General features: G+C 72.5%; 49 protein-coding genes, 2 pseudogenes and 1 riboswitch. Of the genes and pseudogenes, 18 read left to right on the forward strand and 33 right to left on the reverse strand.

Annotated features, from left to right (window positions below; translation table 11 throughout):
- Positions 1-77: 77 nt before the first annotated feature.
- Together ABZY12_RS20245 and ABZY12_RS20250 are read right to left on the reverse strand one after the other, a co-directional pair.
- On the reverse strand, positions 78-1,262 hold the full coding sequence (locus ABZY12_RS20245; RefSeq protein ID WP_356892150.1) for a zinc-dependent alcohol dehydrogenase: 1,185 nt from the start codon (positions 1,260-1,262) through the stop codon (positions 78-80).
- A 108-nt stretch (positions 1,263-1,370) separates the two neighbouring features.
- On the reverse strand, positions 1,371-2,408 hold the full coding sequence (locus ABZY12_RS20250) for an NAD-dependent epimerase/dehydratase family protein (RefSeq protein WP_356892152.1): 1,038 nt from the start codon (positions 2,406-2,408) through the stop codon (positions 1,371-1,373).
- A 105-nt stretch (positions 2,409-2,513) separates the two neighbouring features.
- Between ABZY12_RS20250 and ABZY12_RS20255 the strand changes: the two genes are divergently transcribed.
- On the forward strand, positions 2,514-2,756 hold the full coding sequence (locus ABZY12_RS20255) for a DUF5133 domain-containing protein (protein WP_356892154.1): 243 nt from the start codon (positions 2,514-2,516) through the stop codon (positions 2,754-2,756).
- 509 nt (positions 2,757-3,265) lie between these two features.
- On the opposite strand, the pseudogene ABZY12_RS20260 reads toward ABZY12_RS20255, so the two are convergent.
- The 3 genes and pseudogenes from ABZY12_RS20260 to ABZY12_RS20270 form a co-directional block, all read right to left on the reverse strand.
- Positions 3,266-4,015, reverse strand: a pseudogene (locus ABZY12_RS20260) (metallophosphoesterase); the annotation flags it as partial.
- The gene (locus ABZY12_RS20265; RefSeq protein WP_356892156.1) at positions 4,012-4,266 is read right to left on the reverse strand and encodes a BON domain-containing protein; all 255 of its coding nucleotides are present in this window, start codon (positions 4,264-4,266) and stop codon (positions 4,012-4,014) included. The pseudogene ABZY12_RS20260 and the gene ABZY12_RS20265, both read right to left, overlap by 4 nt.
- A complete protein-coding gene (locus ABZY12_RS20270; RefSeq protein ID WP_356892158.1) occupies positions 4,253-4,981 on the reverse strand; it encodes a nucleotidyltransferase family protein in 729 nt (242 codons plus the stop codon). Before ABZY12_RS20270 ends, ABZY12_RS20265 begins: the two co-directional genes overlap by 14 nt.
- A 186-nt stretch (positions 4,982-5,167) precedes the next feature.
- Here ABZY12_RS20270 and ABZY12_RS20275 point away from each other — a divergent pair, with 186 nt between their 5' ends.
- Both ABZY12_RS20275 and ABZY12_RS20280 read left to right on the forward strand, forming a co-directional pair.
- Positions 5,168-5,587, forward strand: coding sequence for an STAS domain-containing protein (locus ABZY12_RS20275; protein ID WP_356892160.1), 420 nt, complete (start codon positions 5,168-5,170; stop codon positions 5,585-5,587).
- Between the two features lie 22 nt (positions 5,588-5,609).
- Positions 5,610-6,074 carry an ATP-binding protein gene (locus ABZY12_RS20280; RefSeq protein ID WP_356892162.1) on the forward strand — a complete coding sequence of 155 codons (465 nt, stop codon included), beginning with the start codon at positions 5,610-5,612 and terminating at the stop codon, positions 6,072-6,074.
- A gap of 97 nt (positions 6,075-6,171) precedes the next feature.
- On the opposite strand, the gene ABZY12_RS20285 is transcribed toward ABZY12_RS20280, so the two are convergent.
- A complete protein-coding gene (locus ABZY12_RS20285; protein ID WP_356892163.1) occupies positions 6,172-7,098 on the reverse strand; it encodes a SigB/SigF/SigG family RNA polymerase sigma factor in 927 nt (308 codons plus the stop codon).
- A 132-nt stretch (positions 7,099-7,230) separates the two neighbouring features.
- Between ABZY12_RS20285 and ABZY12_RS20290 the strand changes: the two genes are divergently transcribed.
- Both ABZY12_RS20290 and ABZY12_RS20295 read left to right on the forward strand, forming a co-directional pair.
- Positions 7,231-7,917 (forward strand): ATP-binding protein, encoded by a 687-nt coding sequence (locus tag ABZY12_RS20290; protein ID WP_356892165.1) that lies wholly within the window; start codon positions 7,231-7,233, stop codon positions 7,915-7,917.
- An 84-nt stretch (positions 7,918-8,001) separates the two neighbouring features.
- Complete coding sequence (locus ABZY12_RS20295) at positions 8,002-10,974, forward strand: HAMP domain-containing protein (protein ID WP_356892167.1); 2,973 nt, start codon at positions 8,002-8,004, stop codon at positions 10,972-10,974.
- A gap of 58 nt (positions 10,975-11,032) precedes the next feature.
- Here ABZY12_RS20295 and ABZY12_RS20300 read toward each other — a convergent pair whose 3' ends face one another.
- Positions 11,033-13,357, reverse strand: coding sequence for a SpoIIE family protein phosphatase (locus tag ABZY12_RS20300; RefSeq protein WP_356892169.1), 2,325 nt, complete (start codon positions 13,355-13,357; stop codon positions 11,033-11,035).
- Positions 13,358-13,620: 263 nt separating this feature from the next.
- Between ABZY12_RS20300 and ABZY12_RS20305 the strand changes: the two genes are divergently transcribed.
- The 3 genes from ABZY12_RS20305 (at position 13,621) to ABZY12_RS20315 (ending at position 15,439) form a co-directional block, all read left to right on the forward strand.
- Positions 13,621-13,962 (forward strand): DUF3040 domain-containing protein, encoded by a 342-nt coding sequence (locus tag ABZY12_RS20305; protein WP_356892171.1) that lies wholly within the window; start codon positions 13,621-13,623, stop codon positions 13,960-13,962.
- On the forward strand, positions 13,959-14,990 hold the full coding sequence (locus ABZY12_RS20310) for an iron-containing redox enzyme family protein (RefSeq protein ID WP_356892173.1): 1,032 nt from the start codon (positions 13,959-13,961) through the stop codon (positions 14,988-14,990). The genes ABZY12_RS20305 and ABZY12_RS20310 overlap by 4 nt, the downstream gene beginning before the upstream one ends.
- Before the next feature lie 125 nt (positions 14,991-15,115).
- Complete coding sequence (locus tag ABZY12_RS20315) at positions 15,116-15,439, forward strand: plasmid stabilization protein (protein WP_356892175.1); 324 nt, start codon at positions 15,116-15,118, stop codon at positions 15,437-15,439.
- A gap of 83 nt (positions 15,440-15,522) precedes the next feature.
- Here the strand turns inward: ABZY12_RS20315 and ABZY12_RS20320 are convergent, their stop codons facing one another.
- On the reverse strand, positions 15,523-16,839 hold the full coding sequence (locus ABZY12_RS20320) for a serine hydrolase (protein WP_356892177.1): 1,317 nt from the start codon (positions 16,837-16,839) through the stop codon (positions 15,523-15,525).
- A 410-nt stretch (positions 16,840-17,249) separates the two neighbouring features.
- Here ABZY12_RS20320 and ABZY12_RS20325 point away from each other — a divergent pair, with 410 nt between their 5' ends.
- Positions 17,250-19,127 (forward strand): NAD-binding protein, encoded by a 1,878-nt coding sequence (locus tag ABZY12_RS20325; protein ID WP_356892327.1) that lies wholly within the window; start codon positions 17,250-17,252, stop codon positions 19,125-19,127.
- A 40-nt stretch (positions 19,128-19,167) separates the two neighbouring features.
- Positions 19,168-19,770 carry an HD domain-containing protein gene (locus ABZY12_RS20330; RefSeq protein ID WP_356892179.1) on the forward strand — a complete coding sequence of 201 codons (603 nt, stop codon included), beginning with the start codon at positions 19,168-19,170 and terminating at the stop codon, positions 19,768-19,770.
- Positions 19,771-19,879: 109 nt separating this feature from the next.
- On the opposite strand, the gene ABZY12_RS20335 is transcribed toward ABZY12_RS20330, so the two are convergent.
- From ABZY12_RS20335 to ABZY12_RS20360, 6 genes are all read right to left on the reverse strand, one after another.
- Positions 19,880-20,125 carry a hypothetical protein gene (locus ABZY12_RS20335; RefSeq protein ID WP_356892181.1) on the reverse strand — a complete coding sequence of 82 codons (246 nt, stop codon included), beginning with the start codon at positions 20,123-20,125 and terminating at the stop codon, positions 19,880-19,882.
- Between the two features lie 62 nt (positions 20,126-20,187).
- A complete protein-coding gene (locus tag ABZY12_RS20340; RefSeq protein ID WP_356892183.1) occupies positions 20,188-20,670 on the reverse strand; it encodes an NUDIX domain-containing protein in 483 nt (160 codons plus the stop codon).
- A 23-nt stretch (positions 20,671-20,693) separates the two neighbouring features.
- On the reverse strand, positions 20,694-21,428 hold the full coding sequence (locus ABZY12_RS20345; RefSeq protein WP_356892185.1) for a D-Ala-D-Ala carboxypeptidase family metallohydrolase: 735 nt from the start codon (positions 21,426-21,428) through the stop codon (positions 20,694-20,696).
- 103 nt (positions 21,429-21,531) lie between these two features.
- On the reverse strand, positions 21,532-22,785 hold the full coding sequence (locus ABZY12_RS20350; RefSeq protein WP_356892187.1) for an FAD-dependent oxidoreductase: 1,254 nt from the start codon (positions 22,783-22,785) through the stop codon (positions 21,532-21,534).
- The gene (locus ABZY12_RS20355; protein ID WP_356892189.1) at positions 22,782-24,218 is read right to left on the reverse strand and encodes an FAD-dependent oxidoreductase; all 1,437 of its coding nucleotides are present in this window, start codon (positions 24,216-24,218) and stop codon (positions 22,782-22,784) included. Before ABZY12_RS20355 ends, ABZY12_RS20350 begins: the two co-directional genes overlap by 4 nt.
- On the reverse strand, positions 24,215-25,666 hold the full coding sequence (locus tag ABZY12_RS20360) for an FGGY family carbohydrate kinase (RefSeq protein WP_356892190.1): 1,452 nt from the start codon (positions 25,664-25,666) through the stop codon (positions 24,215-24,217). Before ABZY12_RS20360 ends, ABZY12_RS20355 begins: the two co-directional genes overlap by 4 nt.
- A 361-nt stretch (positions 25,667-26,027) precedes the next feature.
- Here ABZY12_RS20360 and ABZY12_RS20365 point away from each other — a divergent pair, with 361 nt between their 5' ends.
- Complete coding sequence (locus ABZY12_RS20365) at positions 26,028-27,005, forward strand: hypothetical protein (RefSeq protein WP_356892191.1); 978 nt, start codon at positions 26,028-26,030, stop codon at positions 27,003-27,005.
- A gap of 84 nt (positions 27,006-27,089) precedes the next feature.
- Positions 27,090-28,622, forward strand: a complete 1,533-nt coding sequence (locus ABZY12_RS20370) for an amino acid permease (protein ID WP_356892193.1) — start codon at positions 27,090-27,092, stop codon at positions 28,620-28,622.
- A gap of 83 nt (positions 28,623-28,705) precedes the next feature.
- Here the strand turns inward: ABZY12_RS20370 and ABZY12_RS20375 are convergent, their stop codons facing one another.
- Entirely contained in the window at positions 28,706-29,461 is a 756-nt protein-coding gene (locus tag ABZY12_RS20375) for a GntR family transcriptional regulator (protein WP_356892195.1), read from the reverse strand.
- 239 nt (positions 29,462-29,700) lie between these two features.
- Between ABZY12_RS20375 and ABZY12_RS20380 the strand changes: the two genes are divergently transcribed.
- A complete protein-coding gene (locus ABZY12_RS20380; RefSeq protein WP_356892197.1) occupies positions 29,701-29,865 on the forward strand; it encodes a hypothetical protein in 165 nt (54 codons plus the stop codon).
- Between the two features lie 52 nt (positions 29,866-29,917).
- Here the strand turns inward: ABZY12_RS20380 and ABZY12_RS20385 are convergent, their stop codons facing one another.
- Together ABZY12_RS20385 and ABZY12_RS20390 are read right to left on the reverse strand one after the other, a co-directional pair.
- Positions 29,918-31,306 (reverse strand): FAD-dependent monooxygenase, encoded by a 1,389-nt coding sequence (locus ABZY12_RS20385; protein WP_356892199.1) that lies wholly within the window; start codon positions 31,304-31,306, stop codon positions 29,918-29,920.
- Between the two features lie 24 nt (positions 31,307-31,330).
- On the reverse strand, positions 31,331-31,708 hold the full coding sequence (locus ABZY12_RS20390; RefSeq protein ID WP_356892201.1) for a metalloregulator ArsR/SmtB family transcription factor: 378 nt from the start codon (positions 31,706-31,708) through the stop codon (positions 31,331-31,333).
- Between the two features lie 115 nt (positions 31,709-31,823).
- Between ABZY12_RS20390 and ABZY12_RS20395 the strand changes: the two genes are divergently transcribed.
- Positions 31,824-33,737, forward strand: a complete 1,914-nt coding sequence (locus ABZY12_RS20395) for a heavy metal translocating P-type ATPase (RefSeq protein ID WP_356892203.1) — start codon at positions 31,824-31,826, stop codon at positions 33,735-33,737.
- 1 nt (position 33,738) lies between these two features.
- Here ABZY12_RS20395 and ABZY12_RS20400 read toward each other — a convergent pair whose 3' ends face one another.
- The 11 genes and pseudogenes from ABZY12_RS20400 to dhaK all read right to left on the reverse strand — a co-directional run bounded on the left by ABZY12_RS20400 (position 33,739) and on the right by dhaK (position 43,135).
- Entirely contained in the window at positions 33,739-34,983 is a 1,245-nt protein-coding gene (locus ABZY12_RS20400; protein ID WP_356892205.1) for a GTP-binding protein, read from the reverse strand.
- A gap of 5 nt (positions 34,984-34,988) precedes the next feature.
- On the reverse strand, positions 34,989-35,159 hold the full coding sequence (gene rpmF / locus ABZY12_RS20405) for a 50S ribosomal protein L32 (protein WP_356892207.1): 171 nt from the start codon (positions 35,157-35,159) through the stop codon (positions 34,989-34,991).
- A 90-nt stretch (positions 35,160-35,249) separates the two neighbouring features.
- Positions 35,250-35,783, reverse strand: a complete 534-nt coding sequence (locus tag ABZY12_RS20410) for a PadR family transcriptional regulator (protein WP_356892209.1) — start codon at positions 35,781-35,783, stop codon at positions 35,250-35,252.
- 30 nt (positions 35,784-35,813) lie between these two features.
- On the reverse strand, positions 35,814-37,838 hold the full coding sequence (locus ABZY12_RS20415; RefSeq protein WP_356892211.1) for an NADPH-dependent 2,4-dienoyl-CoA reductase: 2,025 nt from the start codon (positions 37,836-37,838) through the stop codon (positions 35,814-35,816).
- A 246-nt stretch (positions 37,839-38,084) separates the two neighbouring features.
- Positions 38,085-38,933: an ATP-binding cassette domain-containing protein gene (locus ABZY12_RS20420; RefSeq protein ID WP_356892213.1), complete on the reverse strand. Its 849-nt coding sequence runs from the start codon at positions 38,931-38,933 to the stop codon at positions 38,085-38,087.
- Positions 38,930-39,679: a cobalt ECF transporter T component CbiQ gene (gene cbiQ, locus ABZY12_RS20425; RefSeq protein WP_356892215.1), complete on the reverse strand. Its 750-nt coding sequence runs from the start codon at positions 39,677-39,679 to the stop codon at positions 38,930-38,932. Before cbiQ ends, ABZY12_RS20420 begins: the two co-directional genes overlap by 4 nt.
- Positions 39,680-39,685: 6 nt before the next feature.
- A complete protein-coding gene (locus ABZY12_RS20430; protein WP_356892217.1) occupies positions 39,686-40,096 on the reverse strand; it encodes an energy-coupling factor ABC transporter substrate-binding protein in 411 nt (136 codons plus the stop codon).
- Positions 40,093-40,794 (reverse strand): energy-coupling factor ABC transporter permease, encoded by a 702-nt coding sequence (locus ABZY12_RS20435; protein ID WP_356892219.1) that lies wholly within the window; start codon positions 40,792-40,794, stop codon positions 40,093-40,095. The genes ABZY12_RS20430 and ABZY12_RS20435 overlap by 4 nt, the downstream gene beginning before the upstream one ends.
- A 28-nt stretch (positions 40,795-40,822) precedes the next feature.
- Positions 40,823-41,059: riboswitch (cobalamin riboswitch) on the reverse strand.
- Positions 41,060-41,104: 45 nt separating this feature from the next.
- Positions 41,105-41,508, reverse strand: a pseudogene (locus ABZY12_RS20440) (PTS fructose transporter subunit IIA).
- Positions 41,505-42,134 carry a dihydroxyacetone kinase subunit DhaL gene (dhaL, locus tag ABZY12_RS20445; protein ID WP_356892221.1) on the reverse strand — a complete coding sequence of 210 codons (630 nt, stop codon included), beginning with the start codon at positions 42,132-42,134 and terminating at the stop codon, positions 41,505-41,507. Before dhaL ends, ABZY12_RS20440 begins: the two are co-directional and overlap by 4 nt.
- Before the next feature lie 8 nt (positions 42,135-42,142).
- Positions 42,143-43,135 carry a dihydroxyacetone kinase subunit DhaK gene (gene dhaK, locus ABZY12_RS20450; protein ID WP_356892223.1) on the reverse strand — a complete coding sequence of 331 codons (993 nt, stop codon included), beginning with the start codon at positions 43,133-43,135 and terminating at the stop codon, positions 42,143-42,145.
- Positions 43,136-43,475: 340 nt separating this feature from the next.
- On the opposite strand from dhaK, the gene ABZY12_RS20455 reads away from it, so the two are divergent.
- Entirely contained in the window at positions 43,476-44,054 is a 579-nt protein-coding gene (locus tag ABZY12_RS20455) for a snapalysin family zinc-dependent metalloprotease (protein WP_356892225.1), read from the forward strand.
- A 71-nt stretch (positions 44,055-44,125) separates the two neighbouring features.
- Here the strand turns inward: ABZY12_RS20455 and ABZY12_RS20460 are convergent, their stop codons facing one another.
- Positions 44,126-44,347, reverse strand: a complete 222-nt coding sequence (locus ABZY12_RS20460) for a hypothetical protein (protein ID WP_356892227.1) — start codon at positions 44,345-44,347, stop codon at positions 44,126-44,128.
- Positions 44,348-44,571: 224 nt separating this feature from the next.
- On the opposite strand from ABZY12_RS20460, the gene ABZY12_RS20465 reads away from it, so the two are divergent.
- From ABZY12_RS20465 to ABZY12_RS20475, 3 genes are all read left to right on the forward strand, one after another.
- The gene (locus tag ABZY12_RS20465) at positions 44,572-45,441 is read left to right on the forward strand and encodes an alpha/beta hydrolase (RefSeq protein ID WP_356892229.1); all 870 of its coding nucleotides are present in this window, start codon (positions 44,572-44,574) and stop codon (positions 45,439-45,441) included.
- Positions 45,442-45,673: 232 nt separating this feature from the next.
- Positions 45,674-46,468: an HAD-IA family hydrolase gene (locus ABZY12_RS20470; protein ID WP_356892231.1), complete on the forward strand. Its 795-nt coding sequence runs from the start codon at positions 45,674-45,676 to the stop codon at positions 46,466-46,468.
- A 2-nt stretch (positions 46,469-46,470) separates the two neighbouring features.
- On the forward strand, positions 46,471-48,885 hold the full coding sequence (locus tag ABZY12_RS20475) for a glycosyl hydrolase family 65 protein (RefSeq protein ID WP_356892232.1): 2,415 nt from the start codon (positions 46,471-46,473) through the stop codon (positions 48,883-48,885).
- Positions 48,886-48,908: 23 nt separating this feature from the next.
- On the opposite strand, the gene ABZY12_RS20480 is transcribed toward ABZY12_RS20475, so the two are convergent.
- From ABZY12_RS20480 to ABZY12_RS20495, 4 genes are all read right to left on the reverse strand, one after another.
- Positions 48,909-51,839 carry an NHLP bacteriocin export ABC transporter permease/ATPase subunit gene (locus ABZY12_RS20480; RefSeq protein WP_356892329.1) on the reverse strand — a complete coding sequence of 977 codons (2,931 nt, stop codon included), beginning with the start codon at positions 51,837-51,839 and terminating at the stop codon, positions 48,909-48,911.
- 70 nt (positions 51,840-51,909) lie between these two features.
- Positions 51,910-54,186 carry an NHLP family bacteriocin export ABC transporter peptidase/permease/ATPase subunit gene (locus tag ABZY12_RS20485; protein WP_356892234.1) on the reverse strand — a complete coding sequence of 759 codons (2,277 nt, stop codon included), beginning with the start codon at positions 54,184-54,186 and terminating at the stop codon, positions 51,910-51,912.
- Entirely contained in the window at positions 54,183-54,992 is an 810-nt protein-coding gene (locus tag ABZY12_RS20490) for an HlyD family efflux transporter periplasmic adaptor subunit (RefSeq protein WP_356892236.1), read from the reverse strand. The genes ABZY12_RS20485 and ABZY12_RS20490 overlap by 4 nt, the downstream gene beginning before the upstream one ends.
- 118 nt (positions 54,993-55,110) lie before the next feature.
- A complete protein-coding gene (locus ABZY12_RS20495) occupies positions 55,111-55,332 on the reverse strand; it encodes a type A2 lantipeptide (protein WP_356892238.1) in 222 nt (73 codons plus the stop codon).
- Positions 55,333-55,521 lie beyond the last annotated feature (189 nt).

Below are 55,521 nucleotides of genomic sequence, written 5' to 3' on the forward strand. Positions count from 1 at the left end.
GGGGGTTGTACCGGCCCCACCGTTCCCTCCGCCTCCCTCGGCCCGCCTCCCTCAGCCGTCCGCCGCGGCGACGGTGGTCACGGCCGCAGCAGGGTCTTGACCATCCCGTCCTCCTTCGCCTGGAACGTGGCGTACGCCGACGGGCCCTCTTCCAGCGGCAGCACATGGGTCGCGAAGCCCTCCACGCCCAGCGGATCCCCGCCGTCCAGGAGCGGCAGGATCTCGTCGACCCACCGCCGCACGTTCGCCTGCCCCATCCGCAGCTGGATCTGCTTGTCGAAGAGGGTCAGCATCGGCAGCGGGTCCGCCATGCCGCCGTACACCCCGACGACCGAGATCGTCCCGCCGCGCCGCACGATGTCGATCGCCGTGTGCAGCGCCTGCAGTCGGTCGACCCCGGCGAACTCCATCAGGCGCTGGGCGACCGGATCCGGCAGCATCCCGGTGACCCGCTGTGCCGCCTTCGCCACCGGCGAGCCATGGGCCTCCATGCCGACGGCGTCGATCACCGCGTCCGTGCCCCGGCCGCCGGTCATCTCCCGGATGACATCCGCGAGCTGCGCTCCGTGCTCGCGCAGGTCGACCGCGGTCACCCCGCGAGCGGCGGCCCGGGCGAGCCGTTCGGTCACCAGGTCCACGCCGATGACGACCCGGGCGCCCTGGTGCAGCGCGATCCGGGCGGCCATGTCGCCGATGGGTCCGAGTCCGAGGACGGTGACCGAGCCGTCGGGGGGCACGTCCGCGTACCGCACCGCCTGCCACGCCGTCGGCAGTACGTCCGAGAGGTAGACGAACCGTTCGTCGGGCGGACCCTCGGGCACCTTCACCGGCAACCGGTCCGCGAACGGCACCCGCAGGTACTGGGCCTGCCCGCCCGGCACCTGCCCGTACAGCTTGGTGTACCCGAAGAGCGCGGCGCCCTTGCCGTGCTCGCGCACCTGCGTCGTCTCGCACTGGGAGTGCAGGCCGCGCGCGCACATGAAGCAATCGCCGCACGAGACGTTGAAGGGGACGACGACCCGGTCGCCGGGGGCGAGCGACGTGACTTCGGGACCCGCCTCGACGACCCGTCCCATGGGCTCGTGCCCCAGGATGTCCCCCGGATCGAGATACGGTCCCAACGTCTCGTAGAGATGCAGATCGGAACCGCAGATACCGGTCGCCGTGATGCCCACGATGACGTCCGTGGGCTCCTGGATCGTCGGATCGGGCACAGTGTCCACCCGGACGTCACGCCTGCCGTGCCATGTCAGCGCCCGCATGGGACACCTCCTTCTCGACGCCTTCTCGCCGCGGCGCCGTGCGGTGACGCCCCGAGCCGTGCGGGCGAGTGCCCGGCGGCGAGGGGCCGAAACGGGGCCGCCGGCCGCTCAGCCGACACGACGGCCGGTGAGCGGAGCCGTGGCGTCGCCGCTCCCCGCCCGTACCCCACGCAGGAAGGCCCGCAGGGCCTCCACCGAGCTCACCGTCGGCTCCCAGTCGAGTTCACGGCGCGCCCTCTCCGTGGCCAGCACGGGCAGCCGCAGCACCGCGTCGAAGAGGTCCGGCGAGGCGGGCGCGACCCGCAGCTTCCAGGCCGCCGCGAGCGCGCCGCGCACGGCGCTCCTCGGCACCTTCACGGCCCGGGCGTCCAGCAGCCCGGCCAGCGTCTCGGCGTCGACCACCGGGTCCGCGGCGAGGTTGAAGGCGCCTCGGACATCGCGCAGCAGCGCCCGGAGGTAGGCCTCGGCCGCGTCGTCGGTGTGCAGCGCCTGGAAGCGCAGGCCCTCGAACCGCGGAACCAGGGGCAGGAGTTCGGGGCGCAGCAGACCGCCGGGGAAGAAGCGGCCGGCGAAGATCCGGCGCTGCTCGCTCGCCGACTCCTCCTTGAAGAGGAAGGCCGGTCGCATCCGCACCACCCGGGTCAGCGGATGATCGCGCTCGAAGGTGTCGAGGACCCGTTCGAGATACGCCTTCTCGCGGGTGTACGCGGCGCCGGGCCAGCCGTGCGTCGGCCAGGACTCCGAGACCCCGGGGCCCGTCTTGGGGCCGGGGGAGTACGCCCCGACCGACGAGGCGTGCACCAGGACCGGCACCCGCCCCGCCGCGACCGCGTCGAAGACGCGCAGCGAGCCGAGGACGTTGGACCGCCAGGTTTCGACCGGGTCATGGGTCGGCTGGAAACGCCAGGCGAGATGGACGACGGCGTCGGCGTCCTCGACGTACTGCGCGAGCCGTGGCTCGTCGCGTTCCAGCGACAGGTCCACCTCCGCCCACTCCGTCTTCGGGAGGGTCAACCCGGGCCTGCGGCGGGCCAGTCCGAGGACGGAGGCGACCCGCGGCTCCCGGGCGAGGGCCCGGACCACGCTCGTACCGACATTGCCGGTGGCGCCGGTGACGACCACCTTCAGGGCGTCGCTCGCGTTCATGGGACAGACCTTCCGTTACGGAGTGTGTCCGAACGGGTCGCGCAGGTGAGCGTCCGACCGGACTATAGAGCAATGGAGGGAAGGGGGGCGTGCCAGGAGGACAAGATGTTGCTGCCCGACAAGAAGACGATCGACCGGCTGCTCCGGCACTACCGGGCCCAGGAGCGAGTGGTTCTCCAACGGCCGGGCGACCTGTCGACGCGCAGGCGCTTCGAGGACACGGCGTACACGCTGTGCGTCCTGATGGGAGAGCGGACCGCCCGCGAGGCGGTGCACGCGGCCGAGCGGTACGTCGGCACGGGAAGCCGCGTGCCCCGCAAGACGCTGGAAAGCCTTCCCGGCGCCTGACCGCCCCCTCAGGAGGGCCCGACACCCATCCGGGACCGATCGGGCCCTCCGGAGGACCCCGCGCCCGGCCCGCGCGGACCGCGGCTTGACGAGGACGCCACGGCCGTCCCACGCGGACCGCGGCCTGATGAGAACTCCGTGCCCGATCCGCGCGGACCCTGCTGTCCCCAGGACCCCGCGCCGACCCCCCGGCGGCCACGCCTTCACGACGGCCCCGCGTCCGTTCCGGGCGCCGAACGCCCGGCCGGCCGCGCGGAGGTGGCCGGTGCCGGGGCCCCGTCGGGTGTCGTCACCGCTCCCGCCTCGCCGTCTCGGCCGGAGGGCCGACCGTCACCGCCCGTCCGTCCGACGGGTTCGCGGACGCCGTCGGATCGGGGGTGGGCCGTCGGTTCGGGGACTCCGGTGGGGGGCTGCCGGTGCCCCCGGGCGCGGCCGCCGTCGGCGTCCGCGGCGACTTCCGGCGCCCGTACGCCGATCGCGGCCGCACCGTCCGCCGACGCCTTGCCGTCGAGCGGGAGGTGATAGACGGCGTACGCCCGGCCGATCACCGGCTGGGCCACGTTCCGCACCCGGATCCCGCCCGCCGTCATCCCGTGCTCCGTGCCCAGGTGGGCGTGCCCGTGGACGGCCAGATCGGCTCCGCCCTCGTCCATGGCCTCCGCCAGGAGGTAGCTGCCGAGGAACGGATAGATCTCCGGCGGCTCCCCGGCCAAGGTGTCCGGCACCGGCGCGAAGTGCGTCAGGGCGATCCTCACCCGGCAGCCGTCCGCGCCCAGTTCCTCCAGCGCGTGGCGCAGCGCGACCGCGCTGCGCCGGGTGTAGCGCACGAACGCCTTCATCTCGGGCTCCCCGAACTCCCCCGCGCTGCGCCCCGCGAAGCCGCCGCAGAACCCCTTCGTACCGGCGACGCCGATCTTGTGACCCGCCACGTCCAGCACCGCGGCCGAACCCTCGAGGACGCTGACGCCGGCGGACCGCAGGGTGTCGGTCACACCCGTCTCCTGGTCCGAGTGGTAGTCGTGATTGCCCAGCACGGCCACCACGGGCACGCCCAGACCGGTCACCTCCCCGGCCACGACCTCGGCCTCCTCGACGGTCCCGTGGCAGGTCAGATCACCCGCCAGGAGCAACAGGTCCGCTCGATCGGAAAGAGTCTCGAACGCGGGCCGCAACAGGCCATGACCGTCCGGCCCCAAGTGGATGTCCCCGACCGCTGCCACGCGCACGACATCGTTCCGCTCGTCCGCCCTCGTGTTCATCGCAGCTCCTCGGAACGGTCCGGGGCGTCGGCGCAGACCACGACGAGATCGGAACGGACCGGCAGCCCGCCCATCATCTCGTCCGCGATGCGCAGGATCTGGTCCCGCCGCGCCGCGGTGGGCACGGCTCCGGAGAGAAGTACCGCGCCTCCGCGCATCTCGATCCGTACACCCAGCTCGGCGACCTCGTCGCCCGCGAGCCGGTCCAGCAGATGGGCGATCAGGTACTCGCCTTCGTCACCTTCCCTCATCGTCGGCCTCCCTCCCGGGAATCACGTCCAGCCGCTCCAGCAGGTACAGAAAGGCGTCCGGCATCGGGGCGTCCCCGTGCTCCCTGCGCACCCGGTCCCAGTCCACGCGCTCGCGCAGGCCCCGGGCGACCGGCAGCAGCGCCCCGAAGTCGCAGTGGTGCTCCGAGAGCGCGGCCAGCCGGCTGCTGACCAGGTCCGTGGGGGCGAGCACCGGCATGTGCACGGAGTCGACCGGCAACTGCTGGGCCCGCTCGAGCAGCTCCGTCGTCACCGGGCGGTCCGCGAGCGCGAAGATCAGGTCGATCTGCTCGCCCCTGGTGCGCGCCTTCACCAGCCAGTCCTCGGGCGGCTCGACGATCTCGATGCCGTTCTCCTCGAGGATGTGGACGACCGCCTCCGCGTCGTCACGGCGCAGTGCGAAGTCCGTGTCGTGCTGCAGTCTGACCGGGATGCCGTGCGCGTACACCGCCACGCTTCCGACCAGGGCGAAGGGGCAGCCCGACTTCTTCAGCAGCGCGGCCACCTGCTTGGTGGTCTCCAGGATGGCCTGGGTGTGGTCCGGCGGCAGGCTCTCCGGCGCCCCTCCCGCGCTGTCCCGTCCGCGGCCCCCGGCCGGGGCGGGGGACGAGGCGGGGAGGCGGTTCGGGTCCGACGCCGTGCTGTTCGAGCCGGTCCGGATGGCGTTGTGCCGGGCCGGGCCTTCCATCAGGTTCATGGCCGGTGCTCCGTCCTGCTGAGGTCCATGCCGAGGGTTCAGGGGCGGGAGCCATGCGGGTACCCAGTCACCGGGAAATGATCCGTCGCCGCTTCGTGGTCGATTCGAGGCAATGGTCGAGTTTCGGGCCGTGGGGTGGGTAGACGCCCGTGAGGCGCGGGAAGGCGAAGGGAAGGCGGTGACCCCATGGAGGCCGAGAGGTTCGCCGTCGAAGCCGTCTCCGGGGAGGAACCCGGTTCCGTGGTGCTGACCCTCCGAGGGGAGCTCGACCACGACACCGCGGACACCCTGCGGGCGGCGCTGGAGGAAGGAAACGGTACGGCGGAGGCGACCGGACCACCCGTCACGGGGGCGGATCCACCGGACCGGCCCGTCCGGGCGGGCCGGATCGTCGTCGACTGCTCGGCTCTGACGTTCTGCGACTCCTCGGGCCTCAACGTGCTGCTGAGGGCCCGCCTCCGCGCGCTGGAGTCGGGCGGGAGCGTGGAACTGGCCGGCCTGCGGCCGCCGGTCGCTCGCATGTTCGAGATCACCGGGGCGATGAGCGTCTTCCGGGTGTACGAGGACGTCGCGGAGGCACGGGCGGACCGGCGGGTGGGCGGGTAGACGCGCGAGGGCGGAGGCACTCATGGACCAGGAAGCCACGGCCGGCGAAGCCGTCGGGGAACACGAGGGCCAGATTCGACGGCTCCTGTTGTTCGGCACCCGAGGCGTCGTGACGCGCTGCCGCGACTTCACCGCCGAGGCGCTGGCCGACTGGGGCTGGACACCGGCAGAGACCGAGGAGGCGCGGGAGCGGGTGGACGACGTCCTGCTCCTGGTCTCCGAGGTGGTCACCAACGCCTGTCTCCACGCCGGCGGCCCGGAGGAACTCGTCCTGCGCCACACGGGGGAACGCCTCCGGATCGAGGTCGCCGACGCCAACCCCGACCATCCGACGCGCCGCCTGCCGCGGGCCGCTTCGCTCCCCGGGGGGCACGGGCTGATGGTGCTCGACCGGCTGGCGGGTGATTGGGGATCGGAACCGCGCGAGGGCGGCAAGGTGGTGTGGCTCGAGGTCGATCGCCCTTCCCGCACGTGGCACCACCCCTGAACACGTGGCACCACCCCTGAAGGCGACGGTCCGCGGCACGACCGGCATGCTTCAGGTGTCGGGGGTGTCCTCCAGAGGCCGGTCCTGAGCCCATGCTTCAGGTGTCGGGGGCGTCCTCCAGGAGTCCGGTCCTGAGCTCGTCGAGGATCCTGGCGAGCAGCCGGGAGATGTGCATCTGGGACAGGCCGAGCCGCTCGCCGATCTCCGACTGCGTGAGTTCGTCACCGAAGCGCAGCGACAGGATCCGCCGGTCCCGCTCGTCGAGCCGGGCGATCAGCGGTTTGAGCGACTCCAGGGAGTCGATCAGCTCGAAGGAACGCTCCTCCTCGCCCAGGCGACGGGCCCCCGCCGTGAGCGACGTCTCCTCGTCGCCGGCCGGGGTGTCGAGCGAGCGCGCCACATAGCCGTTCGCGGCCTGCTCGCCCTCGGCCACGCTCGCCTCGTCGACCCGAAGGTGCGCGGCCAGCTCGGCCCGGCTGGGACGGCGGCCCAGATCCTGCTCCAGCGTGTCGATCGCCTTGGCCAGCTCGATGCGCAGCTCCTGGAGTCGGCGCGGAACCTGGACGGCCCAGCTCGTGTCCCGGAAGAAGCGCTTCATCTCGCCCACGATCGTGGGCAGCGCGAACGCCGAGAACTCCACGTCACGGCTGGTCTCGAACCGGTCGATCGCCTTGATCAGTCCGATGGTGCCGACCTGGATGATGTCCTCCGTGGGCTCCGCCCGGTTCTTGAAGCGACGCGCCGCGAATTTCACCAGGCTGAGGTTCAGCTCCACCAGGGTGTTCCGGACGTACGCGTGTTCCGCCGTGCCCTCCTCCAGCGCCTCCAACCGGGTGAAGAGCGCCATGGAGAGGGTCTGGGCGTCGGCCGTGCTCACTTCCGTGGGCCGGTCGATCTCGGGCAGGCCGTCCAGCGCCCGCCGCCGCACCTCGGCCGGCTCGACCGGCGCACGTGGCGCGGCCCCCGGGAGAGTGGCAGGAGCCGGGGCGGCGGAGTGATGTCGGGCGATGTGCGAAGTGGACATGATGCTCCCTCGACGGGTGGCGCAGCCCTTCGCCGTCCGGGAGAGGCGGCGAAAGGCCATCGTTCGAGAGTCCCTAGGGAGAGATTCCCTTTTGAGATGAATTGACACCGAATGTGAGGGAAACGGCGACGTATGACGACGTCGCAGCAGCACGGCACGGCGCGAGCCCGGCGGTTCCCCCTGACCGGCGGGCCCGGCGTGGTGGCCGAGTGCCGTGATCTCGCCCGCCAGGCGTTGCGGGAGTGGTTCGGGCAGGCCGGAGCCCCGGGACAGACCGCCGCCGAGGACGTCCTGCTCCTGGTCTCGGAAGTCGTCACCAACGCGTACACCCATGGGGGCACCCCCTACGAGCTGTGCCTGCACCGCACGGACGGGCGGCTGTGGGTCCAGGTCAGCGACACCAGCCCCGTGCACCCGCGCCCCCGCGGGCCGCACCGGCCGACCCGGTCCTCCGGGCACGGTCTGTACCTCCTGGAGCGGCTCTCCGTGGCGTGGGGCTCGCTGCCGCGCTCCAAGGGGAAGGCGGTCTGGTTCGAGGTCGAGGTGCTGGGGCGGGCGGCCGAGCCCGGAGCCGATGGGGGCGACAGGGCGGACGGGGCCGAACGGGCGGACACGGCGGACAGGCCGGACAGGTCCGAACGGGCGGACAGGACGGGCAGAGCCGAACGGGCCGCCGACGGCGCCCACGGAAACCGTGCGGCCACCAGGGCCGACGGCGGCGACAGAAGCCGGCAGGCCACCGGGGCCGACGGGGCCCTCCTCAGCCGGACGGCGCGGACGGCGCCGCCCCATGACGCAGGGCCCGCTCGTCCGGCCTGATCCACTCGGCAGCCCTAAAGTGGTAATGCGAACCGGGCCACCGCGGTGCACCCCGTACCGCTCCCGCGTCGTCGCGAGGCCGTGATGGACGTATCTCCCCGCACCACTCCCGCCGCCGGGGCCGCCGAGCCGGCCGGCCCGGGCGAGTACGGGCTCCGAGAGCTGCTGGCCGGACTCACCGCCGTACGGGACGGCGACCTCACGTTGCGTCTCCCGGAAGCCGCCGAAGGCATCCACGGGCAGATCGCGATCGTCTACAACGACATGGTCGACCAGCTCTCCCTGGTCACCTCCGAGGTCACCCGGGTCGCCCGCGAGGTCGGCGGGCAGGGCCTGCTCGGCGGCCGGGCCCGCGAGCCGCGAGTGCACGGCGTCTGGCAGGAGCTGACCTCGGGCGTCAACACGATGGCCGACAACCTGACCTCCCAGGTCCGGTCCATCGCGCAGGTCGCCACCGCGGTCGCGGGCGGCGATCTGACCCGGAAGATCCGCGTCGACGCGCGGGGCGAGATCCTGGAGCTGAAGGAGACCATCAACACGATGGTCGACCGGCTCTCCTCCTTCGCCGAGGAGGTCACCCGCGTCGCCCGCGAGGTCGGTACGGAGGGCAAACTCGGGGGCCAGGCCACCGTCCGCGGGGTGTCCGGCACCTGGAAGGACCTCACCGACAACGTCAACTCCATGGCCGACAACCTCACCAACCAGGTGCGGAACATCGCCCAGGTCACCACGGCCGTCGCCCAGGGAGATCTGACCAGCCGGATCGACGTCTCCGCGCGGGGCGAGATCCTGGAGCTCAAGACCACGATCAACACCATGGTCGACCAGCTGTCCTCGTTCGCCGCCGAGGTCACGCGCGTGGCGCGGGAAGTCGGTACGGAGGGAAAGCTCGGCGGTCAGGCGGAGGTCGAAGGGGTCTCGGGCACCTGGAAGCGGCTCACCGAGAACGTCAACGAACTCGCCGGGAACCTCACCCGCCAGGTCCGCGCCATCGCCGAGGTGACGAGCGCCGTCGCCGAGGGCGACCTCACCCGCTCCATCACCGTCGAGGCCCCCGGCGAGGTCGGAGACCTCCGCGACAACATCAACGCGATGGTCGAGTCGCTGCGGGCCACCACCCGCGCCAACGAGGAACAGGACTGGCTCAAGACCAACATCGCCCGGATAGCGAGCCTCATGCAGGGCACCCGGGGCCTCCCCCACATCGCCGAGCTGATCATGACCGAGGTGCCGCCCCTGGTCGCCGCGCAGTACGGAGCCTTCTTCCTGGCCCAGCACGACGAACGGGGCACCGAACTCGTCATGACCGCGGCGTACGGCGCCCCGGAGGACCCGGGCGACGCGCCTCGCCGCTTCCGCCTCGGCCAGTCGCTCGTCGGGCAGGCCGCCCGCGACCGGCGCACCCTCGTCGTGGACGAGGTGCCGCCCGGCTACGCCACCATCGCCTCCGGGGCGGGCCAGGGCGAACCGGGCATGCTGATCATCCTGCCGATCGTCGTCGAGGACCAGGTCCTCGGAGCCGTGGAACTCGCCTCGCTCCACCCCTTCACCCCCATCCACCGCGACTTCCTCGAACAGTTCGTCGACACGGCGGGAGCCGTCGTCAGCTCGCTCGTCGCCAACCTCCGCACGGACGAGCTGCTCGGGCAGTCGCAGCGGCTCACCGACGAACTTCGCTCCCGCTCCGAGGAGTTGCAGGCACGCCAGCAGGAACTCCAGCGCTCCAACGCCGAACTGGAGGAGAAGGCGGCGCTGCTCGCCGAGCGCAACCAGGACATCGAGTCCAAGAACCTCGTCATCGAGCAGGCGCGCCAGGAGCTGGAGGCGCGGGCCCAGCAGCTCTCCCGTACCTCCATGTACAAGTCCGAGTTCCTCGCCAACATGAGCCACGAGCTGCGCACGCCGCTCAACAGCCTGCTGATCCTGGCCCGGTTGCTCGCCCAGAACCCGGAGGGGAACCTGACGGAGAAGCAGGTCGACTATGCCGAGGTGATCCACTCCGCCGGCTCCGACCTGCTGCAGTTGATCAACGACATCCTCGACCTGTCGAAGGTCGAGGCGGGCAAGATGGAGATCCGGCCCGAGCCGTTCGCGCTGCACCAGCTCCTCGAGTACCTGGAGGCGACCTTCGTCCCGGTGGCCGACGAGCGCGAGCTGGAGTTCTCGGTCACCGTGGGGCCGGACGTGCCGGACGAGCTGACCACGGACGAGTCGCGGCTCCGACAGATCCTGCGCAATCTGCTCTCCAACGCCATGAAGTTCACCGACAAGGGCCGGGTCGAGCTGACCATCGACCGCGCGGACAGCGCCGAACTGCCACCCCGGCTGCGCGAGAACGGGTCGGCCCTCGCCTTCCGGGTCAGCGACACGGGCACCGGTATCCCGTCCGAGCGTCTGGAGAGCATCTTCGGCGCCTTCCAGCAGGGCGACGGCACCACCGCGCGCAGCTACGGAGGAACCGGCCTCGGGCTGTCCATCAGCCGCGAGGTGGCCGGGCTGCTCGGCGGCGCCCTCGACGTCCAGAGCACCCCCGGGCGCGGCAGCGTTTTCACCTTCTACCTTCCCGAGCCACGGCTCGGAGACCTGCCGGGCCTCGACGGCGGGCAGGGCGCCGTCGAAGGCGGCCGGGCCGAGGGCTCCGGTCGGCCCGAGCCCCTCCCCGAGGGCGTGCCGGACCCCCGCACGGCGGGCCGGACCGTACTCGTCGTCGACGACGACGTACGCAACGTCTACGCCCTCACCGAAGTGCTGGAGGGCCACGGCGTCCGGGTCCTGCGGGCCGACGGCGGCCGCTCGGGTCTCGACCTGCTGAGCAGCCATCCCGAGGTCGAACTCGTCCTGATGGACGTGATGATGGCCGGTATGGACGGCTACGCCGCCACCGAGGCCATCCGAGGGCTCCCGGGACGCGCGGAGCTGCCGGTCATCGCGGTGACGGCGAAGGCGATGCCGGGCGACCGCGCCAGGGCCCTCGCGGCGGGCGCCAGCGACTACATCGCCAAGCCCGTCGACGCGGAGGAGCTGATGACCAAGGTCCGCCAGTGGCTTCCCTCCTGATGCCAGGCTTCGGCGGCGGCGCGTTCGGTATCGCCTTTCGGCTACGGTCCCGGCTCCGTCAGCGCACGCGTACGGCGACGATGCTGGTGTCGTCGTCCGTGTCGCCGGCGGCCGCGCTCAGCAGCCGCTCCACGAGTTCGTCCAAGGGGTAGCGGCTCTGCCGTTCGGCCTCCGCGACGAGCAGCGCGAGGCCCTCGTCGAGGCCGTCGTGACGCCGCTCGATCAGCCCGTCCGTGTACAGCAGCAGCGTGTCGCCCGCTTTCAGGCGGGCGTGCCGCTCCTCGTACTCGTACGCCGGCACCGCGCCCAGCAGGACGTCCTGCGGGGGGTCGAGGAGTCGCGCCTTACCGTCCCGGATCAGCAGCGGCGGCAGATGCCCGGCGCTCGACCAGACGATGCCGCGGTCGGCCGGGTCGTACAGCGCGCAGACGGCCGTGGCGGTGGGGTGGCCGCTGGTGCGCAGTGTCACCTCGTTGAGCCAGCGCATCAGACACCGGGGGGAGTTGCCGGTGAAGGCGAGTCCCCGCTGGGCGTTGCGGAGCGCCACCATGCCGTTGACGGACGTGATGCCGTGGCCGGCGATGTCGCCGACCGCCACCAGGATCTTGCCGCTCGGCAGTGGGAGGACGTCGTACCAGTCGCCGCCGACCCGGTACTCCTCCGCCGCCGGCCGGTAGCGGGCCGCCGCCATCAGACCGGGCAGCTCCTGCAGATCGGCGACCTCGGGCACGATGGCCTGCTGCAGCTGCAGGGCCAGTTGGTGCCGGATCTCCGCTCGGCCCTGCACGGCCGTCAGATGGTCGAAGGTCGCGTTGAGCGCCGCCTCGGTCCGGCGGCTCGCGGACACGTCCTGGTAGACCCCGGCGATCCCGCTGACGGCCCGCCCGTCGAGCAGCGGTTCGGCCGCAACCCGCACATGGCGCACGGTCCCGTCGTCCAGCAGGATGCGCAGCACCGTCTGCGCCCCGGTGCGCCGTTCGGTCAGCGTCTTGAGCAGCCCGGTCAGCGCCACGCCGTCCTCCGGGTGCACCCGGCCGCGCAGCCCGAGCAGGGGTACGGGCTTCTCGTCGCGGGCCATGCCGAAGATCGCGAACGCCTGTTCCGACCACATGGTCTCCCCACCGGTGAGACTGTCCTGGAAGGTGGCCACGCTCTGCAGACGGGCGACCGCCCGCCCGGTCGCGAGACCGGCGTCGCTCGCCGTGTGCCACAGGACCACCGTGCGCTCGGGACCGGCCGGCAGCACCCGTACGTCGAACAGATGAGGAGAGCCGCCTCCGGGGGAGGGGTCCGACAAGGGCAGCAGAGCCGCCCGCTGCAACCGCGCGCTGCGGTGGGCGCGGCGCGCGAGATGGGCCAGTTCTGTGTGGACCCCGGGCAGGGCGAGGGCGAGGGAACGGTCCTCGGGCGGCGGCGCGGCCCCCAGCGCCTCCACGGCCTCTTCGTTGAGATGCTCGACCGTGGGAGCCGTGGACGACGGCGGGGTGTGCAGCAGCATCGCCGGGTGGACCAGCGCGTCCAGGACGTCGGCGAGTACGGGGGTGGCCGACGGCGCCGCCTCGGCCGCGTCCAGGACGGTGCCCGCCACATCCATGAGGCCCATCAGCGCCCGCTTCACGGGGGTGTCCAAACTCTGTGGCCCGGGCCAGCAGACCAGGGCGAGGCCGACCGTCGCCCCGCGCAGGCGCAGGGGGAGCAGCGCCCGCGCGGCGCGCGGCCCGGAGCCTGGCAGGACGACGTCGTCGCGCCCCGAGTCCAGCCAGGCGGCGGACCCGTCCGTGAGCACCTCGCGGAAGAGGGCAGGGCCCGCCGGGGGGATCCACTGCCAGAGCGCCGCCTCGGCCGCGCTCACGCCGGCGTGCCCGGCGAGCCGCAGACAGCCCGAGTCGGCGCAGCGCCAGAGCCACAGACTCTCTGCTCCGAACGGGGTCAGGCCGCCCTCCAGCAGGGTCCGGGCCGCTTCGCCGACGGTGTCGGCGGTCTCGGCGGCCACCACCGTGCGGCGGGCACGGCGTGCGTCGACGACATGGTTCGCGAGGGCTCGGGATGCCCCGGCGTCCGGCGGGTTCTCCCGTGCCGCCGCCCCCGCTGCGGACACGACCGGAGGGTGCGGCGACGGTCCCGCGACGGCGTTGACGATGTCCGCGGCGAGGTCCTCGATCCCCAGTCCGGTGGCGTGGGCCAGGGCGTCGAGGTGGGCGGCCGCGTCGGCCGGCGAGGCGTTCAGCTGGGCGGTGAGGACGCCGGTGGCCAGGTCGAGAAGGTGCCGACGAGTGAGTTCGGCGCGCAATCGGCGGTTCTCCGCCGAGAGGCGGCCGGTGCTGTCCTGGCCGGACCGTGCCCCATCGGCCCCTGGAGGCGTCGCCGCGGGCGTCGTCGTCACGGCTCCTCCGTCCCTGCACCGCACGGTCGTCCGGAATCATCGTGTCCGCTCAAGATTCTACCTGTGCGGGTCGATTGTCAGGTTTTATGGGAGGGAGTGCCGGGGGTCGCGACGTGTCTGAAAGGTGCTTCTCCGGGTAGTCGCCGCAGCAGAACGGATGAGGATCGCCGGAGCTCCGCTTTCCGCGCACCGGCCCGACCGGACCTTCATCCGGGGAGACGACGGACGGCCGGACCCGGACCGGACCCGAGGAGGTGTCGGCGATGGAGGAGGCACGGCTCTCACAGCGCGAGCGGCGCATCCTGGCCGAGATCGAGCGAGAGCTGAGAGAGGACGCGCCACTGGAGCGCAGACTCCGGACGATGCGGCGCGGGGCCGGGCTGCCGGCGCTCTCCGCCCACGGCCGGCGCGAACGACGGCGGGATCGTCGGGCGGCCTTGGGCACCGCCCTGTCGGGGCTCCTCGCCCTCAGCCTTCTCGTCTCCGCGGTCGCGACCGGGGCGCCGGTCCTGATCTGGGCGTTCGCGGCGGTGTGGGTCGTCACCCTGGTCTGCCTGCTGCGCCTGGTGATCCACTGGTCGACGAAGACGAGGACGAGAACATGAGCAGTGTGACCGAGACGGCCACCGGGACCGTGGATCCGACCACGAGCGCGCCCGGGCTGCCCGCCGCCCGCGGTGACGTGTCCGCGGCCGTGCGGGCGTATCTGCGCGGAGACGCCGACCGGCTCCCCGACGCCGCCGCGACCGCGCGCCTCGACCCGTACGGCGAGGACCTCCAACTCGCCCTCCATCTCTGCTACGAACTCCACTACCGGGGCTTCCCCGGGGTGGCGGACGATGCGGAGTGGGACCCCCGCCTGCTGGAACTGAGAGCCCGTCTGGAAGCGGTCTTCGTCTCGGCCCTGCGTGAGGAGTGCGGCACGACCGATGACGTCGCCGAGGCGCTCGGAGCGATCCTCGTCGAACCGGTGGGCGGCACCGGAGCCTCGCACTTCCTCGTGGACCGAGGCGAACTCTGGCAGCTGCGGGAGTACGCGGCGCTGCGCTCGGTCTACCACCTCAAGGAGGCCGATCCGCACGCCTGGGTCATCCCGCGGTTGCGGGGGCGTGCCAAGGCGTCCATGGTGGCGGTGGAGTACGACGAGTTCGGCTGCGGTCGCGCCGAACGGATGCACGCGCGTCTGTTCGCGGAACTCATGGCCGACCTCGGGCTGGACACGACGTACGGTCGTTATGTCGACGCCGCCGGGGCCCGGACCCTGGCGACCGTCAACCTCATGTCGCTGTTCGGCCTGCACCGCGCTCTGCGCGGGGCGCTCGTCGGGCACTTCGCGGCGGTCGAGATCACCTCGTCGCCCGGCTCCTCCCGGCTCGCGCTCGCCCTCGAACGGGCGGGAGCGGGACCCGCGGCGATCCGCTTCTACGAGGAACACGTGGAGGCGGACGCCGTCCACGAGCAGCTGGTACGCCGCGAGGTCGTCGACGGCCTCCTCGAGGACGAGCCGGAGCTAGCCGCGGACGTCGCCTTCGGGATCCACGCCACCGGCCTGCTGGAGGACCGGCTGGGCGATGCCCTGGTCGACGCCTGGTCCGAGGGGAAGTCGGCACTCCGCCAACCGCTGGACGCGTGACACTCGGCGCGTGAAAGCGGATGAAAAGGGCAAATGTGTCGTGGGGTCCGCCGGAGTCCCGGCGCGGCCCCACGGACCACGACAGACCGCTCATGCAGCTCATGCACGGTGGAAAGGAACGGACGATGCCTCGCGGATCGAGTCCGAAGCGGGAACGGCAGTACGAACACATCAAGGACAGCGCCCTCGACCGGGGCGCGAGCAAGAAGCGCGCGGAGGAGATGGCCGCGCGCACCGTCAACAAGGAACGCGCCCGCTCGGGCGAGTCCAAGACCGCCGGCAAGACGTCCACCGAGGACATGTCGTCCTCCCGGCGGGGCGGGAAGCGCTCGCACAGCGGGTCGGAAGGACCGACCTACGACCAGCTCTACGCCGAGGCCCAGAAGAAGAACGTCCATGGTCGCTCCTCCATGAACAAGGAGCAGCTGAAGCGTTCGCTCGGCAAGTGAACCACCGGCCGCCGGGACGTCTCCCGGCGTGACCGTACGAGAGCGCCGCGCCCCCGCCGGGGCGCGGCGCTCTCGTACGGCCGTCACGCCCCGCCGTCGTCACGCCCCGCCGACCGGCGCCGCCACAGCCACAGGGAGAGCGCCGCCCCGAGGGACGAGCCCACCAGCGCCAGCGGGAGCCCGGCCCAGGGGCCGGAGGGGACGGACTCCCGGGGCACGCCGTTCGCGGCTTCGGCGCCCGCCATGCCTCTCGGCGCCGCTTCGGCTCGCGCCGGGTCCGGTGCCGCGGCCGCCCGCGCCGGCGCGGTTCGCCGTGAGGGCTCCTCGCTCGGGACCTTCCGCGGCTCCTTCGGCGCTCCCGCCGCCGGCCCCGCCTGGCCCGCCTCGGTCACCGAACGGTGCCTCGCACTGAGCGGCTCCGGCCGCAGGGAGCCCACCGGATGGACCCGCCCCGCCGCGGCGAACCCCCAGTCGAGCAGGGAGCGGGCCTCCTCGTAGACGGCGCGCCCGCCGCCCGACCGGGGGTTCATCACCGACACCACCAGCGTCCGCGAGCCCCGGCGGGCGGCGGCGATCAGGGTGTTCCCCGCACCGCTGGTGTACCCGTTCTTGACCCCGATGATCCCCGGATAGCGCGCCACACCGTTGGCGCCCGTGAGCAGCCGGTTGGTGTTGCGGATGCCGTACGACCAGGACCCCGCCGGAAAGTCGGCGTACGGGGTCGAGCAGTACCGGATGAACGCCGGGTCCCGCAGGCCGGCACGGCCGAAGACCGCCAGATCGTACGCGGACGACACCTGGCCCGGCGCGTCGTACCCGTCGGGCGACACCACGCGCGTGTCGTGCGCCCCCAATGCCCGCGCCTTCTCCTGCATCTGGCGGGCCATCGACGCCCATCCGCCGTTCATCGCCGCCAGCACCCGGACCGCGTCGTTGCCCGAGCTGAGGAAGACGCCGTTCCAGAGGTCCGACACCTTGTACGTGTATCCGGCCCGCACCCCGACGAGGCTGCTGCCCGGCCCGATGCCGGTCAGCTCCGACTCGGCGACGGTGTGCCGCCGATCGTGGTCGAGGCGCGGCAGCGCCGTCACGGCGAACAGCGCCTTGAGGGTGCTGGCCGGGGGCAGCCGTCGGTGGGCGTCGCGCGCCGCGAGCACCTCCCCGGTGGCGACGTCGGCGACCAGCCACGACCGCGCGGAGACGGAGGACGGGACGGCGGGCGCGCCGGGCAGTGGCTCGACCTGGGTCCCGGCGACGTGGAGACGGGCCGCGTCGATGAAACGGGCGACGGGAGGCGTGGGTTCGGTGGCGGAGGAAGCCGTGGCCGAGGGGACCGGCAGCACGAGCAGCAGCGCCGCGGTACCGGCGGCGGCGTGACGGACAGCTGACGTGACGATCATTCAGCCACCGTAGGAAGCGGCGGCCCTATCCGCAGATCGAAGTGCGCCGACCGGCGTACGGGCGGAACCGGACGGACCGGCAGATGCGCGGGAGCCGGGGGCGCGCGGGCGGGGCGGGCGGACGGACCCGGGCGCGGGCGCGGGCGGGAGCCGGCGGACCCGGCGTACGCGAGGGGCCGGCGACGCGGCGCACGAGAGGGGCGGGCGGCGGCGGGGCAGTGGGGTCACGAGGTGTCAGTGGGGCAGGGCATGCTGGTGACGTGGCATCACACCCCTACCAGAGCAGCCCGGTTCCGGCGGAGCCCGGTGAGCCGCGCGCCTCCGGCGTCGCCGGCCCGTCCGGCGCGCCCTTCGGAGGGCCCATGCCCCGGGCCGCCGACCGGCAGCCCCGGCCCGCCCCCGTCGGCCACATGATCGTCTGCGGTGACGACGTGCTCGCCCACCGGCTCGCGGGCGAGCTCCACGACGTCTACGGCGAACGGGTCACCCTGCTCGTCCCCACTCCCAGGGAGCCCGAGCGGCAGGCGCCCGGCCGGCAGGGGATCGCCCAGGCGCTCTTCGGCCGGGTGACGGCGGCCGTCACCCGGAGCACCGTGGGAGAGCAGCGCGGCGCCGCCCCCGCCCGCTCCATCCGGGTGGTGGAGACGGCGGAGGTGGACGACACGGTGCTCCTGGACGCGGGCGTGGAACAGGCGGCGGCCCTCGCCCTCGTGCACGACGACGACGAGACCAACATCCGTGCCGCGCTCGCCGCCCGCCGTCTCAATCCCCGGCTGCGCCTGGTCATCCGCCTCTACAACCGCAAGCTGGGCCAGCATCTGGAAGCCCTGCTCGACCAGGCCGCGGCCGTCGCCGAGCCCTGCCTGGACCCCAAGCTCCTCGACGCCACGACCACCGTGCTCTCCGACGCGGACACCGCGGCCCCCGCGCTCGCCGCCACCGCCGTCGCCGGCACCAGCAAGGTCGTCCAGGCCGGCGGCCTGCTCCTGCACGCCGTCGAACGGCCTCCGTCCACCGACGGAGAGGTCGCCGACCCGGGGCTGTGCACGCTCGCCCTGCTGTCGGCGACCACCAACGACCCGGCCGGCTGCGAGGGCTCGGAGCGCAGCGGCGACGAGGGACCGCGGCTCCTGCCCGACGACCGGGCCGTCGCGGCGGCCCCCGGCCGCGGCACGGTCGCCCTCGAAGCGATCAGCTACGCCGGTCCGACCCTGTCCCCGAACCGGTTCGGCGCCTCCGCCCTGCCCGTCGCCTCGCTCTTCTCACGACGGCTGCGCTGGTCCCTCGCGGGCGTGGCGGCCGCCGTCGGCGGCATCGCCCTCGCCACCTGGCTCACCACCGGCGACCACCCCCTGCACGCCGCCTATCTGACGCTCCTGGACATCTTCGCGATCGGCGAGCCCGCCGTCGGCGAGGCGACCAGCCGTCAGGTGCTGCAGATCCTCGCCGGGTTCGTGGGGCTGCTCCTGCTGCCCGTCCTGGTCGCCGCACTCCTCGAAGCCCTCGGCACGTTCCGCACGGCGACCTCGCTGCGCCGCCCGCCGCGCACCCTCTCCGGTCATGTGGTGCTCCTGGGACTCGGCAAGGTCGGTACGCGTGTCCTGGCACGGCTGCGCCGGCTGAACATCCCCGTCGTCTGCGTGGAGTCCGATCCCGAGGCGCGCGGCATCGCGCTGGCCCGCCGGCTGCGCGTGCCGACGGTCATCGGGGACGTCACCGAGGAAGGCGTCCTCGAAACCGCGCGCGTCCACCGCGCCCACGCCCTGCTCGCCCTGACCAGCATCGACATCACCAACCTGGAGGCGGCGCTCTACGCCCGCTCGGTCAAGCCGGACCTGCGTGTCGCCCTGCGCCTGTACGACGACGACTTCGCCACCGCCGTCTACCGCACCCTGCGCACCGCCCACCCCCAGGCCCTCACCCGCAGCCGCAGCGTCTCCCACCTGGCCGCACCGGCCTTCGCCGGCGCGATGATGGGGCGCCAGATCCTCGGCGCCATCCCGGTCGAGCGCCGGGTGCTGCTCTTCGCGGCCGTGGAGGTGGCGGACAACCCCCTCCTGGAGGACCGCACCGTCGCCGAAGCCTTCCGGCCCGGTGCCTGGCGGGTCATCGCACTCGCCACCGGCTCCGCACCCCTCGGCCGCCCGGGCGCCGGCCTCCTCTGGCAGCTCCACCCCGGGCGGATGCTGGCGCCCGGCGACCGCGTGGTGATCGCCGCGACCCGGCGCGGCCTGGCCGAACTCCTCGGCAGGCGACCGCGGCAGCCCGTACCGGGCGCCGTAGGCTGACACCCGGCGCGCGCCGGCCGCGCCACCTGGGGAGGGGACAATGAACGACATCGCAGGACTGCCCGTGCCGAAGGGCTTCGCATCCGAGGCCGCCCGACAGGTGTGCTCCGAGTACGCCGACGAGGCTCTCTTCCACCACTCGGTGCGGTCGTACGCGTTCGGCGCCGAGTACGCCCGCGTGCGGGGGCTCTCGTACGACGCCGAGCTGTTCTACGTCTCCGCGCTGCTGCACGACCTCGGCCTGACCGCCCCCTTCGACAGCCACACCCTGCCCTTCGAGGAGGCGGGCGGCCATGTGGCCAAAATCCTCACCGCCGGACTCGGCTGGCCGGCCGACCGGCGCGACCGCGCCGCCGAGATCATCGTGCTGCACATGCGCCACGACGTGACCGCCGAGGAGGACGTGGAGAGCCATCTGCTCCAGATCGGCACCACGGCCGACGTGTCGGGCGGCGGCCTCGACGGCTTCGATCCGGAGTTCACCGCGGAGCTGATGCGCCGCCACCCGCGCGCGGGATTCGGCGGCGCCTTCCTGAAGCTCGTCACCGACCAGGGCCGGCGGAAGCCCGGCTGCGCCGCCGACGGTCTCGTACGAAGCGGGGTCGCGGACCGGATCGCGGCGAACCCGCTGGAACGCGCCTGAGGCACGGCTGCGGGAACGTGGGGGCGGGCGCCCCGCGTTCCCGCACCGTCGGCCACCGCTCGCCCCTGCGGGCCCGTCGCGCTGGAGGACCTACCACCTGGTCCAGGGTCTAACGGGGCCTGCCCCGGTCCGCCGTGGGGGACGCGCGCAGGGACGAGACCAAGTGGAGGAGATGGGCTTCGTTGCCGGAGAGGCCGGCGGCTCGCAGAGCCTCGTCCGCCTCCGCCATGGGGTGGGTGAGCATCGCCCCGGCGTACGGAGCGAGGCGAGGATCGGTCAGGACCGCCTGGGTGGACTCCAGCAGACGAAGGTACGCCTGGGCAGCGGCGCGCTCACGGGCGGTGATCGTGGTCATGTCGGGCTCCCTCTCGACAGGTTGGCACCGCCCACCCTCTCCTACGGGTCTGACAATCGGGGTCAGGCTCCCTCCCGCCCGTCCAGGTGCGAGGCGAGGCGGTCGAGGAAGACCCGCTGGCCGGAGACGAGAAGCGGAGCGGCCGCCACGGGCGTGAACCAGCCGACCCGGTCGATCTCCGGGAACTTTTGCTGGACGCCCGAGCCGCGCGGCCACTCCATGGTGAACGTGCCCGGCACGATCCGGGTCGGGTCGAGATCCGCCTCGACCGCCCAGATCGTGACGGTCTTTCCGTTCGACTGGCGCGCCTCTCCGAGCGCGATCGGCTCGCCGTCGGGTGCCGGCAGCCCGAGCTCCTCCTCGAACTCGCGCCGGGCGGCTGCCTCGGGCGTCTCCTCGGGACCGTACTCGCCCTTCGGGATCGACCAGGCGGAGACGTCCTTCGACGACCAGAACGGTCCGCCCATATGGCCGATGAGCACCTCGATCTCACCGCCCGCGGTTCTGCGGAACAGAAGGAGCCCAGCGCTGCGCTTGTCCGGCATGCCGTCCAGTGTGGCCGAACCGGTCAGATCCCGCAGCTGCTCGCCGACCAGTAGCGGGAGGCCCTGGTGTCGACGTGCGCGTGGTCGCCGTGGCCCGGGTAGCCGGGGCCGAGGATCCCGTTGAAGCCGTGGTAGCGGGCCTGTTTGGCCAGGGTGCACAAGGAGGGCGAGCCGGTCAGGTCGATGCCGTCCCCGTACAGATGCCGGCTGTCGGACGAGCCGCCGACCGCCGAGTTGCAGGCGTACGAGCGGAAGCCGCTGCTCACCGAGATCGGTACGTCGCCGAGCGCGTGGCGCATCGCCTCCAGTTTCCACATCGCCCGCAGGGCGTTGGACTTGGCGGTGGCCGCGCTGACGGCTCCGCCGGAGAAGTCGCTGTTGCACTTGTTGAGCTCGGCGTACGTGAAGTGGATGGGCGTGCAGTCGGCGTCCTGGAGCGCGTACAGCTTGGAGAAGGTCGAGGGGCCGGCCACGCCGTCCGCGGGGAGTCCGTACGCCTGCTGGAAGCGGGTCACGGCGGCCTTCGTGGCCGGGCCGTAGTCGCCGTCGACGGCGAGCACGCCACCGTACCCGGGGTAGCCGGCCACTCGGATCTGAAGTTGGATCACATCCGACCCGGACATGCCGGAGGACAGGGTGCGACCCCAGGTGTAGCACTCGTCGGCATGCGCCGTACCGGATGTGGCGACCGTGCCCGCGAGGGCGGCGACCACGAGCAGGACCATGGAGAGCAGCGATCTGAGCGTGCGCCGGACCATGACACCTCCGTGTCGGAAGACGGGATTCCTGTCATGAGCATGAGGTCGCCGGGGGAGGTGGTCAACGGTGCGGCACATATGCCACAGGACCAGGCCTCTGACGCTACGAGCCGGTGCTCACCACCACCGGTCCGCCCGCCGGATCCACCTCGCGTGCCCACGCCGAGGACAGGCGCACCGAACGGGACGGCCACAACCGGCCCTGCAGGGTCACGCGGTGCAGCAACCGACCGTCCTGGGCGACGCGCACCACCGGACGGTCCAGCGGGGCGTCCGCCCGCAGCAGGAAGGGCCGCCCGGGAGACCCGTCGGTGATCCGGTTCGGGGTCACCCACCGCAGCGGCCGCTCGACCACCATCCGTACGCCTTCGTCGGGCCACGGATCACCCGCCAGCCGGCGCAGCACCGCCTCCGCCGCCGCGAGCCCCTCGGCGGCGGCCGTCCCCGCCGACTCGACGCCCCGCAGGGCATTGCCCGCGACGAAGACCCCCGCCGCCGTGGTGCGGAAGGAACCGTCGACCGTGGGGCCTCGGGTGGCCGCGTCCAGCGACAGTCCACCGGACCGCGCCAGTTCGTGGTCGGGGATCCAGTCCCCGGTGAACACCACCGTGTCGCAGCGGATCGTCCCCGCGCGCCCGTCGCGGTGCAGCACCCCGACGCCCGCGAGACGGCCCCGACCGAGCAGCTCCGTCACCGTCGCCCCCGTCAGCAGGGGAGGGAGCGCGGCGCCGGACACGGCGGCGAAGCGGAGCGGCCCGCGCCCCTCCTCCGTCACCATGGCCGCCACCTCCAGGCCTGCCCGGCGCAGCGCCCGAACCGCGTGGTGGGCGACCGGCTCGGCGCCGACGACCACCGCCCGTCGCCCGAGCCGCTCCCCGCGCATCCCGTGGAGTACCACCGACCGCTGCAGCTCCCCGGTGGTGAGGATCCCCGCCGGCCGCGACCCCGGCACCAGGCGCGCGCTCCGCGGACGTTCCCGCGCGCCGGTCGCCAGGACGACCGCGCGCGCCGTGATCGTCTCCAGGCCGCTGGGGGCGGTGACGTCCAGGGCGAGCGGCCCGGCCCAGCCGGTGGCCATGACACCGGTACGCACCACGGCCCCGGCCCGTGCCGCCGCCGCGACCGCGCGGCGCGCGAATGCCGGTCCGTCCACCGGGCGGCGCCGCTCGGCCGCACCGAAGCCGCCGTGGGCGCAGTGGCGCGGCACCCCGCCGGCCTCGTCGTCCCGTTCCAGGACCTCGACCCGGCCCGCGCCCGCCGCCGCGAGCCGGGCGGCCGCGGCGAGCCCGGCGGGCCCCGCGCCGACGACGAGCACATCGACCGAGCGGTTCGGCGAGCGGTTCACGGACCGGTTCACGGCCTCGCCTCCTCGAACATCGCCCGTACCGTCGCCCCGCAGGAGAATCCCTGGCAGCGCCCGCCGCGCGCCCGGGTCCGCCGGCGCAGTCCGTCGAGCGTGGACGGCGGGATCGTCGATGCGAGCGCGTCCCGGATCTCCCCCCGGGTCACCCGTTCACAGGGGCAGACGATCGACCCGAACTCCGGGTCTCTGGCGATCAGTTCACCGTCCCGGTACGGGCGGGGGGACGCCTCGCCCAGGTTCGGCATCCGGACCGGAGCGAGCGTTCGCGCCGCGCCGAGCTCCAGACCGTCCTCCGCGAGCAGTTCCACGACGTGGGCGGCGAGTGCGAGGGAGGCGGTGAGGCCGGTGGAGCGGATGCCTCCGACCGTGACGTACCGGAGCCCGGGGTGGGCGGTCACCTGGAAGTCGTCGTGCTCGGTGGCGGCCCGCAGACCGGCGTAGACAGCGGTGACCTCCTCGTCGAGGAGGGCGGGCAGGATCCGGCGGCCCTGGGCGCGCAGCGACCTCAGCCCCTCGGCCGTCGAACCGGTGGCCGTCTTGTCGTCCAGGTCCTCGGCCGTCGGCCCGAGCATCACGTTCCCGTAGACCGTGGGCGCCACCAGGACACCCTTGCCGAGCCGGCCCGGCACGGGCAGCAGGATGTGCCGGACCAGGCCGCGCGCGAACTTGTCGAAGACGATCAGCTGACCGCGCCGCGGCGTCACGGTGAAGTCGCGTCGGCCGAAGTGCGCGTCGAACTCGTCCGCGTGGAGCCCGCAGGCGTTGACGACGTACCGGGCGCGCAGTACCCCGCGCCGGGTGATCAGTCGGTGCGGCGCTCCCGGCCGGGCCTTCTCGACGGGGCAGCCGAGATGCAGGTCCACCCCGGAGCGGACCGCCTGCGTGGCGTACGCGAGCGTCGTCGTCCAAGGGCAGATGATCGACTCCCCGGGGACCTCCAGCGCGCCGAGCGCTCCGGGACCCAAATGGGGCTCACGAGCTCCGAGTTCGCCGGGGCCGATCAGCCGGGTCGTACGGTGGCCGTTGCGCACCGCCTTCTCGGCGAGGCGGGGGAGCGCCGCCCGTTGCTCCTCGTCCCAGGCGACGAGCAGCGCCCCGAGGGGCTCGACGGGGATGCCGGTCTCCTCGGCGTACGCGACGAGCCTGTGCCACCCGTCCCGTACCAGCCTCGCCTCCAGCGAGCCGGGCACGGCGTCGAAACCGGTGTGCAGAATCGCGGTGTTGGCCTTCGACGTGCCGTCGCCGACATCGCCGGACGCCTCGACGAGCGCGACCCGCAGCGAGTGCCGGGCGAGTTCACGCGCGAGCGCGCAGCCGACCACTCCGGCGCCGACGACGGCGACGTCGTAGGCGGCGCCGGGCGCCGACGTGTCCGGCAGCACCCCCGCGCGCGTCACCACTCCCCGCGTCACGGCCCTTTGGTTCATGCGCGCGACGCTCCCGGGGGGCCGTCGAGGAGCGCGGTCACGGCGGTACGGAACCGGCCCAGGCGCTCGCTCGCCTCCGCGCCGCTGATCCGGGGCTCGTACACGGCGGACGGTTTCCACTCCGGTACGGCCTCGCGGACGGCGAGAGCGGGATCGTGACCGAGCCGCGCGACCGCTGCCACGCCGAGCGCGGTCGCGTCCGGCAACGCCGATACCTCGACCGGCAGTTGGAGGAGATCGGCCTGGGTCTGCATGAGCAGTGCGGAGCGCGTGAGTCCGCCGTCCACGCGCAGCGCTGTCAGTGGTGTGCCGAGACCGGCCGCCGCCGCTCCGGCGAGCTCCACCACCTGTGCGGCGATCCCCTCGCACAGGGCGCGGACCAGATGCCCGGCGGTCGTGTCCAGGCCCAGTCCGTGCAGCGAACCGCGCACGTCCCCGCGCCACCACGGCGCGGCGAGCCCTGCCAGGGCCGGAACGAAGGTGACGCCACCGGAGTCCGGCACCGTCCCGCCCACGCCGTCGAGCTCCTCCGCGCCGGACAGGACTCCCAGGTCGGTCAGCCAGCGCACGGCCGACGCCGCCGTGTAGACCTGCCCGTCCAGGCAGTAGCTCGTCCGGCCCGCGAGCCGCCATGCCACACAGCTCACCAGCCCCGCGTCGCCCCGGCGGGGGACCGGGCCGGTCTGCGCGAGGAGGAACGCCCCGGTGCCGTACGTGCACTTGGCGGCGCCCGGCTCGGTCACGCGCTGGGCGAGGAGCGCCGCCTGCTGGTCCACGAGCAGGCCGGTGAGCGGCAGCGCCGGCCCGAACGCGGTCGTCGTGCCGACCGCGGTGTCCGAGTCCACCACCCGGGGCAGCCGTTCCCCGCCCAGACGGAAGACGTCGAGGGCGGAGCCGGACCAGGCCGCCGTGTCCAGGTCGAGGAGTCCGGTGCGGCCGGCGGTCGCGGTGTCGGTGACGAACTCACCCGTGAGACGGTGTACGAGCCAGGCGTCGCTGGTGGTGACCACGCCCGCGCCGGTGAGGTGGCGACGGATCCAGGCCATCTTGGGCGCGGCGAAGTAGGGGTCGAGCGGCAGCCCGGTCAACTGCCTCAACTCTTCGGCGTGCGCGGCGAGTTCCTCGCAGAGCGTGGCGGCCCTGCGGTCCTGCCAGACCAGCGCGTCGGTCAGCGGCTCGCCGTCGGCCGGGTCCCAGGCCAGGACGGTCTCTCCCTGGTTGGCCAGGCCCACGGCCACGACCGGGGTGCCCGCCCGTGTCAGCGCCGCGCGCCCGGCGGCGACGACGGAGTCGTACAGCTCCCGTGGATCGACCTCGACCAGGCCGCCCGGCAGATAGCGGGGTCGTACGGGCGCCGACCCGGCGCCGATGACACCCCGTTCGGGGCAGACGACGAGCGCCTTGGTCCCCGAGGTGCCCTGGTCGACGGCGAGCACCGGCCCCGTCATCGTCGTACTCCCGTCCTCGAACCCGCGAACCTCGTACCTGGAACCTCAGCCCCGGAACGTCAATCCGGGAACGTCAACCCGGATCGTCGAACGAACAGTGATCGACGAAGCGGAAAGCCTGGTGCACCTCACCGCGACGCGTCAAGCCGTCACGGCTCGAACCGCGCCTCTCCTCCTCGGCCGCTGACTTGCTGTCAAATTCGGTCGGTGGCGGAATAGTTACGATCAGGAGTGAAAGTGGATCGCGATCGTCCAACGGGCTCTATAGTGATCGCCGATCAACGGCCGGGATGCCCGCCGGGGACTGACCACCCCTCCACCCCCATCGAGGAACCATGTCGCCCACAGCACCTCCCGCTCCGTGAGGGGCGGACACGGTTTCCGGCCCGTCTACCACCCGGCGGGCCATGACCACGCCCTGCGCAACGCCGTCCAGGACCTGCGGACGGGCCGCTGGCTGTCCATGGCCCGACTGCTCGACGAGACGTCCGACTGGCCCGCCTGGACCCGGCGCACCCAGGTCCTCGCCGCCGTCGCCGCCGGCACCGATGTCGTCCACGCCTGGCGTGCCGAGCAGCCGGAGAGTGCGGCCGCCGTCGTGATGCACACCCGCGTCGCCGTGGAACGCGCCGTACGGGCCCATCGCGCCGCCCACCCCCGCACCGGCGAACTGTGGCAGGAGGCATGGGACGCCTGTCGGTCCGCCGCCGAACGGTCGCCCGCCGACCCCGTGCCGTGGATCTGCCTGCTCGCCCTGGCCGCGCTCGAAGAACAGCAGGACAGGGAGGAGTACCGGGCGGAACCGCCGGCCGCCGTGCTCCCGCTCGGACCGTGGGGGCTCCTCGCCGAGACCGAGAAGCGCGACCCGTACAACCGGGAGGCGCACCACCGCATGCTGCAGTTCTTCTACGCCCGCGGCCGGGGACCGCTCTCCGAGGCCCTGAACTACGCGCGGTGGGCGGCCTCGACGGCGCCCGTCGGCTCAGCCCTCCACGCCCTCCCGCTCTACGTCCGGGTCGAGCGCTACCGGCGCGAGTGCGGCCATGAGCGGGCGCTCGACCTGCACTGGGTCGCCGAGGACGCCGTCAGGGAGGCCGAGCGAGCCCTGGACGGCTGGTTCCTCTTCTGTGCCACCACCGAGGCGTCCCCCCTCGACCTGAACCACCTGGCCCACGCCCTCTTCGGCGCTCAGCACTTCTCCGACGCCGCCCGGGTCTTCGAGGCCATGGGGCCGTACTACACGGTGCTGCCCTGGGCGTACCGCACGGCGCGCCCCGACGACCGGGCCCTCGCCGAGGAGGTCTTCCTGCGCGCCCGCGCCCGCTGCCTCGACCGCTGACCCGCTCCCTCCGCCCCGCCCACTGTCCGCTCGCACGTCGCCCCCGCTCACTCCCCGCTCACCCCTTCCCCCGGAGGTTCCGGCATGTCCCGCACCGTCCCCGTCGACGACGACATACGCAGGTCCACACAGGGCCAGGACGACGAGGCCCGGCTGAGAGAGCTCGGCTATCAGCCCGTTCTCGCCCGCCGCATGGGCGGCTTCGGCAACTTCGCCATCAGCTTCTCCGTCATCTCCATCCTCTCCGGCTGCATGACCCTCTACGGCTTCGGCCTGGGCACCGGCGGCCCCGCCGTGATGATGTGGGGCTGGGCGGGCGTCGGGTTGTTCGTGCTCTGCGTCGGCATGGCGCTCGCCGAGGTCACCAGCGCCTATCCGACGTCCGGCGCGCTCTACTACATGGCCGACCGGCTCGGCGGCCGCCGCTGGGGCTGGTACACCGGCTGGCTGAATCTGCTCGGTCTGCTCGGCGCCATAGCGGGCATCGACTACGGCGCGGCCCTCTTCACCGGAGCCTTCCTCAACCTCCAGTGGGGCATCGTGCCCACGGCCGGATCCACCTTCCTGATCTTCCTCGCGATCCTCCTCCTGCACGCCGTGCTCAACCTGTTCGGTGTGCGCCTGGTCAGCGTGCTCAACTCGATCAGCGTCTGGTGGCACCTGGCCGGCGTCGCCGTGATCGTCGGAGCCCTCGCCTTCATCCCCGACCGGCACCAGTCCGCCGAGTTCGTCTTCACCGAGTTCGTGAACGACACCGGCTGGGCCAACCCGTTCTACGTCGCGGCCGTCGGTCTGCTCCTCGCCCAGTACACCTTCTCCGGTTACGACGCATCCGCCCATCTCTCCGAGGAGACCTCCAACGCCTCGGTCAGCGCGGCCAAGGGCATCGTCCGCGCCATCTGGGTCTCCTGGATCGCCGGCTTCGCGCTGCTCGCCGGACTCACCTTCGCCATCCAGGACTACGCGGGCACGCAGAACAGCGCCACCGGAGTCCCGCCCGCCCAGATCCTCCTCGACGCGCTCGGCTCCGGCGGCGCCACCGCCCTGCTGCTCGTGGTGATCGTCGCCCAGTTGTTCTGCGGCAACGCGGAGGTGGCCGCCGCCAGCCGGATGGTGTTCGCCTTCAGCCGCGACAACGCCCTGCCCGGGTCCGCGCTCTGGCGCAAGGTCAGCAGCCGCACGCAGACCCCGGTCCCGGCGGTCTGGCTCTCGGTCGCCGTCGCCGCCCTCCTCGCGGTGCCCTCGCTGTACTCGGCCACCGCCTACGGAGCGGTCACGGCCATCAACGTCATCGGCATCACCCCCGCCTACGCCATTCCGATCTACCTGCGGCTGCGGGCGGGCAAGCGCTTCACCCCGGGCCCCTGGCACCTCGGCCGCTGGAGCCGGCCGATCGGCTGGACCGCCGTGATCTGGGTGGCCGTGGTCACCGTGCTGTTCTGTCTGCCGCAGAAGTCGCCGGTGACCATCGACTCCATGAACTACGCGGTCATCGCGCTCGTGGTCGTCCTCGCCCTCGCCAGTGTGTGGTGGTACGTCGCCCGCCGCTCGTACGGCACCCCCTCGACGTACGGCAGCGCCCGCGAGGAGGCGGAGATCGCCGAGGGGATCGTGTAGCGAACGTCCGGCGCAACTGGGCCGGTGCCCTGCCGTGACGCCGGGCCTGCCGTCCCCCCACCGCAGGCCCGCGTCCCGCCGGCTCAGGCGCTGAACTCGTAGGTCCAGGCGGCCGTCTGGGCGGCGAAGTCGATGTCCGTGATCTCCAGCGCGTGGCCGTGCTGGTCGCTCACCACCCGGTGGACGACCAGCCGGGCCGCGCCGGCCGCCCCGACCCCCGTCCCCGGATCCGCCGGCACGGCGATCGACTCGCGGCGCGTCAGCCGCAGCCCGGCCTGGTGCATCCAGTGGTAGAGCAGCCGCAGATCCGGCTGCTGGGCCGCGGCCTTGCCGCGCCGGTAGCGCGCGAGCTGGGGAATCTCCGCCGTCGCGGGCCGGGAGAACCAGGACACCGACCGCTGCAGAGGCACCCCGCGGGGGCTCAGCACCACATGCCGGTGGACAAGCGTGGGTTCGCCGGGCGCGAGCCCGAGCCGGCCCGCCAGCGCCGCCGGGGGCGCCTCCCAGCCGAGGGCGGCCCGGACCAGCGCGTCGGCCGCCTCGGCGCCCCCGGGAAAGGACTGGCGGCGGGCCGTCAGCAGCGGGACGTGCGCCTGCTGTTCGGCTCCGACGGCGAACGTGCCGCGCCGGTCGGTCACCACGCGCTGTTCCTCGCGCAGCAGTTGGAGCGCGCTGCGAACGGTCTGGCGGTTGACGTGGTAGCGATGGGCGAGTGAGCGCTCGGACGGCAGCCGGCTGCCGGGTGCGATGCGCCGGTCGGTGAGGTCGTCCCGCAGGGCGGCGGCGACCCGGAGGTAGAGCGGTACCGCGGCCACCTGCTCGGGATCGGGCTCAGCCATGTGCAGACCCTTCTTTGCTCAGGGTGATCACGTGGGTCGTGTGAGTGATCATTCCTATCATTGGTCTAAACCATTAGGAAGGGGTGTGCGGCGAGAGTGGCCGAAACGAGGACCGCGCTCGGGAGAGGTTTTCACCGGAAACAGGGGCGAAGAGGCGAGTGAGGCCGCAAGGCCGACGACGTCGGAGCGGGCCGAAAAGGGCGGGCGGCGGCCCGCGAGATGCCCTGGGACCAGGCGACATGAGCGCTCCGGGTCGCCGCCGGGGCCGCTTCGGCGGCTCGCCCGCCTTCGGCCGGGCGCTCGCCGGCTTCGCCGTCGGCCACGCCCGCGGGCGGGGACGGCTACGGGCGGCGTCCCGGCGCCGCGTTCACCGTCGGGACGTGGCGGCGCCGTCGGGCGGGTGACGGCGCGTGCCGCCCGGCGCGGGCGGGCCGGGCGGCACGTCGTCGACGCGTACTACCCCTCGCGCCGCATCGGCGGCTCGGGCGGCGTCCACGGGATCGGGCCGAACAGGACGGAGCGGGCCACCTCGGGAGCGAAAAGCGCCGTCATCGGCTCCGTCAGCGTGAGGACGGAGCGGAACGCCGCACCGACGACCGGGTCCCCGCCGTACCGCTGTTGCAGGCGGCGCAGGTACCAGCCCACGGGCTTCTCCACCGCGCGTGAATCCATGGCGTTGCCCGTCGCGCCGGGCATCTTCTTGTCCGCGCCGGCGGAGATGTCCCAGGCCTGCCGTGAGGCGTCGAACAGTGCCTTCTGCACCACCCGCGTGGTCGCCGTGCGCTTCGGGTCGGCCAGAGCCCGGCGCAGGGCGACGGCGCTCAGCGCGGCGACCGCCATGCCCTGGCCGTAGATCGGGTTGAAGGTGCACAACGCGTCGCCGGTGGCGAGGAAGCCGGCCGGTCGACGGCCCGGACGGTCGTACCGGCGGCGGACGTTGGCCGTCCTGCGGAAGCCGAACACCGAGGACTCCGGCTCGGCCCTGGCCAGCCACTCGCTGACCACCGGGTGCGGCAACCGCTTGGCGAACTCCTCGAACCCCGCCTCGTCCGTGGGGGGTTCGTCACCGCGCAGACCGGACAGCGTCACCACGTGGCGCCCGCCGCCCAGGGGCACGACGACGGCGCCGTAGACCTGATCGGGGTTGGGCACGATGTTGTAGCCGAGCGCGTCCGTCGTGTCGTCCTCGGGGGCCCGGTAGACCCGGGTGGCGTAGGCCAGGCCGGTGTCGATGGTCTCCTCGTGCGGCGCCTCCGCGCCGATCGCGGCCAGCCAGTCGGGCGCGCGCGTCCCTCGGCCGGAGGCGTCGACCACGAGGTCGGCTTCCAGTGGACGGGTCTGCGTCCCGGCGTCCTTGCCGCGCTCGCGCAGCAGCACCCCGCGCACCCGGGACGAGTCGCCGATCAGACCGACGGCCTCGGTGCCGCCGACGCTCTCGATCCGCGGATCGGCGAGCACCCGCCGCCGCACCACCCATTCGAGCTGCTCGCGCGGTCCGGTGTAGAGGGAGGTCGTCGCCGTCGTCCTGCGGAACCACTGGCCGTTCTGCAACTGCACCATGTCCGCCGGCATGCCCACCTTGGGCGCGCCGAGCTCGTCGAGCTCCGCGAGGAACCCCGGCAGCAGCTCCTCGAGCGCCTGCTGTCCACTGTCGAGGAGCACATGGGTGTGTCTGCTCTGCGGGGTTCCCGGCCTCGCGTCCGGCCCCTCCGGAAGGCGGTCGCGCTCGACGACCGTCACCTTCTCCGCGTATTCGCTCAGCACCCGCGCGGCCAGCAGGCCCGCGAGACTCCCCCCGATGACCACCGCGTGACGTGTGCCGCGGCGCCCCAAGTCGTCGCCCATCCCCGCCCTTTCCGGTTCGTGGATCTAGGACTGACCAGTATCCACGGTCTCCTGGGGTACGTCGCGGGTGCCGAGGCGCAGATGCTCGATGTGGTACACGGCCTCGTCGAGAAGTTGGGCCACATGGTTGTCGTAGAGGCTGTACTCGATCCGGCGGCCCTGCCGTACGCCGGTGACCAGGCCGAGCGCGCGCAGCAGCCGCAGCTGGTGGGAGACGGCGGACTGCTCCATGTCGACGGAGTCGGCGAGTTCGGTCACACCGCAGGGGCCCTGGCGGAGCTTGGTGAGGATCATCAGGCGGGAGGGCGTGGCGAGCGCCTGGAGGGTGGCGGCGATGGTGGCCGCGGACTCCGCGTCCAGGTGGGTAGCCGGGGTCGTCTCGCCGTTCACTCCGTGTCCCATGGGCTCATCGTAGCGGCGCTCATATGTAGATAGATGAAGACCTCTTCATGTGTTCCGGTATGGTGGTGCTGCTCGTCGTCCCGTCCCCACGTCCGACCCGAAGAGGTGTACTCCCATGGCATCCCCGGTGCTCGACAGCCCGGCCACCCCTGCCGCGACAGCCCCGCCCCCGACCCGCGGAACCCGTGTGTCGGACCTGCCCGAGGTCCGCTGGGCGGCGCTCTCCGCCCTCGCCTTCCTCTGCGCGCTGCCGCTCGACCTGGCCGGCGCCCCCGGCTGGGCCTGGGGACCGCTCTACGCCGTCTGTTACGTCGCCGGAGGATGGGAGCCGGGCTGGGCCGGGCTCCAGGCGCTGCGTGAGAAGTCCCTCGACGTCGACCTGCTCATGGTGGTCGCGGCCATCGGCGCCGCGGCGATCGGCCAGTACCTCGACGGCGGGCTGCTCATCGTCATCTTCGCCTGCTCCGGCGCCCTGGAGGCGCTCGCCACCCGCCGTACCGCCGACTCCGTGCGGGGTCTGCTCGGCCTCGCCCCCGAGAAGGCGGTACGTGTCGCCGGCGCCGGCGCCGGTGACGGCGGCGGCGAGACCGAGGAACCGGTGGACGTGGCCGAGCTGCGGATCGGTGACATCGTGCTCGTACGGCCGGGGGAGCGGCTGCCCGCCGACGGAACCGTGCTCCACGGCGCGAGCGACGTCGACCAGGCCACCATCACGGGCGAGTCGCTGCCCGCGCCCAAGGCCCCCGGCGACGAGGTCTTCGCCGGCACCCTCAACGGCACCGGCGCGCTGCGCGTCCGCGTCGACAAGGACGCCGGAGACTCGGTCATCGCCCGCATCGTCGCCCTCGTCGAGGAGGCCAGCGCCACCAAGGCACCCACCCAGCTCTTCATCGAGAAGATCGAACAGCGCTACTCGGTCGGCGTCGTCGTCGCCACCCTCGCGCTCTTCGCCGTCCCGCTCGCCCTCGGCGCCGACTTCACCACGACCCTCCTACGGGCCATGACCTTCATGATCGTGGCCTCGCCGTGCGCGGTCGTCCTCGCCACCATGCCGCCGCTGCTCTCCGCCATCGCCACCGCCGGACGCCACGGCGTGCTCGTCAAGTCCGCCGTGGTGATGGAGCGGCTCGGGGCCGTGGACCGGGTCGCGCTCGACAAGACCGGCACCCTGACCGAAGGAACCCCGCGGGTGATCGAGGTCCGGGGCGACGAGAACGCGCTCGCGCTCGCCGCCGCGGCCGAGCTGCCGAGCGAACACCCCCTCGCCCGCGCCGTGGTGGCCGCGGCACGCGAACGCGGACTGCGCGTCCCCGACGCCGACGACTTCGCCTCCGTACCGGGGGAGGGCGTCCGGGCACGGGTGGAGGGGCGCGAGGTGCGGGTGCGCCGGGCCGAGGGGGAACACGCCGACACGGCCGTCGAGGTCGTCGTCGACGGCGCGCCGGCCGCGGTGCTCGTCCTCGCCGACCGGCTGCGCGACGGCGCGCCCGAGGCGGTCGCCGCCCTGACCCGGCTCACCGGCACCGCACCCACCCTCCTCACCGGCGACAACGCGGGTGCCGCGGCCCGGGTCGCCGGACGGACCGGCATCACGGACGTACGCTCCGGGCTGCTGCCGCAGGACAAGGTGGCGGCGGTACGGGAGTGGGAGGGCGCCGGCTCGCGGGTCCTGGTGGTCGGCGACGGCGTCAACGACGCCCCTGCCCTGGCCGCCGCCCACACCGGCATCGCCATGGGCCGGGCCGGCTCCGACCTGGCACTGGAGACCGCCGACGCCGTCGTCGTACGCGACGAACTGGCCGCCGTTCCCACCGTGATGGCCCTCTCGCGCCGGGCGCGCAGGCTGGTCGTCCAGAACCTGGTGATCGCGGGCACCTGCATCGGGGCCCTGGTGGTCTGGGACCTGGTGGGTCACCTGCCGCTGCCGCTGGGCGTCGCGGGTCACGAGGGCTCCACCGTCCTGGTGGGGCTCAACGGGCTGCGGCTGCTGCGCGACGCCGCCTGGCGGAAGGCGGCGGAGCGGGGATGAGTCAGGCGTTCACGGCCCGCGGCGGGGGAGAGGCGGGGGCGGCGTGCTCGTGCTCGCAGACCTCGTCGAGGCCGTGGACGGCCCACTCGGGGAACGGGTCCCGCCAGGGGCCCGTCTCCCCGTCGGCGACCAGGCACCGGGCGAGCTCCGCGTGGAGCGCGTCCGTCCGCAGCTCCGTACCGATGAAGACCAACTCCTGTGCGTGGCCCGGACCTTCGTGCTCGGAGTCCAGGAAGCCCGACGGCTCGAAGCGGGCCACCGCGCCCGCCTGGGACCACAGCCCGGTCACCCGCTCACGGCCCGCGAGCCGGAAGAAGCCCTTGGAGCGCAGGACCCGCCCGTACGCGCCGCTGTCCATGCCCTCCGTCACGAACTCCCACAACCGCCCGGGGTGGAAGGGTCGTTCGGCGCGGAAGACCGTGGACGAGATGCCGTACTCCTCCGTCTCGGGGACGTGGTCGCCGTTCAGCTCCCTCACCCAGCCGGGTGCCTGCTGGGCGCGCTCCAGGTCGAAGAGCCCGGTGCCGAGGATCTCGGCGGGCCGCAGCCGGCCGTGTGTGGCGGAGACGATCCGGGCGGCCGGGTTGAGCCGCGACAGTGCGGCGCGCAGACGGTCCGCGTCCGCGGGGGCCACCAGGTCGAGCTTGTTCACGACGATGACGTCGGCGAACTCGATCTGATCCATCAGCAGATCGCTGACGGTTCGTTCGTCGTCCTCGTACGGGGCGAGGCCCCGATCGGTGAGCCCGTCGCCGCCCTCCAGTTCGGGCAGGAAGTTCGCCGCGTCGACCACGGTCACCATGGTGTCGAGCCGGGCGAGATCGCCGAGCGTGGCGCCGTCGTCCCGAGGGAAGGCGAAGGTGGCGGCGACCGGCATCGGTTCCGAGATGCCGCTGGACTCGATGAGGAGATGGTCGAAGCGGCCCTCGCGGGCCAGCCGGTCGACCTCTTCGAGGAGGTCGTCGCGCAGCGTGCAGCAGATGCACCCGTTGGTCATCTCGACCAGCCGTTCCTCCGTACGGGAGAGGGCGGCGCCCCCGCCCCGGACGAGCGCGGCGTCGATGTTGATCTCGCTCATGTCGTTGACGATCACGGCGACGCGCAGGCCGTCCCGGTTGGACAGGACGTGGTTCAGCAGGGTCGTCTTGCCCGCTCCGAGGAAGCCGGAGAGGACGGTGACCGGAAGGCGCGGGTCCCGCGCTCCGGCGGGCGTGCCCGCCGTGGGCGTCGTCGCCGTGTCCGCCATCGCGCTCAGCCCTCGGGGCGCAGCAGGCCGCGCTCGTAGGCCTTGGCCAGGCGCTGCGGCACCCGATAGGCGACGCCGTCGACCGTGATCGGAACCAGCTGGGGCGTGGTCGCCTTCCACTGGGCGCGGCGGTGGCGGGTGTTGGAGCGGGACGTCTTCCGCTTGGGTACGGCCATGGGGAAACGGACCTCCATCGTCGGGACGTGGTGGTCACGCTACATGAAAATGGTTCCCATTAACAAAAGACCGGCTGCCGTACGCCGGGGCTACCCCTCCAGCTCGGTCAGGGCGTGCGTCAGCCACTCCACCCAGAAGCGCTCCAGATCGATCCCCCCACGCAGGACCAGATGCCGCAGCCGGTCCGGCTCGCTCTCCCGGCGCGCCGGCGGGAAGTCCCGTACCTCGATCGCCAGATACTCCTCCAACTGCCGCCGGTGCAGAGCGAGGTGCCGTCTCAGCTCCTCGACCATGCCGGGAGCGCCCACGACCGCCGCGGCTCGCATCCGCAGCAGCAGCGCGGACCGCATCGGCTTCGGGTCCTCCGTCCTGGCCACCCAGTCGGTCAGTTCGGCGTGGCCCGCGGGCAGGACTTCGTACTCCTTCTTCTGCCCACGGGCCGGGGCCCGGACGGGCAGGGCACGGATGTGCCCCGCCTGCTCCAGCTTGCCCAGCTCGCGATAGATCTGCTGATGCGTGGCCGACCAGAAGTAGCCGATCGACCTGTCGAAGCGACGCGTCAGCTCGAGGCCGGAGGACGGCTTCTCGAGCAGCGCGGTCAGGATCGCGTGCGGGAGGGACATGCGCGCAATCCTAGATTCGCCCCGTGCCGGTCACAGAGCGGCGGCGAGACGGGTGCCCTGGTCGATGGCGCGCTTGGCGTCCAGCTCGGCGGCCACGTCGGCGCCGCCGATCAGGTGCGCGCTCCGGCCCGCGGCGACCAGCTCCTCGTACAGGCCGCGGCGCGGTTCCTGGCCGGTGCACAGCACGATCGTGTCGACGGGAAGCGTCTGCGGAGCACCGTCGACGGTGAGGTGCAGACCCTCGTCGTCGATCCGCTCGTACGAGGCGCCGGCGACCATGGTCACGCCGCGGTGCTTCATCTCGGCGCGGTGGATCCAGCCGGTCGTCTTGCCCAGGCCGGCGCCGACCTTGGAGGTCTTGCGCTGGAGCAGGTGGACCTGGCGCGGCGGCCGGGGCCGCTCGGGGGTGCGCAGGCCGCCGCGGGTCGCGTAACTCGTGTCGACACCCCACTGGCGGAAGTACGTCTCCGCGTCCTGGCTCGCGCCCTCGCCGCCGTCGGTGAGGAACTCGGCGACGTCGAACCCGATGCCGCCCGCTCCGATGATCGCGACCCGCTCGCCCACGGGCGCGCCGTCGCGCAGGACGTCGAGGTAACTGACCACGCTCGGGTGGTCGATGCCCTCGATCTCGGGGGTGCGCGGGGTGACTCCGGTGGCGACGACCACCTCGTCGTACCCGGTGAGGAGTTCGGGCGTGGCCGTGGTGTTCAGCCTGACCTCGACGCCCCGGGCGTCGAGCTGGACGCGGAAGTAGCGCAGGGTCTCGTTGAACTCCTCCTTGCCCGGGACCCGCTTGGCGATGTTCAGCTGGCCGCCGATCCGGTCCGAGGAGTCGAACAGGGTGACCGTGTGGCCGCGTTCGGCGGCCGAGACCGCGCAGGCGAGCCCGGCGGGGCCGGCGCCGACGACGGCGATCCGCTTGGCCCGGCGGGTGGGGGAGAGGACCAGTTCGGTCTCGTGGCAGGCGCGCGGGTTCACCAGGCAGGAGGTGATCTTCAGGCTGAAGGTGTGGTCCAGGCAGGCCTGGTTGCAGCCGATGCAGGTGTTGATCGTGTCGGCGCGGTCCGCGGCGGCCTTGGCGACGAAGTCGGGGTCGGCGAGGAACGGCCGGGCCATCGAGACGATGTCCGCGCGGCCCTCGGCGAGGATCTGCTCGGCGACCTCGGGGGTGTTGATGCGGTTGCTGGTCACCAGCGGCACGGAGACCGCGCCCATCAGCTTCTTGGTGACCCAGGTGTAGGCGCCGCGCGGCACGGAGGTGGCGATGGTGGGGATACGGGCCTCGTGCCAGCCGATGCCCGTGTTGATGATGGTGGCGCCGGCCGCCTCGATCTCCTTGGCGAGCGCGACGACCTCGTCGAGCGTCGAGCCGCCGGGGACCAGGTCGAGCATCGAGAGCCGGTAGACGAGGATGAAGTCCTCGCCGACGCGCTCGCGGATGCGGCGAACGATCTCCAGCGGGAAGCGGACCCGGTTCTCGTAGCTGCCGCCCCAGCGGTCGGTGCGCTGGTTGGTGGCGGCGGCGATGAACTCGTTGATCAGATAGCCCTCGGAGCCCATGACCTCGACACCGTCGTACCCGGCGGCCTTGGCGAGTTCGGCGCAGCGGGCGTAGTCCTCGATGGTCTGCTCGACCTCGGCGTCGGTGAGCTCGTTCGGTACGAAGGGACTGATCGGCGCCTGGAGGGGGCTGGGTGCGACGAGGGCGGGGTGGTAGGCGTACCGGCCGAAGTGCAGGATCTGCATCGCGATCCGGCCGCCGGCCTCGTGCACGGCGTCGGTGATGAGCCGGTGCTCGGCGACCTCCTCGTCCGTGCTGAGCTTGGCCCCGCCGTCCCAGGGGCGCCCGGCCTCGTTCGGCGCGATACCGCCGGTCACGATGAGCCCGACACCGCCTCGGGCGCGCTCGGCGTAGAAGGCGGCCATCCGCGCGAAGCCGTTCTCGGTCTCCTCGAGGCCGACATGCATGGAGCCCATGAGCACCCGGTTGGGCAGGGTGGTGAACCCGAGGTCGAGCGGGCTCAGCAGATGCGGGTACGGGGTGATCGGGGCCATGGGGGCGTCTCCTCGCGCAGGGTCGTCACGCTCTGTTGTAGACGACCGGAGGCGCGTTGTGCAACAAGTTGCATAACGGTGGGAGCGTGATCTGCGCTACGTCCGCCGGCCAGGACGCCACCGGGGTCGGCGGCGGCCCGGACCTCGGCGACAGGGCGGGCGGGCGGTTGCCGGTGTGAGCGTCGACCGTGGCCAGGCACGCGCCCCCGGCACGCGGGCCGGGGCCCGGAGGCCGTCGGGCCCCGGCTACGAGGCGCCAGGCACGCTCGCCCACGCGGCCAGGTCCTCCGCCGTGCGGGGACCCTTCTCGCCCTCCGGGAGGAGCCCGTGGGCGCGCAGCAGGCGGGTCACCGCCATGCCCCACGGCTGACGGAGCCGCGCCGCCGCGAGCAGCGCCTCGTCCGCGAGGAGATCGGTGATCGGGCCCGTCCGCAGGCCCTCCGGTGACAGCACCGCCGCCTCGTCCGCCCAGCGCAGGGCCAGATCGACATCGTGCGTCGCCATCACCACCGTCGTGCCCGACTCCCGCAGCCGCCCGAGCACCTCGAGGAGACGCTCCTGCCCGTGGGGATCGAGCCCGGCCGTCGGCTCGTCCATGATGAGGACGCGCGGCCGCATCGCCACGGCCCCCGCGATCGCCGCCCGCTTGCGCTGCCCGTACGACAGCAGATGCGTCGGCCGGTCCTCCAGCGCCACGATGTCCAGCGCCTCCAGCGCCTCGCGCACCCGGAGCCGTACCTCCTCCTCCGGCAGCCCCAGGTTCATCGGCCCGAACGACACGTCCTGGCCGACCGACGCCGCGAACAGCTGGTCGTCCGGGTCCTGCACGACCAGCTGCACGGTCGTGCGCAACCGGGTCAGACCCTTCCGGTCGTACGACACCTCCTCGCCGTCCAGCCGAAGCGCGCCGCTGCCGCACCGCAGGCCTCCGCTCAGCAGCCGCAGCAGCGTCGTCTTGCCGCTTCCGTTCCTCCCGAGCAGCGCCAGCGCCCGCCCCTCCGGCACGGCGAAGTCGATCCCGTCCAGGACGGCGGGCCCGTCCTCATAGGCGAAGCCCGCCCTCACCAGTTCCACGACAGGGGAACGAAGACTCACGGCAGGGACCTTTCCAGTACGAGAGTGAGAGCGACGACGCCGGCCAGCAGCCCGGCCGTCGCCGCCAGGAACCGCCGCGAGACCGCCGCACCGGGCACCAGGACCCGCAGGGTCCCGTCGTACCCCCGCCCCGCGAGCCCCGTCTGCAGCCGCTGCGCCCGGTCGAAGGCGCGCACGAACGCCGTCGCGCCGAGCCCGGCGAGCGAGCGCCAGGTGGCCGCCCGCGTCGTCAGCCCCAGCCGGGCCGCCTGGGCCTGCCGGATCTTGGCCAGGGAGTCGAGCAGCAGAAAGCTGATCCTGTACATCACGAGGGCGACGTCCACGACCGGCGCCGGCACCCCCGCCCGTACGAGCCGGGGCAACACGTCCGAGACGGGCGTGGTGAACGCGAACAGCAGCACCCCCAGCGACGCGGCCGACGTGCGCAACAGCAGCTCACCGGCGTGCAGCGGACCTTCCGGCGCCAGGGCGACGAAGCCGCGCGCTCCTCCCACCTCGAACAGCAGCGGCACCGCGCCCGTCACACAGAAACCCAGCGGGATCCGGAACGCCCGCCACAGCTGACGACCGGGCACTCCGGCGGGACCGAGGAGCACCGCGAGGGTGACCGCCGCGACCAGGACGGCGCCCGGCCACGGCGGCAGACAGACCGCGCACAGCGTCAGGCCGAAGCCCAGCGCGGCCTTCTCGCACGGGTGACGGCGGCGCCAGCGACTGCTGTGCGCCGCCGCGTCGATCGGCAGCATCGAGGCCTACTCGTCGCCCGGGGCCCGCGACCCCATCGCCGCCTGCGCCGCCCGCGTCTCCCGCGCCCCCTGGGAGCTCGGCGCGTCCTGCGCCGCCGGCGGAACCTTCGCCGCCGCCCGCTCCTCGCCCTGCCGACGCCCGCGCCGCAGACCGAAGTAGTACGCGAGGACACCGGCGCCGATGGCCGCCTGGAGCGCGAACAGCGCCGACTCGACCTCGCCGGACGGAGGCTCGTACAGCGGGCTGAACCACGGCTCGTAATCGGGCCGGATCTCCGTGATCGCGGCCTCCGCCTCGGCGTCGGCCCCCGCGAACGGCTCCTCCTTGTGGTCGCCGAGCCCCAGGACCAGCGGCAGCACCGCCAGCGCGGCGACGGCGAGCAGCAGCAGGGCGTTGATCTTCGTGTTCCTGCTCATCGGGCGACCGCCTCCGTGGTCTCGCTCTTCCCGGCACCGGGAAGCAGCACCCCGAGCCGGGTCAGATCCCCCTTGCTCGACTGCGCCAGCAGACGCATCACGAGCACCGTGAGCAGACCCTCGCTCACCGCGAGCGGCAGCTGCGTGACGGCGAAGATCCCGCCGAACTTCGCCAGCGCGCCGAGCATGCCGCTGGCCGGGTCCGGGAACGCCAGCGCCAGCTGCACGCTGGTGACGCAGTACGTGGACAGGTCGGCGACGAACGCGCCGAAGAACACGCTCACCATCAGCGGCACGTCGAACCGGCGCAGCAGCCGGTACGCCCCGTACCCGGCCCACGGCCCGACGACAGCCATCGAGAAGACGTTGGCGCCGAGGGTGGTGAGTCCGCCGTGGGCCAGGAGCAGCGCCTGGAAGAGCAGCGTGATCGTGCCGAGGACCGCCATCACGGGCGGCCGGAACAGGATCGCGCCGAGGCCCGTGCCGGTGGGGTGCGAGCAACTGCCCGTCACCGACGGAATCTTGAGCGCGGACAGGACGAAGGTGAAGGCGCCGGAGGCGCCCAGCAACAGGGTGGATTCGGGATGGGCCTTGACCTCACGGGTCAGGGCCCGGACCCCGTGGACGACGAACGGCGCGGACGCGACGCCCCAGGCGGCCGCGTGCACAGGGGGCAGATACCCCTCGGCGATATGCATGGTTGGGAGACCCTCTCCAGCACCTCGTGGATGGACAACGCACCTTGGCCGGTCTCCTGGCTGACGGTCATGCCGCCCGGACTCCGCCTTCCCACACCGCAACGGTCTCCCGCGGTGGTGCAGTGGCTCCCCTGAGGGTTCTCCCCAAGGGGGTGGAGCCGGACCTCCCGATCACAGTGGCGAGGGCCGCACCGGTACTGCACCGGTTTCCCGTACACCAAGGCCCTGCGACACTAGTGCGTTGACCAGGTACATCACAACACGGTCGCCTCCCGGTACGGCCCGTGAGGGGCGGTCGCCCCCCGCCCGCTCACCCCTTCCGGTACGTGTACGCCTCCGCGGCCGCGGCCTCCACGGCGTCCAGGTCCCCGCCCGCCGTCGCCGTGACGAGGGCGGCGATCGCGCCCTCCACTAAGGGCGCGTCCACGAGCCGCGCCCCCTCGGGCAGCTCGTCGCCCTCGGCGAGCAGCGCCTTGACGGTCAGTACGGCGCTGCCGAGATCGACGAGAAGGGCCACCCCGCGCCCCGGTCGACCGCCTTCGCAGCCTCGGCGATCAGCTCGGAGCTGGTGCCGAGGCCGCCGTCCGGGGTGCCGCCGGCGGGCGCGATCGGTGCGGAGGGACCGCCGCCCGAGAGAGCCTGGGCGAGTTCGGCCACGGCCGCGGCGACGGCGGCGCTGTGCGAGACGAGGACGATGCCGACCTGCCCGCTCATCCGGCCACCTCCGCGAGGGCGGCGATCAGCAGCGCGGACGAGGTGGCCCCTGGGTCCTGGTGCCCGATCGACCGTTCGCCCAGATAGCTGGCGCGGCCCTTGCGGGCCTGCAGCGGTACGGTCGCGAGCGCGCCCTCCTCGGCCGCCGTCCGGGCCGCCCCGAAGGACTCGCGCAGCGCCTCCGCAGCCGGAACGAGCGCGTCCAGCATCGTCTTGTCGCCGACCTGAGCCCCGCCGAGCTGGGCGACGGCGGCGACCCCGGCGGCCAGCGCGTCGGCGAACGTCTCGCGGGTCACGGCCCCGGCGTCGCCGAGCGCCTTGCCCGTGCGGCGCAGAAGCGTCCCGTACAGCGGCCCGGAGGCGCCACCGACGGTGGAGATCAATTGCCGTCCGGCGGTGGTGAGTACGGCCCCGGGTGTGGCGGGCGGCTCCTTCTCCAGGACGTCCGTCACGGCGGCGAACCCCCGCTTCAGATTGGAGCCGTGGTCGGCGTCGCCGATCGCCGAGTCGAGCTCGGTGAGACGGTCGGCCTCACGGTCGACGGCGGCAGCGGCGACGCTCAGCCAGCGCTGGAAGAAGGCGGCATCGAGCTCGTTCGCCTCGGTCGCTTCAGTCACTTCGGCCACTCTCCTTCTCACCGGCCCCAGCGGAGGGCGGGCGTCTGCACGGGCGCGTCCCACAGACGTAGCAGCTCCTCGTCGGCCTCGCAGAGCGTGACCGAGCAGCCGGCCATGTCGAGGGAGGTCACGTAGTTCCCGACCAGGGTGCGGGCGACCGGGATCCCGCGCTCGTTCAGCACGCGCTGCACCTCGGCGTTGAACCCGTACAGTTCGAGCAGCGGGGTGGCGCCCATGCCGTTCACCAGCGCCAGGACCGGGCCGGACGGCCGCAGGTCGTCCAGTACGGCATCGACGGCGAAGTCCGCGATCTCCCGCGAGGTCATCATCCGGCGCCGCTCGCGTCCCGGCTCACCGTGGATCCCGATCCCCAACTCCAGCTCGCCCTCCGGGAGATCGAAGGTCGGGCTGCCCTTGGCGGGCGTGCTGCAGGCGCTCAGCGCGACCCCGAAGGACCGCGACCGCTCGTTCACCCGCCGAGCGATCGCCTCCACTCGCTCAAGTGGCGCGCCCTCCTCGGCGGCGGCCCCCGCGATCTTCTCCACGAACAGCGTGGCCCCCGTCCCGCGCCGCCCGGCGGTGTAGAGGCTGTCCGTCACGGCCACGTCGTCGTCGACCAGGACCTTGGCGATCTGGACGCCCTCGTCCTCGGCGAGCTCGGCCGCCATCTCGAAATTGAGCACGTCCCCGGTGTAGTTCTTGACGACGAACAGCACCCCGGCCCCACTGTCCACCGCGGCGGCTGCCCGCACCATCTGATCGGGCACGGGCGAGGTGAACACCTCCCCGGGACACGCCGCCGCGAGCATCCCCGGCCCCACGAACCCCCCGTGCAACGGCTCATGCCCGGACCCGCCCCCGGACACCAGCGCCACCTTCCCGGCGACGGGCGCGTCCCGCCGCAGCACGACACGGTTCTCGACATCCACCGTGAGCTCGGGATGCGCGGCGGCCATCCCGCGCAGCGCGTCGGCGACGACGGTCTCCGGGACGTTGATCAGCATTCTCATCGGTACCTCCTGGTAGGGCTGACAGGTAGGCGCCCGACCTGTGTCACCAGGTCAGGTTCGGGGTCGGCGCTTGTCGGTCGTGGCGGTCCGTGTGTCGGCAGTATCGACCTTGCGGCAGCGAAGGTCACGTTGCCGACTGCTCGAACTCCTTCGATCCCCAAGTGGCTTGACGAAGGAGAGGGTTGACAGGTGCATGATGTATAGGGGTGCGGGGGCATAACGTCGGAAGGCACCGGAGGATCGGCCATCCGACCACCCCGGTCGACCAGGTACCAGCGCCGCTCTTCCCGCACTCTCGGTCCCGCCGGGTTCCGAGTCCCCCACGAGTGAAGGAGCAGCAATGCCGCTCTGTACATGGCTGAAGGCGGGCACCTTAGCCGCGACGGTCGTCCTGGCAACGGCGACGGGGGCGAACGCCACGCCCGCGTCGGAGCCGTCGGCGGTGAGCGCGTCGGCGGTGGTGACACTTCGTTACGACGACAGCCGGGCCGGCGGTTGGGAGTCCGCGATCGCGGCCGGAGTCGCCTCATGGAACGCGAACGTCGACAATGTCAGACTGGTCGAGGCCGCGCCGGGCACCCGCGCCGAAATCGTGATCGTGGCCACCACCGGCTGGCCCCGGGCCACCCTCGGCCCCGTCCGTCCGGGCGGCCAGGTCCGCGTCGAGCTCGGGAGCCAGGCGGTGGCCCAGGGTTACGACAAGACCCGCATCGCCGCCCACGAACTCGGCCACAGCCTGGGTCTCCCCGACACCAAGCCCGGGCCGTGCTCGCAGCTGATGTCGGGTTCGAGCGCCGGTACGGCTTGCAGGAACGCGGTCCCGAACGCGACCGAGCAGGCCCGGGTGGAGTCCGCCTACGCCAACGGCGCCGCCTCGATCGTCCCCGCCGACGGCCGGATTCTCGTGGACGCCCCGTAACCGAGGACCCGGAGGCGGGGCGCCCGATCGAGTCTCACGATCGGGCGCCCCGCCGACGTAGCCGATCGGACTCAGGCGCCCAAGCCGAGGACGGCGAGGTTCAGCGCACGCAGGTCCGGAACGGGAGGCAGGTCGTGCGGCTCCTCGCCCCGCCCTTCGTGCAGGGCCGGGACCGGGCGCAGTCCGTCGACGCCTCCGGCGGCCCAGGCGGCATCGAGAGGGGGCAGGGACAGGGTCATGCGACGGCCGTCGGGGAGGCTGGTCTCGAAGGTGGCGGCTTCTCTGGACTCCATGGGCGGCTCTCTTCTGTGAGTGGTGCACGCGCCGGCGCTGATCGTCCTCGTTCTGTGTGACGACCCACGACAGCCGTAGGTTCCCCCGGGCCGGCCCGTGTTCGGCCGTCACCGCCCCCACCACCCGAGAGCCGCCCCTCTCGTATGCCGCGATGCCCCGGGAGTGCAACGGCGCTCCCGGGGCAGGAGGGGCCGTGTGCCCACGCCGGCGGAAGGGGTGAGCCTTGTTCGAGCGCTTCGCGGCCAGGCGGGTCGAGGTCGACAACGCGTCGATCTTCGTCCGTCACGGCGGAGAGGGTCCGCCGGTCGTGCTGCTGCACGGTCATCCCCGGACGTCCGCGACCTGGCACCGTGTCGCCCCGCTCCTCGCCGACCGCGGCTTCACCGTCGTCTGCCCTGACCTGCGAGGGTACGGCCGCTCCCGCGGGCCGGCACCCACGGCGGACCACGCCGGGTACTCCAAGCGGGCCGTCGCCGCCGACGTGGTCGAGGTGATGAGGTCGCTGGGCCACACGCGGTTCGCGCTCGCCGGGCACGACCGCGGAGGAAGCGTCGCGTCGCGTCTCGCGCTCGACCACCCGGACGCTGTGTCACGCGTGGCCCTGATCGACTGTCTTCCCGTGACCGAGCACTTGTCCCGCATCACGGCCGAGTTCGCCACGCAGTGGTGGCACTGGTTCTTCTTCGCTCAGCCGGACATCCCCGAGCGGGTCATCAACGCCGATCCGGACAGCTGGTATCGCGGCGATCCGCAGAGCATGGGACAGGAGAACTACGACGAGTGGCGAGAGGCCACCAGGAATCCCGACGTGGTGCGAGCCATGCTGGAGGACTACCGGGCCGGCCTCACCATCGACAGGCGGCACGAAGAGGACGACCGTGCCGCCGGAGTACGGATCCAGTGCCCCGCGCTGATCTTGTGGTCGCTCCGGGACGACCTCGAAGACCTGTACGGCGATCCCCTCGCCATCTGGCGGCAGTGGGCACCGGACGTACGCGGTCACGGCATCGACGCCGGACACCACGTCGCCGAGCAGGCTCCCGAAGCGCTTGCCTCCTCGCTGGCCGGCTTCTTCGCCGACAAGCCCGAATGAACACCGTGCATCGAGGCGAGGCGAGGCGAGAGACCCGGAGGCCCTGGCGCCCCGGTCACGGCGCCTGAGTGAAGTGCTCACCCCCTTCCCACGTGGTGCCTTCCGCCGAAGCCCCTGAGGACTTGCCACTATGGGACGGCGTCCGTCGTGGAGGCGCGGCGGCGGTGACGGGGAGGCGCGAGATGAGCACGGACTCCTGTACGGCAGGGCCCTGGCGGCGGGGCGGCCGTCCATGAGTGTCGGAGGCTCCCCGGGGCCGGGCGGTGCACCCGCCGATCGTCTGGCACGGGCGGCGGCCGTCGTCCTCGACACCGACGGGGTGATCACCGACTCGGCACGCCTCCACGCCGCCGCGTGGCAAGAGGCTTTCGACGCCTGTCTGCGGGCCCACCCTCCGACCGATCCCCAGGCGCGTCGACCGTTCGGCCAGGACGACTATCTGCGGTACGTCGACGGCAAAGCCCGCATGGACGGGGCCGCGTCCTTCCTCGCCTCACGGCAGGTCGCCCTGCCCCTCGGCACCCTCGACGACCCCCCGGGCACCGACACCGTGGGCGCCGTGGCCGCTCACAAGGAACGGCTCTTCACGGAGCGGCTGAGAGCGCGGGGCGTCGACGCCTACCCAGGGACGCTGCGTCTGTTGCGGCAGTTGCGCGAGCGAGGTGTGGTGATGGCGGCCGCGTCGGCGTCCCGGCACGCCGGAGAGCTGCTCGACCGGTCCGGAACCCTGCCGTACTTCACCGCGGTGGTCGACGGAACCGAGGCGACCCGGCTCGGTTTGCCGGGCAAGCCCGCCCCCGACCTGTTCCTCGAGGCCGCCCGCCGGCTCGACGTCCCTCCCGGACGTACGGCGGTGATCGAGGACTCCCTGGCGGGGGTGGAGGCCGGCAGGCGCGGCGGCTTCGGCCTCGTGGTCGGCGTGGACCGTACGGCCGACACCACCTACCGGGCCGCGCTGCGGGAACGCGGTGCGGACGTGGCCGTCGCCGACCTGTCCGAACTGCTCACCGACTCCACCGAGGGCTGACGATGGCCGAGCACATCCCGGAGACCAACCACAGCTGGGAGTACGAGGGCTACGATCCGGGCCAGGAGCGATTGCGAGAGGCCCTGTGCACCCTCGGCAACGGCTATATGGCGACCCGGGGCGCCGCACCCGAGTGTGTGGCCGACGCGGTGCACTACCCCGGTACGTACGCCGCCGGCTGCTACAACCGGCTCACCTCGGACATCGCCGGCCGTCAGGTCGAGAACGAGGACCTGGTCAACCTGCCCAACTGGCTCCCCCTGCGCTTCCGCATCCACAGCCCGCAGGGCGACACGTCGTGGTTCTCGCCCGACAGCGACGCGCTGCGTGAACATCGGCAGCGTCTCGATCTGCGCACCGGTGTTCTGGAGCGCACGGTGAAGTACGAGGTCGACGGCGGAGTGCTCGCCGTCCGTCAGCTGCGCCTCGTCCACATGGGGGACCCGCACCTGGCCGCCCTGCGAACCGAGTTCACCGCGGAGGGAGGCTGGTCCGGTGACATCGAGGTGGAAGCCGCGCTCGACGGTTCGGTGACCAACAGCGGAGTGGCCCGTTATCAGCAGCTCAACGGCAGCCACCTGGTTCACGTCAACGCCGGTGACGGCGGCGCCGACACGGTCTGGCTTCGCTGCAGGACCAGTACGTCGGACGTCCGGATCGGTCTCGCCGCCCGCACCACGGCCGACCAGGCCATGGCCGAGGCCCGTACCGCCCACGAGCCGCTACGGGCCGTGCAGACGCTCCGGCTGAGTCTGACCCCGTCGGGCGGCCCCCGCGCGGTCGACAAGGTGGTCGCCCTGTACACCTCGCGCGATCCCGCCATCAGCGACCCGCTCCACGCGGCGATCGACACCGTCGAGCGCGCTCCGGCCTTCACCAACCTGCTCGACTCGCACCGAGCGGCCTGGCGCCAGCTCTGGCGCAGAGCGGACCTGGATGTGCCCGGGGACGTCGGCCGTGTCCTGCGCCTGCATCTCTTCCACGTCCTCCAGACCCTGTCACCCCACACGGCCGAGCTGGACGTCGGCGTCCCGGCCAGAGGGCTGCACGGTGAGGCCTATCGGGGGCACGTCTTCTGGGACGAACTGTTCGTCCTGCCGTACCTCAATCTGCACCTGCCGGAAGTGTCCCGTGCGCTGTTGCTCTACCGCCACCGGCGACTGGCACGAGCGCGCAACGCCGCTCGTGACCTGGGCAGAAGGGGTGCCCTCTACCCGTGGCAGAGCGGCAGCGACGGCCGTGAGGAGACACAGCAGGTGCACCTCAATCCTCATTCGGGCCGTTGGCTTCCCGACTATTCGCATCTCCAGCACCACGTCGGATCGGCGATCGCGTACAACGTCTGGCGGTACTACGAAGCCAGCGGCGACGACGAGTTCCTGCACACCAAGGGCGCCGAGATGCTGACGCAGATCGCCCGCTTCTGGGCCGACTCGGCCACGTACGACGCCGAGACCGACCGCTATCGCATCCTGGGCGTCATGGGGCCGGACGAGTACCACGACTCCTACCCCGACCGTCTCACGCCGGGCCTCGACGACAACGCCTACACCAACGTCAGCGCGGCCTGGGTCCTCGGCCGGGCCCTTCACCTGCTGGACGAACTGCCCGAACCACGCCGTGTGGAGCTGTGCGAGCGGATCGGACTCGACGACCGGGAAACCGCCTTGTGGGAGGACGTGTCGCGCAAACTGCGCGTTCCGTTCCACGAAGGGGTGATCAGCCAGTTCGACGGCTTCGGCCGGCTGGCGGAGCTCGACTGGGACGCCTATCGGTCCCGGTACGGCAACATCAGGCGGCTCGACCGGATCCTGGAGGCGGAGGGAGACACCGTCAACCGCTACCAGGCGTCGAAGCAGGCCGATGTGCTGATGCTCGGCTACCTCTTCTCCCCGTCCGAACTGGCCGGCATCTTCCGGCGGCTCGGCTACGACCTGGACGACGCGACGTGGAGCCGCACCGTCGACTACTACCTCCACCGCACCAGCCACGGGTCGACCCTCAGCGGCCTCGTGCACGGCTGGGTGCTGGCCCGTGTACGCCGGGGGGAGGCGTGGACGTACGTCCAGGAGGCGATCGAGGGCGATGTCGCCGACCTCCAGGGCGGCACCACGGAAGAGGGCATCCACCTCGGTGCGATGGCCGGCACGATCGACCTGGTCCAGCGCGGCCTGACCGGACTGGAGACCCGGGCCGACGCCCTGTGGCTGGACCCGGTGCCCTCACCGAGCTTCACCGAGTACGGATTCTCCATCCGCTACCGGGGGCACTGGGGGGTGGGGCTGCGGGTGCGGCCGGGCCGGATGCGGCTCAGCGTGCCGCCGTCGGACATGTCACCGATCGAGGTCCGGATGCGCGACCGCGTCGTGTCGGTGGAACCGGGCGAAGCGGTCGAGCTGCGGCTCACGGCACCGTGAGCGAAGCTCGTACGCGGACGGCGTCACGTGAGCTGCCGTCGCACCAGGTCGTGAAGGAAGCCTCCCGGATCGGCGAGGAGCGCGGCCGGTGTGCCCTGTTCGACGACGCGGCCGTCCGACATCACGATCACGCGGTCGGCGTCCATGACCGTGGACAGCCGGTGGGCGATCACGAGGCGGCTGGACTCGAGGCTCCGCGTGCTCTCGATCACGATGCGCTGGGTCTCGTTGTCCAGCGCGCTCGTGGCCTCGTCGAAGAACAGGATGCGCGGGCGGCGGACCAGGGCCTGGGCGATCATCAACCGCTGGCGCTGACCGCCCGAGATCGCGCCTCCGCCGGAGATCAGAGTGTGCAGACCCATCGGCATCCGCTTGATGTCCTCGGCGAGACCCGCCATCGCGGCCGCCTCCCACACCTCCTCCTCGGAGAAGCTCTCGGCGCCGCAGATGCACTCCAGGATCGATCCGGTCAGCGGTTGCGCGTTCTGCAGCACCACCCCGCACTGCCGGCGGACGGCCGCCTGGTCGAGAGCGGCCAGGTCCTGCCCGTCGTACAGCACACTGCCGGACGTCGGCCGGTCGAAGCCGATGAGCAGCCGGAGGAGCGTCGACTTCCCGCAGCCGCTGGGGCCGACGATCGCCACGAACTCGCCCGGACGTACCTCCAGGGACACGTCGTCGAGCACCAGCGGGCCGTCGTCCGAGTAACGGAAGGAGAGACCACGGGCCTCGATCCCGCCGGACAGCGCACCGGGCTGCGCCCCCGCGCCGCGGACCTCCGGAGCCTCGTCGAGGAGCGGCTTGACCTGCTCGAACATCGGCATCACGGCGGCGGCCGAGACCAGCGCACCGGTGACCTGGGTGACGGAGGTCAGCAGCATGGTCAGGGCGGTGCTGAAGGTCAGGAACGCTCCGGCCGACATGCTGCCCCGGGCCGGGCCCGCCAGCAGCATGAACATCGTCAGCGAGCAGAGCGGAAGACAGACCGCGTCGAGGACCGTGGTCAGGTTCCTGATCCGGCCCGCCCGCTGCTGCAGCTCCCGCGAACGGGCGAACTCGCGCGCCCACGCCGCGTACGCGAAGCTCTCCGCCGCGGCGACCCGCAGCTTCGGCAGTCCGCGCAGGGTCTGGTACGCCTGGTTGTTCAGCTTGTTGCCGAGCTCGACCAGTTGCCGCTGCCACCGCAGCTGCCACAAGCCCATCCCGAGGAACACCGCCGCGGCGACGGCCAGCATCGCGAGTGCCACCAGAGCGAGCGACACGCTGTAGCAGAACAGCAGGACGACGTTCATCGCACCGACCGTGCAGGCCTGCACGACCACCGGACCGACCCCGGACAGCACCCTGCGGATGGCACTGATCCCCATCGCCGCGCTCGCCAGCTCCCCGGTGGAGCGCTCGGCGAAGAACGCCGTCGGCAGCCGCAGCAGCCTGTCCCAGACGGCGGGCTGCAGGGTGGCCTCGATACGGCCTTCCATCCTGAGGATGGTCAGGTTCTGCAACAGCATGAACGCCGCGGTGACCACACTGGTGATCATGACGGCGAGCGAGACCTGGACGATGAGGCCGCTCTCGCCCTTCGGTACGTAGACGCCGAGCACCCGGCCGGTGGCGATCGGCACGAGAGCGCCCAGGCCCACCGTCACCAGACCGGCGAGGAGCAGGTTCCGCAGGTCCATCCGGGTGCCGCGCATGCTGAAGCGGAGCAGCCGCCACGGTGTCATCGGCCGGTCCGGAAGCGGTCGGTAGAACATGACGGCCCGTGGCTCGAACTCGTCGGCGTTCTCCCGGCCGATGCGCTGTCGCCGCCCGGTGGACGCGTTGACCGCCTCGTACCGCCCACGCCGCCACAGCAGCGCGACCGGCGCCCCCGACTTGGCGCGATGCCCCACCAGGGGTCCGCTGTCCGTCCGCCACCAGTCTCCGGCGAGCCGGACGGCGCGGATACGGACACGCGAGCTCGACGCGATGCGTTCGACCGGTGTGACGCGCTCGTTCGCGGCGCCGCCTCGCGGGGGCTCGGCGAGGTCGATTCCGGCCGCGTCGGCGACGAGGCGGCAGACGGCGTACTCCGCTTCGTCGTCGCCGGCGGCCGCACCGGCGGCCGAGCCGTCCACCCGCACGCCACCGCGCCGGCCCCGGTCCGGCCTGCCGATGGAGGCCAGCAGTGCCTCGTTCGCGCGGGCGCGGACGGCAGCGCCCGCCTTGATGCCCTCCGCGGCCCGGTCCTCATGGGCGCGTTCGAGGCCCTCGATCCACCGGTCCACGGCGAACAGCAACCGTTGCTGCTGGTTCACCATGCGCTGCCACATAGCGCCGTCGATCAGCAGATCGGCCGCAGCCTCCGCGCTGAAGGAGGCGCCGTACTGGACACTGCCCGGTTCGACCGACATCCACAGGATGTCGTCGTCGGCCATGGTCTCGTCGGTGGCGGGGCGGCCGTTCAGCGGAGCCTCGAACAGCACGCTCAGGGCGCGGCCCGTTCCGAGGGCGAAGGCGTGCTCCAACGGCGTCGGCGGTGTCGGCGGGACGCCGTACGACGCGCCGTGACCTCCGTACGCGTACGCCTCGTCCTGGCCGTAACCTCCGTACGCGCCGTGCGAGCCGTATTCCCCGTACGCGCCGTACTCCGCTCCGTACACCCCGTGCGCCCCGTACGCCCCGTCGTTCTCCGGCCGGTACAGCTCGCGCAGCGCGATCCGGCGCATCAGGCAGTCCTGTGACGGCCTGCCCAGCAGTGTGTGCTGCGGCCCCTCGACCGGGCCGAGCAGCAGGCTCCCGGCCTCCAGACGGCCGAGGAAGTGCCACTGACCCTGCTGGACGGGGTCGAACGCGAACAGGTCCAGGGCTCCGGCCACGACCAGCCACAACACCTGCGGCCCCTCCAGCGGAAGGGTGCGCAGGCCGGCGCAGTCGACGGGCGTGCCGAGGCCGCCCAGCGCGTGGATCACCACGTCCGTACCGCCCTGTCCGGCGGCGGCGTATCCGGACGGGTCCGCGGGCTGCTGATGAACGGATGACACGTCAGTGCTCCTTGACCAGCGCGGCGTACGGCCCCCCGGCGGCGACCAACTCGTCGTGCCGGCCGCGTTCGACGACCGAGCCGTGGTCGAGGACCAGGATCTCGTCGCTGTCCCGGACCGTGCTCAGCCGGTGGGCGATGACGACGCACGCGCAGCCGCGCCGCCGCAGATTGTCGATGATGACGCGTTCCGTCTCCGCGTCCAGGGCGCTGGTGACCTCGTCGAGGACCAGGATGCTCGGCTGCCGCACCAGCGCCCTGGCGATCTCCAGACGCTGCCGCTGCCCGCCGGAGAAGTTCCGGCCGTCCTGCTCGACCCGGCCGTGGATGCCTTCCGGCCGCCGTGCGATCACGTCGTACAGCGCGGCGTCCTTGAGAGCGGCGACCACCGCCTCGTCCGGTATCGACGGGTCCCACAGCGCCACGTTGTCCCGGACCGTGCCTTCGAAGAGGAAGACGTCCTGGTCGACGAAGGACACGGAGGCCGCGAGCGCGCCACGAGGAATGTCCTCCAGCCGTCGGCCGTCGATGCGGATCGTCCCTTCCCACGGGCTGTAGAGGCCGGAGATCAGCCGGGAGACGGTGGACTTGCCGCTGCCGGAGCCGCCGACGAGCGCGATCTGCTGCCCCGGGCCGACTGTCAGCGAGAAGTCGCTGAGCAGCGGCTTGTCGAGCGGGCTGTATCCGAACGTGATGTTCTCCAACGCCACGTGGCCCCTGAGCCTGCGCGTGCTCTCCTCGGTGTCGCGGCCCCAGTACACCGAGTCGACCGGGAAGTTCTCGACGTCCTTCAGCCGGGCCACGTCCGCGGCGAAGTCCTGGATCCTTCCCGCCACCCCGTTGAGCCGGGTGATCGGCGCGGTGAAGCGCGTCACCAGCGCCTGGAACGCGACGAGCAGGCCGATCGAGATGTGGCCCTCCACCGCCCGAAGTCCGCCGATCCAGAGGATCAGCGCGCTGTTGAGCGTCGCGAGGGTCGGCGCGACGACGCCGAGGACGGCGCTCGGCACACCGAGGCGCTGCTGCACCTCCAGGGTGGTGGCGTGCTGCCCCGCCCACCGGCGGAAGAAGCCGTTCTCGCCGCCGGTGGCCTTCATCGTCTCGATGAGCTGAAGACCCGTGTACGACGTCGTGGTGAGCCGGGCGTTGTCCGCGCGCAGCTTCTGCGTGTCGTTGGCTCGCAGTCGGATCACGATCCGCATCGCGACCACGTTGAGCAGCGCGATCAGGACGCCGATGACGGTGAGTTGGGGATCGTACGTCCAGAGCAGGACGGCGTAGAGGATCACCACGATCCCGTCCACCCCCGCGGCGGCGAGATCCCTGGCCAGTGTTTCGGCGACGGCGTCGTTGGACTGCAGGCGCTGCACGAGATCGGCCGGGCTGCGCTGGGCGAAGAAGGTGACGGGCAGCCGCATCAGGTGCCGCAGGAACCGGGCGCTGCTCAGCGTGGACGAGATGATCCGTCCGCGCAGCAGGTTCGCCTGCTGCACGCCGGTCAGTACGGCGGTGAGCGCCACCAGCGCGGCCATCGAAGCGAACAGCGGGCCGAGGAGGGACGTCTGCTCACCGATCAGGAAGCGATCGATGTACGTACGGCTCAGCGCCGGTGCCGCCGCGCCGACGGCGACCAGCAGGAGGCTCGCGAGCAGGGTGGCCAGCAGGGTGCCCGTGGTGCCGCGCAGCCTGGCGGGCAGGGCGCGCAGGATGCCGGGCTTGCGGCCGCCCGGCCGGAAGGAGGCGGTGGGTTCGAAGACCAGGGCGACACCCGTGAAGCTGGTGTCGAAGTCCTCGGTCGTCACGAAGCGGCGGCCCTTGTCGGGGTCGTTGATGTGCACGCCACCCCGTCGCAGGCCCCGCCCCATGCCGTCGTACACGACGTAGTGGTTGAACTCCCAGAAGAGGATGGCCGGCGGCCGCACCCCGGCGAGCGCGGCCGGTTCCATCTGCATGCCCTTGGCCTGGAGGCCGTACGATCGCGCCGCCTTGAGGACGTTGCTGGCCCGGGAACCGTCACGGGACACCCCGCACGCGATGCGCAGTTCCTCCAGCGGCACGTGCCGGCCGTAGTGGGCGAGGACCATGGCCAGGGCGGCGGCGCCGCACTCGACGGCCTCCATCTGGAGGACCGTGGGCGTGCGCACGGCCTTCTGCTTCGTCGCCTTCTGTCGCTTCGCCTTCTGCGCGGATCTTCCACGCTGGGCCCGCCGACCGCCGGGCGCGGCCTCCGGACGGTGCCGGCGGCGGCCCGCCGGGGGCAGCTGCTGCTGAGTCGTCATGGGAGCAGCCAATCGATCGGGTGCTGTGCGGCCAGACGGACGGTGGCGCCGGCCGGCGTCATCGACTCGAGCCGGAACGGGGGGCCTCCGGCGGACGACCAGGCGTAGCCGGACGCGGTGTCGTCGGCGCGTTCGAGCCGTACCAGGACGGGTACGGGGCGTCCCTGGCGGGCGAGTTGTTCGCCGAGCTGGGCACTGCCGAGGAAGGCCCCGATCTGCTGGGCGGACTGGGCGGTGCGGCCGACGGACTTCACCCGGCCGCGCAGCACGCCGTACTGGCGGGCCGCCACCGACTGGACGTTCAGGTCCACCGTCGCGCCGACGGGGACGGTCGACGCGCCGTCGGCCGGTACGTACACGACGGCCATCAGCGGATCGTCGGGGCGGGTGACGCGTTCGACCGCCGCCACGTCGGCGCCGACGGTGACCACGGAGCCGATTCCGGTGACCAGGGCCGTCAATCGGCCCGCGGCGAGGGTGCGGACGACGGCGCCGGTGCCTTGCGCGGTACGGAGCTTCAGCAGGGGGGCGTCGGCGGGAAGCCGCGCGCCCTCCTCGGCGAGTACGTCGGTCACCTGTCCGGCGACGGGGCTCTGCAGGACGTAGCTGCCCTGTGCGTGAGTGAGGATCCCGGGAGCTTCGAGGGTGGTCGAGACGGTGCCGGTCACCGCCCAGACGGTCGCGGCGATCATGACGACGACCGTCACGGACAGAACGAGCCAGCCCTGGGGACGGGCGAAGCGCACCGGCAGATCGATGTCCTCGGAGGACTGCAGTTTGGAAAGGGCCTGTTGGCGGAACTGCACGACACTCTTCCTCGACTGCGTTGCTGCACGGTTCTGTTCGCTCCGGGGGAGCGACGCGGCGTATGCCCCGGATCCTGAGCGGATCCGGGGCATACGGCGGGTTCGGACGTCTGGAAGATCAGACGCCGGCGATCGTCGCGGTGGCGATGCCCGCGAGCGGCGCGGTGTTCAGGCCGGTGACGCCCTCCAGGGTGCCGACGGCGGTGGCGGCCAGGGGAGCGGCCTCCGGGAAGATGCCGTTGACAGCGACGGTGGAGTGGGCGACCACGCCGCCACCGAGGCCACCGGACACGTTGTCCAGGTCGGCGTCGGAGATCTCCTGGGTGGGGACGAAGTTCATGATGTGAGTTTCCCTTCACATGGGGACGTATCGAACAACCGCGAACGCACATGCCGGACCGGTGGCGCCGATCCGGAGGGGGAACTTCCGCGGTGTGCTGGATCAAAGCACGTCGACCTGACGGCCAGCCAATCGAACTACGGCTTCAACGTGCATGTATCGGGCTCGAATTGCCGTGACGTGCATATC

The organism is Streptomyces sp. NPDC006551 (assembly GCF_040611675.1).
GTDB lineage: Bacteria > Actinomycetota > Actinomycetes > Streptomycetales > Streptomycetaceae > Streptomyces.

Bases quoted from the DNA above. Each gene is read 5' to 3' on its own strand.
- cbiQ (WP_356892215.1), bottom strand. From the start codon at position 39,679: ATGCTGCCGATCGACGCGGCGGCGCACAGCAGTCGCTGGCGCCGCCGT.
- ABZY12_RS20435 (WP_356892219.1), bottom strand. From the start codon at position 40,794: ATGCATATCGCCGAGGGGTATCTGCCCCCTGTGCACGCGGCCGCCTGG.
- ABZY12_RS20455 (WP_356892225.1), top strand. From the start codon at position 43,476: ATGCCGCTCTGTACATGGCTGAAGGCGGGCACCTTAGCCGCGACGGTC.
- ABZY12_RS20390 (WP_356892201.1), bottom strand. From the start codon at position 31,708: ATGGGACACGGAGTGAACGGCGAGACGACCCCGGCTACCCACCTGGAC.
- ABZY12_RS20495 (WP_356892238.1), bottom strand. From the start codon at position 55,332: ATGAACTTCGTCCCCACCCAGGAGATCTCCGACGCCGACCTGGACAAC.
- ABZY12_RS20320 (WP_356892177.1), bottom strand. From the start codon at position 16,839: ATGATCGTCACGTCAGCTGTCCGTCACGCCGCCGCCGGTACCGCGGCG.
- ABZY12_RS20380 (WP_356892197.1), top strand. From the start codon at position 29,701: ATGAGCGCTCCGGGTCGCCGCCGGGGCCGCTTCGGCGGCTCGCCCGCC.
- ABZY12_RS20290 (WP_356892165.1), top strand. From the start codon at position 7,231: ATGACGACGTCGCAGCAGCACGGCACGGCGCGAGCCCGGCGGTTCCCC.
- dhaK (WP_356892223.1), bottom strand. From the start codon at position 43,135: ATGAGAATGCTGATCAACGTCCCGGAGACCGTCGTCGCCGACGCGCTG.
- ABZY12_RS20415 (WP_356892211.1), bottom strand. From the start codon at position 37,838: ATGGCCCCGATCACCCCGTACCCGCATCTGCTGAGCCCGCTCGACCTC.
- ABZY12_RS20305 (WP_356892171.1), top strand. From the start codon at position 13,621: ATGGAGGAGGCACGGCTCTCACAGCGCGAGCGGCGCATCCTGGCCGAG.
- ABZY12_RS20310 (WP_356892173.1), top strand. From the start codon at position 13,959: ATGAGCAGTGTGACCGAGACGGCCACCGGGACCGTGGATCCGACCACG.
- ABZY12_RS20470 (WP_356892231.1), top strand. From the start codon at position 45,674: ATGAGTGTCGGAGGCTCCCCGGGGCCGGGCGGTGCACCCGCCGATCGT.
- ABZY12_RS20265 (WP_356892156.1), bottom strand. From the start codon at position 4,266: ATGAGGGAAGGTGACGAAGGCGAGTACCTGATCGCCCATCTGCTGGAC.
- ABZY12_RS20285 (WP_356892163.1), bottom strand. From the start codon at position 7,098: ATGTCCACTTCGCACATCGCCCGACATCACTCCGCCGCCCCGGCTCCT.
- ABZY12_RS20275 (WP_356892160.1), top strand. From the start codon at position 5,168: ATGGAGGCCGAGAGGTTCGCCGTCGAAGCCGTCTCCGGGGAGGAACCC.
- ABZY12_RS20485 (WP_356892234.1), bottom strand. From the start codon at position 54,186: ATGACGACTCAGCAGCAGCTGCCCCCGGCGGGCCGCCGCCGGCACCGT.
- ABZY12_RS20335 (WP_356892181.1), bottom strand. From the start codon at position 20,125: ATGACCACGATCACCGCCCGTGAGCGCGCCGCTGCCCAGGCGTACCTT.
- ABZY12_RS20270 (WP_356892158.1), bottom strand. From the start codon at position 4,981: ATGAACCTGATGGAAGGCCCGGCCCGGCACAACGCCATCCGGACCGGC.
- ABZY12_RS20315 (WP_356892175.1), top strand. From the start codon at position 15,116: ATGCCTCGCGGATCGAGTCCGAAGCGGGAACGGCAGTACGAACACATC.
- ABZY12_RS20460 (WP_356892227.1), bottom strand. From the start codon at position 44,347: ATGGAGTCCAGAGAAGCCGCCACCTTCGAGACCAGCCTCCCCGACGGC.
- ABZY12_RS20255 (WP_356892154.1), top strand. From the start codon at position 2,514: ATGTTGCTGCCCGACAAGAAGACGATCGACCGGCTGCTCCGGCACTAC.
- ABZY12_RS20360 (WP_356892190.1), bottom strand. From the start codon at position 25,666: ATGACGGGGCCGGTGCTCGCCGTCGACCAGGGCACCTCGGGGACCAAG.
- ABZY12_RS20370 (WP_356892193.1), top strand. From the start codon at position 27,090: ATGTCCCGCACCGTCCCCGTCGACGACGACATACGCAGGTCCACACAG.
- ABZY12_RS20475 (WP_356892232.1), top strand. From the start codon at position 46,471: ATGGCCGAGCACATCCCGGAGACCAACCACAGCTGGGAGTACGAGGGC.
- ABZY12_RS20395 (WP_356892203.1), top strand. From the start codon at position 31,824: ATGGCATCCCCGGTGCTCGACAGCCCGGCCACCCCTGCCGCGACAGCC.
- ABZY12_RS20330 (WP_356892179.1), top strand. From the start codon at position 19,168: ATGAACGACATCGCAGGACTGCCCGTGCCGAAGGGCTTCGCATCCGAG.
- ABZY12_RS20430 (WP_356892217.1), bottom strand. From the start codon at position 40,096: ATGAGCAGGAACACGAAGATCAACGCCCTGCTGCTGCTCGCCGTCGCC.
- ABZY12_RS20385 (WP_356892199.1), bottom strand. From the start codon at position 31,306: ATGGGCGACGACTTGGGGCGCCGCGGCACACGTCACGCGGTGGTCATC.
- ABZY12_RS20400 (WP_356892205.1), bottom strand. From the start codon at position 34,983: ATGGCGGACACGGCGACGACGCCCACGGCGGGCACGCCCGCCGGAGCG.
- ABZY12_RS20375 (WP_356892195.1), bottom strand. From the start codon at position 29,461: ATGGCTGAGCCCGATCCCGAGCAGGTGGCCGCGGTACCGCTCTACCTC.
- ABZY12_RS20295 (WP_356892167.1), top strand. From the start codon at position 8,002: ATGGACGTATCTCCCCGCACCACTCCCGCCGCCGGGGCCGCCGAGCCG.
- ABZY12_RS20340 (WP_356892183.1), bottom strand. From the start codon at position 20,670: ATGCCGGACAAGCGCAGCGCTGGGCTCCTTCTGTTCCGCAGAACCGCG.
- ABZY12_RS20250 (WP_356892152.1), bottom strand. From the start codon at position 2,408: ATGAACGCGAGCGACGCCCTGAAGGTGGTCGTCACCGGCGCCACCGGC.
- ABZY12_RS20345 (WP_356892185.1), bottom strand. From the start codon at position 21,428: ATGGTCCGGCGCACGCTCAGATCGCTGCTCTCCATGGTCCTGCTCGTG.
- ABZY12_RS20280 (WP_356892162.1), top strand. From the start codon at position 5,610: ATGGACCAGGAAGCCACGGCCGGCGAAGCCGTCGGGGAACACGAGGGC.
- ABZY12_RS20355 (WP_356892189.1), bottom strand. From the start codon at position 24,218: ATGAACCAAAGGGCCGTGACGCGGGGAGTGGTGACGCGCGCGGGGGTG.
- ABZY12_RS20325 (WP_356892327.1), top strand. From the start codon at position 17,250: ATGATCGTCTGCGGTGACGACGTGCTCGCCCACCGGCTCGCGGGCGAG.
- rpmF (WP_356892207.1), bottom strand. From the start codon at position 35,159: ATGGCCGTACCCAAGCGGAAGACGTCCCGCTCCAACACCCGCCACCGC.
- ABZY12_RS20245 (WP_356892150.1), bottom strand. From the start codon at position 1,262: ATGCGGGCGCTGACATGGCACGGCAGGCGTGACGTCCGGGTGGACACT.
- ABZY12_RS20410 (WP_356892209.1), bottom strand. From the start codon at position 35,783: ATGTCCCTCCCGCACGCGATCCTGACCGCGCTGCTCGAGAAGCCGTCC.